We start from the raw sequence: 56,003 nt of genomic DNA on the forward strand, positions 1-56,003 counted from the left end.
CAGGGGGGACCCTGTGGGAGAGTAGGACGCCGCCGAACAATTTTTAGTGAAAGCCCCTCCCGGGGATACCGGGAGGGGCTTTCCGCATTTCCGGGCATTCCCGAATCCTGTAATCCGGAGACAGGCCCCGTCCGGCCCCTGGCATTGCGAACCCGGTCGGAGCTCCCTGCGGCGCAGCTGACAGAGCCGTGGCTGACTGCGGGAAAGCCCTACAAGCCACGGCTGACGCGACGTAGGGTCGGTTCATGAGTTCTTCCGCCACTCCCAGCTCCGAGTCGTCGCGCCGTACCCACTCCCGGACGCTGCCGAGCGCAGTCAGCAACGTCGTCGCTGCCCCGCTGCTCTCGGCGGCGGAGGCCCGGGCGGCTGCCGACGTGATTGCCGCGGCCGCGGTCGCGGACGGGCGCCAGGCGGTGTCCGAGCAGGGCAGGCTCCGGCTCAAGGCGACCGAGGCCCGCCCAGGTGTGGTGCACCTGATCCAGTGGACCGGCGAGCAGGCCGACGGCGACAAGGCGGCCGGCTACGCGCAGCTGGAGATGCCGAGCGGCGGCAAGGCCGGAACTGCCGAGCTGACCGTGGCACCCGGCTCCCGTGGGGAGGGCCTTGGCCGACACCTGGTGGACGCGGTCCTGGTCGAGGCAGTGGCCGCGGCCCCCGAGGCGTCGGTGGAGTTCTGGGCCCACGGCGGTCACCCGGCGGCCCGCCACCTCGCCGCCGGCCACGGCGCCGAGCTGGTGCGTGAGCTGCGACAGATGCGCCGCACCGCGGCCGTGCCGGAAGCCGTGCAGCTGCCCGACGGGGTCGAGGTACGTGCGTTCCGCCCCGGTCAGGACGACGCGGCCTGGCTGCGGCTGAACGCACTGGCGTTCGCGCACCACCCGGAGCAGGGCTCCTGGACCGAGCAGGACCTGGCCGACCGGCTGGCCGAGCCATGGTTCGACCCGAGCGGGTTCTTCCTGGCCTTCCGTGGTGAGCGGCTGGTCGGGTTCCACTGGACGAAGGTGCATCCGGAAGGGCTCGGCGAGGTGTACGTGGTCGGGGTCGACCCGACGGAGCAGGGCAACGGCTTGGGCCGGGCGCTGACGGCGATCGGGCTTCGGCACCTCGCGGAGGACCGCGGGCAGCGGACCGTGATGCTTTATGTGGATGCTGACAACTCGGCCGCCGTCCGGGTATATGAACGGTTGGGGTTCACCATCCACGAGGTGGACCTGATGTACCGCGTCCAGGCCCGCCGGGATTCGTGACCGGCCGGCCCCGGAGCCGTGACCTAGTCCGGAGCCGGGGCCGAGCCCGTGATCGAGTCCGGGCGGGGTTCCTGGGACCGACAGCGCCATGAGGGACACCCGGGGTTTCCCGGGTGGACCTTCGGCATGTCGGTGCAGCCGCACCACGGGGGTGACTGCGTCAGCTTTCCTCCCGGCCATGCGGTGTTTACCGTGGATTAAATTGCCGCCGCGAAGATCACAGGATGACGTCCGTAGTGCCTCGTCCCTGCGCGGCCGGCCAGCATCCGTGGGTCGACCGCCTTCCGGTCGCACCCAGCGGAAGGGAGCTGGGGCCGGAGGGCGGAAACGGCGCTCACGTGACGACGGGCTCCGGCCGTCCGAGCGCCGGGCACTGCCCGGACACCGTCCTGCTGGAGGAGCTGGAACCCATGAGCGTCCCCCGCCCCGCATCTGCCGCACCGTCCGCCTCCTCGCCCACGGGCTCCGCAGCCGCGTCGGCAACCGGTACCTCGGCAACGGCCGCCGCGCCGGCGACCAAGGCCAGAGCAGCCGCCAAGCGCTCGAACGCGCCCGCGTCCGCGTCCGCCAAGAGCGCCCCCACGACCGCTCCGACGGGCAAGCAGACGGGCAAGCAGACGGGTCAGGCGGGTCAGGCCGACCCCGTCACCCAGGCGACCGCGCCGGCCCAGGCCAACCCACTGACCGGCACCGGTGCCGGCACCGACGCCGCCATCCCGGTCCCGGGCGTCTCCTCGGTGCTCGGCCTGGCGTTGGAGGACCACGACGAGTACACCTCCGCCGCCACCCCGGAGCTCGAGGAGCTCCCGCAGGGGCGGTTCCTGGACCGGGAACGCAGCTGGCTGGCGTTCAACGAGCGGGTGCTCGAGCTGGCCGAGGACCCGCGGATACCACTGCTGGAGCGAGCCAAGTTCTTGGCCATCTTCGCCAGCAACCTGGACGAGTTCTTCATGGTCCGGGTGGCCGGCCTCAAGCGCAGGATCGCCACCGGGGTGGCGCAGCGCTCGGCCTCCGGTCTCCAGCCGCGCGAGGTGCTGGACCAGATCTGGACCAGGTCGCGTGAGCTGATGGCCCGCCACGCCGCGGCCTTCCAGCAGGAGGTGCTGGCGGACCTGGCGGTCGAGGGCATCGAGCTGGTCCGGTGGTCGGAGCTGACCGACAAGGAGCAGGCCCGGCTGCACACGCTGTTCCGGCAGAAGATCTTCCCGGTGCTGACGCCCCTCGCGGTGGACCCGGCGCACCCGTTCCCGTACATATCGGGCCTGAGCCTCAACCTGGCCGTGGTGGTCCGCAACCCGGTGTCGGGGCACAAGCACTTCGCCCGGGTGAAGGTGCCGCAGTCGCTCTCCCGCTTCCTGGAGGCGTCGCCGCAGCGGTACGTCCCGCTGGAGGACGTGATGGGGGCGCACCTGGAGGAGCTGTTCCCGGGGATGGAGGTGCTGGCGCACCACGCCTTCCGGGTCACTCGCAATGAGGACCTGGAGGTGGAGGAGGACGACACCGAGAACATCCTCAAGGCGCTGGAGAAGGAGCTGATGCGGCGGCGGTTCGGTCCACCGGTGCGCCTGGAGGTCGAGGAGTCGATCGACCCGTACATCCTGGACCTGCTGGTCCGCGAGCTGAACATCACCGAGGCGGAGGTCTTCCCGCTGCCCGGGCCGCTGGATCTGACGGGTCTGTTCGGGATCGCGGAGCTGGACCGTCCGGAGCTCAAGTACCCGAAGTTCGTGGCGGGCACGGCGCGCGGGCTGACCGATGTGGAGTCGGCCTCGCAGCCGGACATCTTCGCGGCGATGCGTGAGCGCGACGTGCTGCTGCACCACCCGTACGACAGTTTCTCGACCTCGGTACAGGCGTTCCTGGAGCAGGCGGCGGCCGACCCGGACGTGCTGGCGATCAAGCAGACGCTGTACCGGACCTCCGGTGACTCGCCGATCGTGGACGCGCTGATCGACGCGGCGGAGGCGGGTAAGCAGGTACTGGTGCTGGTCGAGATCAAGGCGAGGTTCGACGAGCAGGCGAACATCAAGTGGGCCCGGAAGCTGGAGGAGGCCGGCTGCCACGTGGTGTACGGCCTGATCGGGCTGAAGACGCACTGCAAGCTGTCGCTGGTGGTCCGCCAGGAGGGCGACGTCCTGCGCCGCTACTCGCACGTCGGGACCGGCAACTACCACCCGAAGACCGCCCGGCTGTACGAGGACCTGGGGCTGCTGACCGCGGATCCGCAGGTCGGCGCGGACCTCTCGGACCTGTTCAACCGGCTCTCGGGCTACTCGCGGCGGGAGTCGTACCGGCGGCTGCTGACCGCGCCGCGCGGGCTGCGGGACGGACTGCTGGCCCGGATCCACGCGGAGATCGCGCACCACCGGGCCGGGCGGCCCGCCTACGTGAAGATCAAGGTCAACTCGATCGTGGACGAGGCCGTGATCGACGCGCTCTACCGGGCCTCCCAGGCGGGGGTACCGGTGGACGTGTGGGTGCGCGGGATCTGCGCCATCCGGCCGGGCGTGGCCGGGATGAGCGAGAACATCCGGGTGCGCAGCATCCTGGGACGCTTCCTGGAGCACTCGCGGATCTTCGTCTTCGGCAACGGCGGCGAGCCCGAGGTGTGGATCGGCAGTGCGGACATGCTGCACCGCAATCTGGACCGGCGGATCGAGACGCTGCTCCGGGTGACCGATCCGGCGCACCGGGTGGAGCTGTCCGGGCTGCTCGACCTGGGAATGGCGGACGAGACCGCGTCCTGGCACCTCGGCCCGGACGGGGCCTGGACCAGGCACTCCCAGGACGGCGACGGGCAGCCGCTGCGGCACGTCCAGGACCTCCTGGTCGATTCGCGTCAGCGCCGCCGGACGTCCCGGGCGGCCCGCTGACCGGATCACCCACCCATCACCCCAGCTCCATCTGACCGCACCACCTACCAGCTCAGCACCTACCAGCTCAGCACGCGTCGCCGGTCGGCACCGCAGCCGGCCGGCGGCATTCGGCAGGCGGCCGTGGCAGCGACCAGCGTCCACAGCAGTCGGCCACCAGCCCTGGGGAACGGCCCCCGGGGGGACGGGGAACCCAGCCATGACCGATGTGCCGATGACGGCCCGGACCGGGCCGAAGGCCGCGATCGCCTCCACCGGGGAGATCATCTCCGGCTATCTCACCGCCCAGGCGGGCGCGTTCTTGCGCGCGCTGCCGCAGGCGGTGGGCGAGGCCGGTTCGAGACCGGGGGCGCTCCCGGCGGGCGGGGCGAGTGCGGCCGCGGCGGCGGGCACCGCGGAGTTGCTCCGGGCGGTGCGGCGGATCGGCGGTGCGCTGCACACCTTCGCGGCGGTCTTCGACCGTGAGTGGGCGGAGGAGAGCAGGTCCGAACTGCGCTGGCTGCTCAACCTGTTGGCGCAGGAGCCGGCCCTGTTGCGGCGGTCGGCCCGGTTGCTGGCGGCGCTCGACTCGCTCAGCGAGACCGATCCGCAGGGGCCCGGCATGCTCGCGGGCCACACGGGTGCGCCCAAGGCGCGAGCGCTGCTGGAGCGCCAGCTCACCCTGGCCAGGACCAGGGCCCACTCCACGGTGCTGCAGGAGCTGCGGTCGGCCCGGCTGCACGCGCTGGCCGACCGGATGACCCTGCTGGCCAGCGACGTCCCGCTGCAGGGCGGTGTGTCGGGCCAGCCGGGTGGGGCGCTGCCGGCGTTGGCGGCGGAGGCATTCGGCGCGCTGGCGGCGGAGGTGCAGCGGCTGCCGCTGAGCCGGGCGGCGACCCCGTACGGCGGGGAGGGCCTGCACCGGCTGGGCACGGTCCCGGCGTCGAGGGAGCTGGAGCCGTCCCGGGCCCGGGACGGCGAGGTGGACGCGGACTCCGCGGTGGCGGCGGACGACGCGCCGTGGCACCGGGTGCGGATCCTGGTCAAGCGGGCCAGGTACGCGCTGGAGGTCTGCGGCGCCCCGGATCCGGAGCTCGACCTGCTGGACCGTACGCTGCACCGCCACCAGGAGGCGGCGGACGCGGCGGTCACCGTGGCCACGGCAGCGCGGACGCCGCGGATCACCCCGGCGACGGCCTACGTCCTCGGTGTGGTGCATGCTGATCAGCGACTGGAGGTGGAGGCGGCCAGGTACGCCTTCGGCCACCAGTGGCCGAAACTCTCCCTTGGTCTTCCGGAGACCCAGGGGGTACCTCCAGCACCACGGATGGGATGAATGGGCAACCGCCTGAGCGCACGGCGCGGCGTCGGAGCAGGCCTCGGCCAGGAGATGCGCCGGCGGTCCGGTTACGGGCCGACGATCCTGGCGGCGGGTGCGGTGCTCTGGGTGCCCGGGCCGGAGAAGAAGAACGGGAAGGGGCGGAAGAAGCCCAGGATCGCACTGATCCACCGGCCGAAGTACGGGGACTGGAGCCTGCCGAAGGGGAAGCTGGACCCGGGGGAGGGCTGGCGCGAGGCCGCGCTGCGTGAGGTCTGGGAGGAGACCGGTCTGAGCTGCGTGCTGGGGGAGGAGCTGCCGGCGCAGCACTACCTGGCGCAGGGCCGGCCGAAGGAGGTCCGGTACTGGGCGGCGGTGCCGACCGGCGGCCGGTTCGTGCCGAACCGGGAAGTGGACCGGATGGAGTGGCTGCCGCCGCGGAAGGCGCGTGAGCGGCTGACCCACGAGCGTGACCGGCAACTGGTGGATGCGCTGCTGGCGCTGCTGGCCGACCGGTGGCGTGTTCCGTCCGAGTGATCTCGCTGCGTTCTGCCCGTGACGCAACCGTTACTACTGGACGCTGTTTCCTGCCATCCGTTCGAGGTTCACTCTCCGTTCATTTGTGACCGCCTGACGTGTCACCTGCCCGGCCTAGCTTCAGGGTTACCGGAGGGCCGAACGGGCCCCGGACCTCAGCAAAACCCGTGCGTGCGAGCGATGCTCAGTCTGACTGCGCGGGTAGTGCCACAGAAAGGGACACCCTGTGAAGCTCCAGCGGAACGCCCGCACCAAGGCCCTCGCGATCGGTGCCATGGCGCTCGTTGGGTCGCTGTCGCTCTCGGCTTGCGGCTCTGACGACAACACCCCCAGCTCCTCGGCCTCGGGTGGCAGCGCCAGCGGTGCCCCGGCCGCGCAGATCGCCTGTGCCGGAAAGGGCCAGCTGCTCGCGGCGGGCTCGACCGCGCAGAGCAACGCGATCGACATCTGGAAGAACGCGTACGGCTCCGCCTGCTCGGGCACCACGATCACCTACGGTGGCGGCGGCTCCGGTGCCGGTGTCCAGCAGTTCAACCAGGGCAAGGTCACCTTCGCGGGCTCCGACTCGGCCCTGAAGCCCGCCGAGGTGGACGCCTCCAAGGCCATCTGCAAGACCGGCCAGGGCATCGACCTTCCGATGGTCGGCGGTCTGATCTCGATCGTCTACAACGTGGACGGCGTGGACAACCTGGTCCTGGACGGCCCGACCCTCGCGAAGATCTTCGACTCGCAGATCACCAAGTGGAACGACCCGGCCATCGCCAAGCTGAACCCGGGTGTCACCCTGCCGGACGCCGACATCCAGGCCTTCCACCGCTCGGATGACTCCGGCACCACCGACAACCTGACCAAGTACCTGTCGAAGGCCGGTGGCGGCGCCTGGAGCTACCCGTCGGGCAAGACCTGGGCGGGCAAGGGCGGCCAGTCGGCCAACGGCAGCGCCGGTCTCGCCGCGCAGGTCAAGCAGGTCAAGAACTCGATCAGCTACGTCGAGCTGTCCTACGCCCAGACCAACAGCCTGAAGAGCGCCTCGATCGCCACCGGCGCCTCCAAGCCGGTCGCCGCGACCGCCGAGAACGCCGCCAACACCTTCGCCAAGGCGCAGATCGCCGGCACCGGCAGCGACCTGGCGCTGACCCTCGACTACGCGACCAAGGACGAGGGCTCCTACCCGCTGGTCCTGGTCACCTACGAGATCGTCTGCGACAAGGGCAACAAGGCCGACACCCTGGACGCCCTGAAGTCCTTCCTGACCTACACCATCAGCGACAACGGCCAGCAGGCCATAGGCGCCAAGGGCTACGTCCCGCTGCCGAAGGAGCTGGCCTCCAAGGTGCAGGCCGTCATTCCGACCCTCGCCTGATCCATCCGCACCACCGGCCGGGCAGCCCTCGAAAGGGGGGCAGGGCTGCCCGGCCGACCTCACGACCACATAGTCCGGGGCACCGCCGCCATGGTGCCGCCCTCCTGCGGGGCAGCGCCGCCAGACCGGAGTAGACGATCATGACTTCATCCCCCCCTGCCGCCTCTGAGGGCAGGGACCGTCGGCCACGACGCGACAGCCGTGTCGGCGACAGCATCTTCTTCAACATCTCCCGGGGTTCGGGCATCCTGCTGCTGGTCATCATGGCCGCCATCGCAGGCTTCCTGGCCTACCGTTCGGGCCTGGCCCTCTCCAAGGACGAGGGCAACTTCCTCACCACCTTCGAGTGGAACCCGGACGGCCCCAAGCCGGTCTTCGGCATCGCCGTACTGGCCTTCGGCACCATCGTCAGCGCGCTGATCGCGATGCTGATCGCGGTGCCGGTCGCGATCGGTGTCGCGCTCTTCATCTCGCACTACGCGCCGCGGAAGATCGCCCAGCCGTTCGCCTACCTGGTGGACCTGCTGGCCGCCGTCCCCAGCATCGTCTACGGCCTGTGGGGCGCGCTCTTCCTGGTGCCGCACATCAACGGCCTGACCGCCTGGATGGACCAGTACCTCGGCTGGACGTACGTCTTCAGCCAGACCCAGCACGGTGTGACCCCGCGCAACCTGTTCACCGTCGGCATCCTGCTGGCGATCATGATCCTGCCGATCATCACCGCGGTGACCCGCGAGGTCTTCCGCCAGGTCCCGCGGATGCACGAGGAGGCGGCGCTCGCCCTCGGCGCGACCCGCTGGGAGATGATCCGGACCGCGGTGCTGCCCTTCGGCCGCCCCGGCATCATCTCCGCCTCGATGCTGGGCCTGGGCCGCGCGCTCGGTGAGACCATCGCGGTCGCCACCGTGCTCTCCGCCAGCAACGTCCTGTCACTGCACGTCCTGGACCCGGGCGGCGGCACCTTCGCCCAGAACATCGCCCTGAAGTTCGGCGAGGCCCTGCCCTTCGGCCGGGACGCGCTGATGGCCTCCGGCCTGGTCCTGTTCGTGATCACCCTCCTGGTGAACGGCGCCGCCCGCCTGATCATCGCGCGCCGCAAGGAGTACAGCGCATGAGCACCGTGACGACTACTGCCGCCGCCGAGCCGCTGCTGCGCCGCGGCCTGACCTCCGCGCGGCTGCCCAAGTGGGCCCCGCCCGCCACGGCGGTCCTCTCGGTCGCCCTCGGCTGCGGGATCGGCGCCGGGGCCGGGCTGAAGAGCCACCTGCAGTGGGGGCTGATCTCCGCCACGCTGTTCCTGGTCATCAGCTACGGCCTCGCGGCCAAGGTCGAAGGCCGACGCCAGGCCAAGGACCGCCTCGCCACCTCGGTGATCTGGGTCGCCTTCGTGCTGGCCGTCGTTCCGCTCGCCTCCCTGACGATCTACACGATCCAGCAGGGCGCCGGCGTGGTGAACGGCAACTTCCTCAGCCACTCCATGAAGAACGTCATCTCCGCGGGCCCCGGCGGTGGTATCTACCACGCGCTGATCGGCACCCTGGAGCAGGTCGGCCTGGCCACCGCGATCGCCGCCCCGATCGGCCTGCTGACCGCCGTCTACCTGGTCGAGTACGGCAGGGGCCGGCTGGCCAAGGTGGTCACCTTCTTCGTCGACGTGATGACGGGTGTCCCGTCCATCGTCGCCGGCCTGTTCATCCTCTCGCTCTGGAACATCGTCCTCGGCTTCGCCTACTCCGGCTTCTCCGGCAGCCTCGCGCTGTCGATCCTGATGATGCCGGTGGTGGTCCGCTCCACCGAGGAGATGCTCAAGCTCGTCCCGAACGAGCTGCGCGAGGCCTCGTACGCCCTGGGCGTGCCGAAGTGGAAGACCATCCTGCGGATCGTCATCCCGACCGCGATCGGCGGCATCACCACCGGTGTGATGCTGGCGGTGGCCCGAATCACGGGTGAGACCGCGCCGGTGATGATGCTGGTGTTCGGTGCCGACTTCATCAACAACGACCCGTTCAACGGCCCGCAGCAGTCCCTGCCGCTCTACATCTGGCAGCAGTACGCCTTGGTCAACAACGACTTCGGTTACGCCCGTGCCTGGGGTGCCGCCCTGGTGCTGATCGCCTTCGTGATGGGGCTCAACCTCATCGCCCGGGGCATCGCCCGCTGGCGGTCGCCCAAGGCCGGCCACTGACACCGACTGACGTACGAGACGAGAGAAGAAGAAAGATCATGGCCAAGCGCATCGACGTCAGTGGACTGTCCGCGTACTACGGCGACACCCGGGCCATCGAGGACATCTCGATGACCATCGAGCCCCGCTCGGTGACGGCCTTCATCGGCCCCTCCGGCTGCGGCAAGTCGACCTTCCTGCGCACCCTCAACCGGATGCACGAGGTGATCCCCGGCGCCCGGGTCGAGGGCAAGGTGATGCTGGACGACGAGAACCTGTACGGCTCAGGCGTCGACCCGGTCGCCGTCCGCCGTGCGGTCGGCATGGTGTTCCAGCGACCGAACCCCTTCCCGACCATGTCGATCTACGACAACGTGGTCGCCGGGCTGAAGCTCGCCGGGGTCAAGAAGAAGTCCGTCCTGGACGGCGTCGTCGAGAAGTCGCTCAAGGGCGCCAACCTGTGGAACGAGGTCAAGGACCGGCTGCACAAGCCCGGTGCCGGCCTCTCCGGCGGTCAGCAGCAGCGCCTGTGCATCGCCCGCGCCATCGCGGTCGAGCCGCAGGTACTGCTGATGGACGAGCCCTGCTCGGCGCTCGACCCGATCTCCACCCTCGCCATCGAGGACCTGATCGGCGAGCTGAAGTCGCAGTTCACCATCGTGATCGTCACCCACAACATGCAGCAGGCGGCCCGCGTCTCGGACCGCACCGCCTTCTTCAACCTGGCCGGCGTCGGCCAGCCTGGCAAGCTCATCGAGCTGGACGACACCAACCGGATCTTCTCCAACCCGTCGGTGCAGGCGACCGAGGACTACATCTCCGGTCGCTTCGGCTGATCCGGCCGATCCGCAGACTGCTCTGCGGCGCTGCATGGCGGTGCCGCCGCGGAGCATGATGAAGGGCCCGCCCCCGAGATGTGGGGGCGGGCCCTGCCATGTCCGGCCGGTGTCGGGTCACACCGTGTCCGGTTACAGGAACAACACGCGGACCAGCTCGTACATCAGCGCGGCGACCAGGCCGGCCGCGGGCATGGTGATGAACCAGCCGAGCACGATGTTCTTGGCCACGCCCCAGCGCACCGCGCGGATCCGCTTGGTGGCGCCCGCGCCCATGATCGCGGCGGTGATCACGTGCGTGGTGGAGATCGGCGCCTTGAAGACGAACGACGTGATGTACATGACCGCCGAGGAGGTGGCCTCGGCGGCGAAGCCCTGCGGCGGGTCCAGCTCGATGATCTTGCGGCCGAGGGTCCGCATGATCCGCCAGCCACCCGCGTAGGTGCCCAGCGAGAGCATGGTGGCGCAGGAGATCTTCACCCAGATCGGGATGTCGCCGCCGTGCTGGTGACCCGAGATGGTGAGCGCCATCACCACGATGCCCATGGTCTTCTGGGCGTCCTGCAGACCGTGGGCCAGGGCCATGGCGGCGGCCGAGGCGGTCTGCGCGACCCGGAAGTTGCGCTTGGCGCGGTGCGGGTTGGCCCGCCTGAAGATCCACAGGATCGCGAGCATCACCAGGAAGCCGCCGATCAGGCCGACGATCGGCGAGACCACCATCGGGACGATGATCTTGTCGATCACGCCGGACCAGATCACCTCGGTCCCGCCGGCCAGCGCGGCGCCGACCAGGCCGCCGAAGAGCGCGTGCGAGGACGAGGACGGCAGGCCGAAGTACCAGGTGACCAGGTTCCAGGCGATCGCGCCGACCAGGCCGGCGAACAGGATGCCCATGCCCTGGCTGCCGGCCGGGGTCTCGATGATCCCGCTGGAGACGGTGTGTGCGACGCCGCTGCCCAGGAAGGCGCCGGCCAGGTTCATCACGGCGGCCATCGCCAGCGCCGCCCGGGGGGTGAGCGCCCGGGTGGACACCGAGGTGGCGATGGCGTTCGCGGAGTCGTGGAAGCCGTTGGTGTACGTGAAGAAGAACGCCACGCCGATGACGGCGATGAGTGCTGCCATGTCCACGCCGGTCAGGACTCCTTGACCGCGATGGTCTCCACGGTGTTGGCCACGTGCTCGAACGCGTCGGCGGCCTCCTCGAGGACATCCACGATCTGCTTCAGCTTGAGCACCTCGATGGCCTCGTACTGACCGCTGAACAGGTGGGCGAGCAGCTTGCGGTGGATCTGGTCCGCCTGGTTCTCCAGCCGGTTGACCTCGATCCAGTACTCGGTCAGGTTCTCCATGCTGCGCAGGTTCGGCATCGCCTCCGCGGTCAGCTCGGCTGCCCGGGCCAGCACCTCGATCTGCTGCTCGATGCCCTTCGGCAGGGTCTGGATGTCATAGAGGACGACCAGGTCGACCGCCTCCTCCATGAAGTCCATGATGTCGTCCAGCGAGGAGGCCAGGGAGTAGATGTCCTCGCGGTCGAAGGGCGTGATGAAGGAGGAGTTCAGCTGGTGGAACACCGCATGGGTGGTGTCGTCGCCGGCGTGCTCGGCGGCGCGCATGCGCTCGACGATCTCCGCGCGGGCCGACACGTCTGAACCCAGCAGTTCCAGCAGGAGCTTCGATCCGACGACCAGGTTCTCCGCGGCTGCGGCGAACATGTCGTAGAAGCTCGTCTCCTTCGGGGTCAGGCTAAAACGCACGGAAATCTCCGATGTGCGGGGTAGGGACTGAACGATGCTAGGCGCAAGCCGTCACAACTGTGCAAACGGGGTGACGACACGCGAATCGGAACTTCCGCTTCCGTAGGGCATCAAGACGGGCGGGCAGGTCTGCACAGCGCCGTGCAGAGGTGAGCCCCCAGTCTGACGGAAGAGCGGCCGGATTGCTCCCGCCGGACAGCCTGGGACCGTGACCGATCGCACGTGATCGGGAACACATTCAAGGGGTGGGCTGTTCGACATTGGTGGGTCACGAAGACACCTAAGGCGGGCCGGGATGACCACGATCACCAACACCGAGGCGCACGGGCCGCACGGCTACAGCTCGCGGAAGTCCGATCATCTGAAGCGGCTGCGCCGGATCGAGGGCCAGGTGCGGGGGCTGCAGCGGATGGTCGACGAGGACACCTACTGCATCGACATCCTGACCCAGGTCTCGGCCAGTACCAAGGCACTGCAGTCCTTCGCACTCGCGCTGCTGGAGGAGCACCTGCGGCACTGCGTCGCCGCCGCAGCCGAGCACGGCGGCGCGGAGCTGGACGCCAAGGTGGCGGAGGCCGGCGCCGCGATCTCCCGACTACTGCGTTCCTGACTCCCCCGGGGCGGGATCTGAGCCTGAGTCGGGCCGGTGTGCCGCGTCATCGGCTCCGGAGATGTCGCAGTTCAGCAGGACCTGGTCGATGTGCTCGGGGGCCAGCCGCTCCTCGGGGCTGGCGGTAGCGGCGATCATCAGTTCACCGGCCAGCTCGATCTCGTCCAGTGCGGTCTGGTCGTGGCCTCCCTTGCGGCCTTCCGAGGACGCCCCCATGCGCACCACCCCTCCGACCGTACGGCAGGAGGCCGGTAGCCTCCGACACCAGCGTAGGGAGGAAGCGGGCCATCCCCCATGGCACGGACGGGCCATCTCTGCCGCCGCAGGAACTATTTCGGGCACGGCCACGGGCCGCTAGCTGGGTGAGGCGGAGGGCTTCATCGAGACGATGTCGGCGGCTCCGGGCTCACTCACGTCCACCGTGGCACCGAAGTCGGAGAGCGAGACCGTGGAGACCACCTTCACCTGGTCCTTCGCCTCCTTGGAACCGGCCACCCCGGCGAACGAGAAGGTCTCGACCACCTTGTGCAGCCGCCCCTGCGCGTCCAGCCAGGCCTCGTAGGGGACTTCCTTCACCGTGAAGGTCTGCGCACCCATCCGCAGCCCGTCACCGCCCCGGCCGCCGGTGGCGGCGGCCGCCTTGGCCAGGTCGAGGGTGCCCTTGTAGTGCTTGAGCACGACGCCGCCGACGGTCTCGGCGCCGGCCAGCTCGGCCTTCTGCGCGCCGCGCAGCGCCCCCGCGGCGCTGGCGGGGTCGGTGGCCCCGCTGCTGACCAGGTTCCCGTCCGCGAGTTGACGGACGTCCAGCTTCACCCACTTGCCCTCGGGGATCTTGGCGCCGCTGTTCTGCAGGTAGACGGTGCCGGGCAGTACCACCTCGACGATCTTGCCGGTGGTGGCGGCGCCCGGCGGAACGTCGATCTCCAGCTTGCCGATCCGGTTCTGGTAGTCGTAGCCGCCGCTGCCGTTGAAGACGACCTTCTTGTCGGGAGACGCGGTGACCAGCTCGGTGACGGCCTTGGCCGAGCCCGTCCGCCCGGTGATGTCGGCGGCGCTGCGCACGGCGGTGAGCGGATCGGCGGAGAGCTGGTCGGCCGAGCTCTCAGCGGCACGGCTGCCGCTGCCGCAGGCGGTGAGGGCGAGGGCGAGCAGGGCCGTCACGGCGCCGGTGCGGGCGGGGCCAGCGATGCGTCGGTGGCTTCCGGTCAGCGTGTTCACTCTTGAGACAACCCCCTCGGGCCCTCGGCCCGGCAAACCGCCTACCCGGGTGGGCAGAACTCTTCACGGTGCAACGAGTGGCTGGATCCGGGGTTACGCGGGGAAGGGCGCGCGGAGTCCGTCGCGCGCCGGGGGTGGCGCGGGTTACGGTGACCAGGTGTCCAGTGAGCTACCGGTTCGTCCCGGCACAGCCCCTTCATCCCTCGCCGCGGATCCGGTCGCCCCGCACCGGGTGACGCTCGACGAACGCGGCTCCTTCTGCTTCGCCGCCTGCAGTTGCGGCTGGTTCGCCCCGGGTCGCCGCTCCCGCGACCGCGCCCGCCGTGACATCGACGAGCACCTGCTGGCCGAAGCGGAATAGGCCCGGGGCGCGCGAGCAGCGGGAGCTTTCGAAGGCACGCGCGAAGGCCTCTCAGTGCGCGTGGCCGCCTCCAGCGCCGCCCGTCAGGGCCGGTTCACGCGGCGAGGTCGGAGTCGCGGCCCTGGTCCTCGGAGCGGGAGCCCCGGCCGCGCCCGCGGCGGCGGCCCTCCGAGCCCCGGCGCCGCCCGCTGCCGCCGCCCTGCCCGCGCCCGGTGGCCCGGTCGCCGCCCTGCCGGGCCGTCAGCAGTGGCGCGATCGCGGTCCGGCTCAACGAGTGGCAGAGCGGGACGAGCACGGCCATGGCGATCGGAGCCAGCAGCAGCACCACCGCGGTGGCCAGCGCGAAGCCGCCGATCACATCGGTCGGATAGTGCACACCCATGAACATCCGGCAGAAGCCTTGGAGCAGTGCGAGACTGCCTGCGATCATCCCGAGTCGCTTGTTGACCAGGAACAGCGCGACGGCGACACCCATCGACATCGCGGAGTGGTCGCTGACGAAGGAGAGGGTGCCAGCCTTGCCCTGCACCAGGACGTCCAGGTCGGGGTGGTCGACGAAGGGCCGTGGCCGGTTTACGATCGCCGAGATCGGGATGTTGGCCACCTCGGTGATGGCCACCGAGAGCGGCACCCAGATCATCCCGGCGATGGCCACCGGTGCGTCCGGGCGGCGGCGGGCCTGCAGCCAGCCGGTCGCGCACAACGCGGCGAGCCCGATCAGGATGCCGTACTCGCCGATCCAGGAGACCAGGCTGTCGAGCCACACCGGCGACGCCTTGGCCAGGCCGTTGATCGCACGCAGCAGACTGAGATCAGGGCCGGTCGTGTCGGCCAGCAGCGCTGACACGCCGCACCTCCCTGGTCGGTGGTTCCGTTCTGATCAAACGTGATCGACGGGCAAAACGTCACTCGTGTGGCCCAGGGTTCCACGGAAACCTGCTGTTATGGAAACTTGACTGACCGTCCACCTCGCTTGCACACGAGTTGTCGACCTGGTGTCAGCTCTTTGCCGCTCCTTGACCGGGGGCGTTGGGCGCGGTGATGGACCCGTCGGTGCCGCGCTGGGGCAGCGCCTGGGCGCCGTCGGAGGTGACCCGGGTGGCGCCGATGTAGCCCTTCTGATCGATGGTGTCGTAGCGGATCACCGCCCCGGTGTGCGGGGCGTCGATCATGTAGCCGCCGCCGACGTAGATGCCGACGTGGTGGATGGACCGCGGGTCGCTCAGGTCGTTGGCGAAGAAGACCAGGTCGCCCGGCCGCAGTTGGTCGCGTGAGGGGTGTTCGCCGGCGTACCACTGGTCGTTGGCCACCCGGGGCAGGGTGATGCCCACGCTGGCGTACGCGGCCTGGGTGAGGCCCGAGCAGTCGAACCGGCCGTCCTGGGAGGGCAGGCCCTCGCCGCCCCAGAGGTAGGGCGTGCCCAGCTTGGTCTGGGCGTAGTAGATCGCGCCCGACGACTGGGCGGAGAGTATGACCGGGAGGGTCGCGGTGGGCGCGGTGAAGCTGCGGGCCAGTGCCTTGATGCTGCGGACGTACCCCTGGGTCTCGGCATAGGGCGGGACGCCATCGGACTTGATGACCGCGTAGGGGCCGGCGTTGTAGGCGGCCAGCAGATTGGACTGCTTGTCGCCCGGCACCTGGGCGACGTCCTTGGCGAGCGCGCAGTCGTAGCTGGCGGCGGAGGCGATCGCGTCGGCCGGGTTCCAGATGTCGGCCTTGCCGTCCCCGTCGCCGTCCGTTCCGTAGACGGCCCAGGTGCCCTCCAGGAACTGCGCCATGCCGTACGCCTTGGCGGGACTGCGGGCTGACGGGTCGAAACCGCTCTCCTGGTACAGCTGGGCCGCCAGCATCGGAGGGGTGATCTCGGGGCAGAGGGTGCCCCATTTCTGGATGAGCGGCTGGTATGCGGCCGGGACGGACCCGCTGGAGAGCGGAAGGTTGTTCGCTGCCCCCTGGGCGGTGCCGCTGGCGGCGAAGGTGCCGAGAGTGACGGTCGTGACGAAGCTGACGGCCACGACGCCCGCGGCCGCGGCCACGACGCCCGCCTTGCCGAGAGCCAGAGCGCCCGCACCCGTGGCTCCGGCTCCTGCCTTCCCGAGTACCATCAGCACCGTCCCGACGAATCGTCAGTTGCACGTGTTCCGGAAGGCGTTGCTCAGCGCAATCATCACTGATACTGAGAGTGAGCGGTATCCTTCGTACGGTGGACATCCTGTCGTACCTGTGCCGCACCGCACGACCAATCCGCGAGAAGTAGCCAAAGCGACATCAGATCTGGCCAAGAATGGGTTCCGGCTCTTCGCGCCGGGGGTGCTGTGGGCCTTGAATTTGCCTGATCGGGCGGTGAGATGGAATGAACCTGAGCAGCGTGCACGGCAGTGAGTTGATCGGTCAGCTAGCGGCGGACCCACCCAAGAAAGCCGATATCAACACCATCATCGGCGGAATCGCCCCGGACTGGGGGCCGTTCGCGAGTCTCGGTTCCGAGGCCCGGGTGATGGTGGAGGTCGTCATGGCGGTGGCTATTCTGGCCTGTCTGGCGATCGCCGTCTGGGGGGCGGCGAAACAGCGGATCGGCGCCACGGCGATGAGGGATTCCTTCAGTGCCGAGCAGGGCAAGGGGCTGATCATCGCCGGGCTGACCGGCGTGTTCATCATTGGTTCCCTGGGAACGCTGTTCACCATTGTTTACGGCATGGCCATCTGACGAGCAGATAGTCATCTAGTCGCCCCTGGCGGAGCGGTCGTGCTGCATCCGCTGGGGTTGACGCGCATCCCCGCCGGGTGTGCACCAGATCCGACCTCGGGGCCCCTGGGCTCCATCGCACCAGGAGGGCCGCAGTGCCGGTGTCCGACGACCAGCCGCACACCCGCACGCGGCTACCGGTCGCCGAACAGTCCGTCTACCAACAGGTGAACGGGCGCCAGCCGCGGCCCCTGCGCACCCTGTTGGCCGTCCTCGGCGTGGTCGTCCTGCTGGTGATCGGAATCTCCATCGCCAACAGCGGCAAGCCCGCACCCGGCAAGTCCGGCTCCTCCGCCGACGGGGCCACGCCCGCCCCCGCCGCCACCCTCCCGAGCGGCCGGGACCCGGTCTCCACCACCAGCAACGGCATTGCCAACGGCTACCCGCACACCGACCAGGGCGCCCAGTCGGCGGCGGCCAACTACGCGGTGGCGCTCGGCTCCGAGCAGATGTTCCGCGCCGACACCAGACGGACCGTCATCACCACCATCACGGACCCGACCGTGGCCGCCGCCCTCCAGGCACGGCTGGACCAGGGGTTCACCCCGGAGATCATCGCCAAGTTCGGGCTCGACGCCCAGGGCAGGGCGCCCAAGGGGCTGACCTTCGTCAGCCGTACCGTCCCGGTCGGGACGAAGACCACCAACTCCGCCGACACCGCGACCAAGGTGGACGTCTGGTGCACCGGGCTGCACGGGCTGGCCGGGGAGGGCTCGACCCAGCCGGTCGCTGCGGACTGGTTCACCCTCAGCCTCACCATGCGCTGGACCGGCAGCGACTGGAAGCTCACCGACTACAGCCGGAAGACCGGCCCGGCCCCCGTCCCCGGCGACCAGCAGGCCGCCACCGCCGAGGAGATCACCACAGCCGTCCAGGACTTCGGAGGCTTCCGCTATGCCCGCTGACCGAGGCTCCTTCGTCCGCAGGGCCGGTGCGCTCGGTGGCGCGCTGGCCGCCGTCCAGCTCTTCGCGCTGCTCACCGCCCAGCGCGTCTTCGCCGATCCGAGCCCGAGTTCCAGTCCGAGTCCGAGCGCGACCTGCAACGTCCAGGTCCCACTGCCGGGCAACGACCAGATCTGCCCGCCCCCCGGTGCCCAGGTCGTCGGCCCGACCGGCCCCGTTGCCAGCGTCACCGACCCGCTGGGCTCGCTCGCCAAGGGCTGCGCGCAGGCGGCCGCCTGGGTGGTGCGCAAGCTGTCCGGGGCGATCGACGGCACCACGCAGGTGGACTTCACCAACGCGGCGTTCCTGCAGCAGTACGCAGTGGTCTTCGCCGGCTCGACCGTGATCACGCTGGTGCTCTGGCTGCTGGCGGTCACCAAGCGGGCGGTCCGGGGTGCGCCGCTGACCCAGGCGATCTCGGAGGCGATCGGCTTCCTGTGGCTGACGGTGGTCGCCTCGGCCTTCACCCCGCTGATCCTCTACACCGTGGTGAGTGCCACCGACGGACTGACCACGGCCGTCGCGGCCGGGACCAAGTCCGACACCGGCACCTACCTGGGCGGTTTCGCCGACACCCTGGAGAAGGGCAGTCTGGGCGGCGGCCCGCTGATCCTGATCATCGTCTCGCTGGTGGCCGTGCTGGCGGCGGCCGTGCTCTGGATCGAACTGCTGATCCGCGCCGCGATGCTGTACGTCGGCGCGCTGCTGGGCACCGCCGTGTACGCGGGGCTGGTGGACAAGCAACTCTGGAAGCACGTGCGGCGCTGGGCCGGGATGATGGTCGCGGTCGACCTCGCCAAGCCGATCATCGTGATCATCCTCGGGCTGGCCGGGGCGGTGGCCACCGGCGCCGGGGCCGACGACGACTTCGCCCGGGTGCTCTCGGGGCTGGCCATCCTGTTCCTGTCGATCTTCGCCAGTGCCGCCGTCTACCGCTTCGTGCCGGGCTTCGGCGACGAGATGCTGCAGATGCGCCGGGCCAGGGCCAGCGCGGTCAGCGCCGGCTCGGCGATGATCAACGGCCCGGCCAACCTGGTCAAGCAGGGCATCACCACCCACGGTTCGCGCGGTGGCCCGCAGGCGGCCAACGCCCAGGGCGGTACCTCGACCGGCAGCACGGTCGGCTCGGGCATCGCCGCCCACGCCGGACGTGCCGCGAACCCGGCTCCGGCGACCCCTGCCCAGGCTCCGCCGCCACGGGACCCCAAGCCCTCGTCGTGAAGGCGTCGCATCAGGCAGAGTGATCACCAGCAGCAGTCGAGCGAAGGGAGGGTGACGGGTCGTGAGCAGCGAACCGCTCGGCCAGTACGGCGCCCAGTACGCCCAGCCGTACGTGCACCAGCGCCGCACCTATCTGATCGGCAAGTCCCGGCCCAACGCGCCGATCGGCCGCAACCGGGAGTCCGGAGAGATCATGCTGATCATCTTCGGGGCCTTCCTCGGCATGATCTGGGGTCTGGCGATGCCGGTCCTGCCGTTGCGGATCGCCGGCCTGGTCGCCTTCCCGCTGCTCGCCATCGCCGCCGTGTACGTGCCGTACCGGCGCCGCACCTTCTACAAGTGGGTCGAGATCAACCGCAGTTACCGGCGCATCGTGCGCAGCGGCCGGGCGGTGTGGCGCTCGGACGCGGTGGACGCCGGTACCCGTCTGGACGGCCGTGAGGTGGAGGTCGGCCCGCCGCCGGGGGTCGGCCGGCTGCGCTGGCTGAGCGCGCCGTTCGGCCCGGACGAGGTGGCGGTGCTGATGCACCTGGAGCGGCGTACGGTCACCGCCGCGATCGAGATCGAGGGGCCGGGCGTCGGCCTGCGCGACTCGGAGGACCAGGAGGCGCTGGTCGACCGGTTCGGCACGCTGCTCAAGCACGTGGCCAACGGCGACGGCTTCGTGACCAGGCTGCAGATGCTGGCCCGTACCCTGCCCGCCGACCCGGACGCGCACGCCAAGGACGTGGAGCGGCGCGGCAACGCGGATGCGTCGGGCTGGCTCAAGGACTCGTACGACCAGCTGCAGTCGATGGTCTCCACCTCCTCCGAGCAGCACCGGGCGTACCTGGTGGCCTGCATGCACTACAACCGGGACCTGGCGGCCGAGGCGCACGCGATGGGCCGGACGGCCGGTGGGCGGCGGGCCAGGGACGACGACGGCCTGGCGGCCGTGATGGCCCGTGAACTGACCGACATCTGCGCCCGGCTGGCGGAGGCGGACATCCGGGTGCGGCAGCCGCTGGGCCAGGCGCGGCTCTCCTCGCTGCTGCACTCGATGTACGACCCGGACCACCCGATCGACCACATCCAGGCGATGTCCCAGCGGAACGCCTGGCCGGCCGAGCTGGACGCCACCCACCCGCAGTTCCTGCAGGCCAAGACGCGCGAGTCGGCGACCCGGGCGCCGTGGTGCCACTCCACCGCCTGGATCAAGGAGTGGCCGCTGACCCCGGTCGGGGTCAACTTCCTGGCGCCGCTGCTGGTGCACACCCCGGACGTGATCCGTACGGTGGCCGTCACCATGGACCTGGAACCGACCGACGTGGCGATCGAGCGGATGCTGACCGAGAAGACCAACGACGAGGCGGAGTCCAGCCGCGCCGCCAAGATGAACCGGACGGTCGACCCGCGCGACCTGGCCCACTCGGGCCGGGTGGACCAGCGCGGTGACGACCTGGCCTCGGGCGCGGCCGGGGTCAACCTGGTCGGGTACATCACGGTGTCCGCACGCAACCCGGAGGCGCTGGCCCGTGACAAGCGGACCATCCGGGCCTCGGCGGGCAAGTCCTACCTGAAGCTGGAGTGGTGCGACCGCGAGCACCACCGGGCCTTCGTCAACACCCTCCCGTTCGCCACGGGCATCCGCCGCTGATTCTCCCTGGAGGCCCGCGTCATGTCGCTCGGCAACCTCACCGACGCCTTCACCAGCCTGATGTTCGGCCGGGTGGAGACCACCCGGCTGCCGGTCCGCACCTCGACCGGGCAGGCGCAGGCGGTCTACCTGCCCACCGCCGCACCGGGGTTGGGTGATTCGGGCGTGATCATCGGTCGCGAGGTGTACAGCGGGAAGGGCTACGTCTACGACCCGTTCCAGCTGTACGGGCAGCAGCTGCCCGCCCCGCACTGGCTGGTGCTCGGCGAGTCCGGCAACGGCAAGTCGGCGCTGGAGAAGACGTACGTGCTGCGCCAACTGCGCTTCCGGGACCGGCAGGTGGTGGTGCTGGACGCGCAGGGCGAGGACGGCGTCGGCGAGTGGAACCTGATCGCCGAGGCGCTGGGGATAAAGTCCATCCGGCTCGACCCGATGGCCGCCAGGGACGGCGGGGTGAAGCTCAACCCGCTGGATCCGGCGATCACCACCACCGGCCAGCTGTCGCTGCTGCGCACCATCATCGAGGTGGCGATGGGGCGCGGTCTGGAGGAGCGGGCCGGCTTCGCGCTGAAGGCCGCGCACGCCCATGTGCACGCGACGGTGACCGACCGCCAGCCGGTACTGGACGACATCATCACCACGCTGCGCAATCCCGACCTCACCTCGGTGGAGTCGCTCGGGGTGGGCGTCCAGGAGGTGCAGTCCTGGGGACTGGACGTGGCGCTGGTGCTGGACCGGCTGGTCGACGGTGACCTGCGCGGCATGTTCGACGGGCCGACCACGGCCGGCATCGACCTGGACGCGCCGCTGATCGTCTTCGACCTGTCGCACATCGACCGCAACTCGATCGCGATGCCGATCCTGATGGCGATCGTCGGGGTCTGGCTGGAGCACACCTGGCTGCGGCCGGACCGGGTGAAGCGCATCTTCCTGGTCGAGGAGGCCTGGCACATCATCAACAGTCCATTCGTGGCCCAGCTGTTCCAGCGCCTGCTGAAGTTCGGACGGCGGCTCGGCCTGTCGTTCGTCGCGGTGGTGCACCACCTCTCGGACGTGGTGGACGGAGCGGCGGCCAAGGAGGCGTCGGCGATCCTGAAGATGGCCTCCACCCGGACGATCTACATGCAGAAGGCGGAGGAGGCGCGGTCCACCGGGCGGGTGCTCGGTCTGCCGCGTTGGGCGGTCGAGATCATCCCGACACTGTCGCCCGGTATCGCGGTGTGGGACGTCAACGGCAACGTCCAGGTGGTGAAGCACATCATCACCGAGACGGAGCGGCCGCTGGTGTACACGGACCGCGCGATGACCGAGGACGCGGTGGCGGAGCGGAACCGGGCGGAGCAGCAACTGGCCGCCGAGCCGCGGATGTAGCCGATAGCCGGTCGGTTTTCCCCCGGGTCAAGAATCGGCAATGCATTCGTTACGTCAGATGTCCTGACAGCTACGCGCGTTGAACCTAGGCTTCAGTGGCCAACACGCCGCTCACAGGGGGATACGCATGTCCACAGCCAGACACCGGATGCGGGCGGCGGCCGTTGCCGCCGGACTGATCGGGGCCGTGCTGGTGCCGGGGGTCGCCGAGGCCCACGGCCACCACGGGACCGAGGACCTCCAACTCCTCGCCATCAACGACTTCCACGGCAACCTGGAGCCCCCGGCGGGATCCTCCGGCACCATCAAGGAGGTCGACCCGAAGACCGGTGAGGTCGTCTCGACCCCGGCGGGCGGTGTGGAGTACCTGGCCACCGAGCTGCGCCAGGCCCGCAAGGGGCACCCCAACTCGGTCACCGTCGCCGCCGGAGACATCGTCGGCGCCAGCCCGCTGCTCTCCAGCCTGTTCCACGACGAGCCGACCATCGAGGCGATGAACAAGCTCGGCCTGGACGTGACCAGCGTCGGCAACCACGAGTTCGACCACGGCGCGGCCGAGCTGCTGCGCAAGCAGAACGGCGGCTGTGCGGCGGACGGCTGCAAGGGCGGGCACAAGTTCAAGGGCGCCGAGTTCCAGTACCTGGCCGCCAACGTCACCAACGAGAAGACCGGCCGGACCCTGCTGCCCCCGTACTGGGTGAAGAACGTGCACGGGGTCAAGGTCGGCTTCATCGGGGTCACGCTGGAGGGCACGCCCAACATCGTCACGGCGGCGGGCGTCAAGGGCCTGAAGTTCGCGGGCGAGGTCACCACGATCAACAAGTACGCCGCGGAGCTCAAGCGCAAGGGCGTCAACTCGATCGTCGCGCTGATCCACGAGGGCGGGTACCCGGCCTCCAGCACGTACAACTACGACTGCGGCCCGGCCGGCCAGGGAATCTCGGGCCCGATCGTGGACATCGCGAAGAAGCTCGACCCGGCGGTCGGCGCGATCGTCACCGGGCACACCCACAACTCCTACGCCTGCTCGATCCCGGACCCCAACGGTGTCCCGCGCTCGGTGACCAGCGCCGCCTCCTTCGGTCGGCTGTACACCGAGATCGACCTGAAGCTGGACCGGCGGACCGGCACCATCGTCCGGCCCTCGGTCACCGCGGCCAACCACGTGGTGCGGCGGGACGTGCCCAAGGCGCCCGACATGACCAGGCTGATCGACCAGTACAACAAGCTGGCCGCGCCGATCGCCAACCGCCCGGTCGGCTACATCGGCGCGGACGTCAACGGCCGTGGCTCCACCGCGTTCGAGAAGCCGCTCGGCGACGTGATCGCCGACGCCCAGCTGGAGGGGATGGCGCCCAAGGACAAGGGCGGTGCGCAGATCGCCTTCATGAACCCCGGCGGCATCCGCTCCGACCTGGTCTACAAGGCCGCCGGCAGCGAGGGTGACGGCGTGGTGACGTACGGCGAGGCGTTCACCGTCCAGCCGTTCACCAACATGATGCAGGTCAAGACGCTGACCGGGGCCCAGGTCATCCAGCTGCTCCAGCAGCAGGTGAGCGGCCTGAACGCCGAGGCGCCGAAGATCCTCCAGTCCTCGGCCGGCCTGGCCTACACCCTCGACCTCACCAAGACCGGCGCCGACCGGATCGTGGTCCCCTCGATCAAGCTGAACGGCGCGCCGATCGACCCGGCCGCCTCGTACCGGGTCGCGGCCAACGAGTTCCTGGCCGGTGGCGGCGACGGCTTCCCGGCCTTCGCGGCCGGCACCGACAAGCTGGTCGGCGCCTCCGACCTGGACGTCCTTACCGCCTACCTCGGCGCGCACAGCAAGGCGGGCAGCCCGCTGGCCGTGCCCGCGCAGGACCGGATCAAGGTCATCGGCACCGGTGAGGACAAGGACTGACCCTCGCCTGCACATTGCGGGGCGGGGCGCCTTCGGGCGCCCCGCCCCTCGGCGTCCGGGGATCCGTCCTAACCGGTCCTACTGCGGCAGGTCGGACTGGCCGGGCAGGCGGATGGTGGCCAGCGCCCCGGGGCCGCCGTCCCGGGCGGGGCCGAGGGCGACCTCGCCGCCGGTGTCCTGGATCGTCTGGGCGACGATCGACAGCCCGAGGCCGGAGCCGGGGAGCTGGCGGGAGGACGGGGAGCGCCAGAACCGGTCGAAGACGTAAGGGAGTTCGTCCGGCGGGATGCCGGGGCCGTGGTCGCGGACGGTCAACGTGCCCTGGTGGAGGGCGACTTCGATGGTGCCGCCGGGCGGCGAGTACTTGACCGCGTTGTCCAGGAGGTTGATCACGGCACGGTCCAGGGCCGGGCCGTCGCCCCGTACGTACCACGGGTCCAGCTCGACCGCGAAGGTCAGGCTGGGGCCGCGCAGCCTGGCCCGTTCCACGGCGCGGGCGGCGATGTCGTGCAGCGCCAGCACGGTCAGGTTCTGGCCGGGCTTGGGGGAGTCCGGGCGGGACAGCTGCAGCAGGTCGCCGATCAGCACGGTGAGTTCCTGCATCTGGGCCTTCATGTTGCCCAGCAGCTTGGTGCGGGTGGCGGGCGGCAACGGGCGGCCGGTCTCGTCGCTGCGGATCATCAGGTCGACGTTGGTGCGCAGCGAGGTGAGCGGGGTGCGCAGTTCGTGGCCGGCGTCGGCGATCAGCCGGGTCTGGCGCTCGCGGGAGTTCAGCAGCGCGGTGGACATCGAGTTGAAGGACGTGGCCAGCCGGGCGATCTCGTCGTTGCCCTGGACCGGGATGGTGGTGCCGACCTCCTCGGTACGGGCGATGTGCTCCACCACGTCGGTGAGTTGGTCGACCGGCTTGAGCGCCTGCCGGGCCACCAGGGTGCCGGTCACCCCGGCACCGACCACGCCGAGGCCGGCGACGCCGATCAGGAGCAGGCCGAGGCCGCGCAGTGCGTTCTCCTGGTTGGCCGTCTCGTTGGCCACCAGCATCACGAACGGCTTGGCCGTCCCGTCTTCCATCGCCAGCGTCACCGGTGACTGGCGGACCAGGGCGGGGCGTCCGTTCTCGTAGCTGCCTTCCCGAAAGGTGTAGGAGAGGCCGGAGTCGAGGCGGCTGAGATCGGAGGGGTCAACATTGATGATCTTGGTTGAGCCGGTCGGGAAGCAGACCATGCCGTCGGCAGCGACGAGTTGGACGTCCCACTTGTTCGGGAATGGATGGGCCGGCCGAATGCTGTCCAGCTGTTTGGAGCGGCTGAGAGCTTGGTAGGCGGTCGATCCGCAGCTGAGCAAACCCTTCGGGGAAGCCGGCTTCTCCTGCGGGAGGACCGGCCTGGGGGGAGCCTCCTGCAGGGTCTGCTTCACCTGCTTGTACAGCTGGTCCTTGACCAGGAACCAGCACGCCAGGGCGGACAGCGCGATCGCCACCGCCACCGCGGCGGCGGTGAGCATGGCCAGCCGGCTCCGCAGGGAGCGGGAGCGGAACCAGCCGGTCAGCCGGTGGAACAGTCTCACGCCGCGGCGCCCGCTGCGGTGCGCAGGGCGTAGCCGACGCCGCGGACGGTCTGGATCAGGCGGGGCATGCCGCCCTGTTCGGTCTTGCGGCGCAGGTACATGACGTAAACGTCCAGCGAGTTGGAGGAGGGCTCGAAGTCGAAGCCCCAGACCGCCTTGAGGATCTGCTCGCGGGTGAGCACCTGGCGGGGGTGCGAGAGGAACATCTCCAGCAGCATGAACTCGGTGCGGGTGAGCTCGATGGACTTGCCCTCGCGGCTGACCTCGCGGGTGGCGGTGTTCATCCGCAGGCCGCCGAAGGCGAGTACGTCGCTGTCGCTGTCCTCGGCGGCCGCGCGGGCGGCGGCCTCGTTGGCGATGGCGCTGCGGCGCAGCAGGGCCCGGACCCGAGCGAGCAGTTCGTCCAGTTCGAACGGCTTGGCGAGGTAGTCGTCGGCGCCGACGTCCAGGCCGGTGACCCGGTCGCCGACGGCGTCGCGGGCGGTGAGCATCAGGACGGGCACGGCGTCGCCGCGGCCCCGCATCCGGCGGACGGCGGTGAGGCCGTCCATCCGGGGCATCATGATGTCCAGCAGGACGAGGTCGGGCCGCTCGCGCTCGACGGCGTTCAGCGCCTCGTAGCCGTCGGTGGCGGTGGTGACGTCGTAGCCCTCGAAGGCGAGGCTGCTCTCCAGGGCGTCCCGCAGGGCGGGCTCGTCGTCGACCACGAGGATGCGGGCGGTGGAGCCCGCGGCCTCGGCGAAGGTGCGGTCGTCGGCGGGGGGAGTCATGGGCCGGTGGCCTTTCTGCGTCCGGGTGTCCTGAGCAATTGTGCGTCGACCGGGCCGCGAACACGGCGGGTTGCGACAGCTTCGGTTGACGGTCAGAGGGTCTGACCGGCCTGGAGCTTGGGCAGCAGCCGCTTGATGTCGTTGATCGGGATCGCGAAGCCGAGGCCGACGCTGCCCGCGTTGTCGCTGCCCGTGTCACCGGAGTTGCTGTCCGAGTACATGGCCGAGTTGACGCCGATCACCTGGCCGCCGGCGTTGATCAGCGGACCGCCGGAGTTGCCGGGGTTGAGCGCGGCGTCGGTCTGCAGGGCCTTGTAGTTGGCGGTGTCCCCGCCGGGGGCGGAGCCGGTGCGCTGGCCGGGGAGGAACGGGGAGCCGAAGCCGCCGTTGTCGCGGGTGGAGCCCTCGTCGACCTGGACGGTGACCGGGCGGTCCTTGGCGCTGATGATGCCGGAGGTGACCGTGCCGGTCAGGCCCTCGGGGTTGCCGATGGCGACCACCGGGTCGCCGATCTGCATGCTGTCGGAGTCGCCGAGGGTGGCGGGGGCGAGGCCGCTGACACCGGAGGCGTTGATCACCGCGACGTCCGTGGACTTGTCGGTGCCCTTCACGGTGGCGCTCGCGGTGCTGCCGTTGTGGAAGGTGACGGTGATCTGGCCGTCGTCGCCGACCGCGCCGGAGATGACGTGGTAGTTGGTGAGGATCTGCCCGTCGGAGGTGAGGACCACGCCGGTGCCGGTCGCGGTGCCGGTGCTGGACTTCACGGTGATCTGGACGACGCTCGGGGAGAGGGCGGCGGCGATCGCGGCCACGTTGCCGGTGGAGCTGGAGGAGACCGGGCTGACCACGGTGGAGGCGGCGGGGCCGGCGGCGGTGGCCCGGTGGCCGACCAGCGCGCCTCCGGCCGCTCCGCCGAGCACGGCGGCGATCGCGGCCACGGCGGTGACCAGGGCGAGCCTGCCCTTGAGCAGGCCGCGCACGGCGTGGCGGGCCGGGGCCTGCGGTGCCTCGACGGCGGGGAGCGGGGCGGTCGGGAACCCGGCCTCCGGGGCCGGGGACTCCTCGGGGGCGGGCCAGTGGCCGTAGCGGTATGAGGCGTTGCTGTCCGACCCGGTGAGGTACGGACCGGTGGCCGCCTGCTCTTCGTTGGTGCGGTGCTGATCGCTCATGGATCCAACGTCGGCCCGCTGGATGAAGATCTGATGAGAACCGACTTTGAACCTGCCGAGAAGCCTGTTGGCTTCTCATAAAGCCAGGTCAGCGTACGGATCAACCGGTGTGCCGGATCAGCTCCCGGAAGCCCCGTCGCAGCCGCAGGAACGCCGTACCACCAGGCGCGACGGGAACTTGCGCACCCGCTCGGTGTCGGAACCCGGGACCATCAGCGAGTCGTCCAGCACCAGGTCGACCGCGGCCCGGGCCATGGCGTCCCGGTCGGAGGCCACCGTGGTCAGCGGCGGGTCGACGAACGCCGCCTCGGGCACGTCGTCGTAGCCGGCCACCGCCAGGTCCTCCGGCACCCGCAGGCCGACCTCACGCGCGGCCCGCAGGACACCGATCGCCTGGTCGTCGGTGGAGCAGAAGATGGCCGGCGGGCGGTCGGGGGAGCGCAGCAGCTCCACCGCGACCTGGTAGGCGCCGTAGCGGTTGAACGGGGCGTCCAGCAGGTGGGGCTCGGTGGGCAGGTCGTGGGCGTCCATGGCCCGCTGCCAGCCCTCGACGTGGTCGATGACCGGGTCGCCCGGCGCGGGCGCCTCCACCGGGCCGCCGAAGCAGACCACGTACGGGTGCCCGTGGTGCTCCAGCAGGTGGCGGACGGCCAGCTCGGCGCCGGCCACGTCATCGCTGACCACGGCGACGTCGTCGATCGCCTCGGGGCGGCGGTGCAGCAGCACCACCTTGGCGCCCTCCATGGCGGCGAACTCCTCCGCCGCGCGCTGCGAGGGGCCCTGGCTGACCAGGATCAGACCGGAGACCCGCATGCCGAGGAAGGCGCGGACGTAGTGCACCTCGCGGTCGTCCGCGTAGTCGGAGTTGCCGATCAGCACGAGCTTGCCGCGCTCGGAGGCGGCGCGTTCCACGGCGTGTGCCATCTCGGCGAAGAACGGCTGGCGGGCGTCGGGGACGACCATGCCGATCAGGTTGGTGCGGCGGGAGGCCATCGCCTGGGCGACGCTGTTCGGCCGGTAGCCGAGCTGGTCGATCGCCGCGAGCACCTTCTCCCTGGTCGCGGGCGCGACCGGGCGCGGCCCGTTGTTGATGACGTAGCTGACGACCGCCGTCGAGGTCCCAGCCAGTCGGGCTACATCGTCGCGCGTCACCTTGGCCACGCAGGGAGTCTACGCGGGTCGCACGACAGCGCTATGAGCAGTGTCACGGACGCCACACGTCGGCGACCTCGAACCCGGTGCAGAACCGGACAAGCCGGGCGGCCGCCGTTGCGACCGCCGGGCCCGGCGCCGGGTTCAGGCCTCCTGCGCGGCGGCCGCTCTGGACGGCTCGACGCTCGGCCGCTCGCCCTTGTCCTGGGCCGTCGCCACCACGAAGCGGTAGCCGACGTTGCGGACGGTGCCGATCAGCTGCTCGTGCTCCACACCCAGCTTGGCCCGCAGCCGCCGGACGTGGACGTCGACAGTGCGGGTGCCCCCGAAGTAGTCGTAGCCCCAGACCTCCTGCAGCAGCTGTGCCCGGGTGAAGACCCGGCCGGGGTGTTGCGCGAGGTACTTGAGCAGCTCGAACTCCTTGAAGGTCAGGTCCAGCACCCGGCCCTTGAGCTTGGCGGAGTACGTCGCCTCGTCCACCGAGAGGTCGCCGTTGCGGATCTCCATCGGGCTGTCGTCCGTCGACACCTGGAGCCGGCCCATGGCCAGGCGCAGCCGGGCCTCGACCTCGGCGGGCCCGGCGGTGTCCAGCAGGACGTCGTCGATGCCCCACTCGGCGGTGACGGCGGCCAGTCCGCCCTCGGTGACCACCAGGAGCAGCGGGCAGCCGATCCCGGTGGAGCGCAGCAGCTGGCAGAGGCTGCGGATCTGCGGCAGGTCGCGCCGTCCGTCGACCAGGATCACGTCGGCGCTCGGCGTGTCCACCAGGGCCGACCCCTCGGCCGGTGCCACCCGTACGTTGTGCAGCAGCAGTCCGAGGGCGGGCAGTACCTCGGCGGACGGCTGCAGTGCGTTGGTGAGGAGCAGAAGAGAACTCATACCCGGTGGTCCCCTTTCCGGGTCGTCGCGGTCGCAGCGGGGCGGCTGCCGCCACAGCCGGCAGTGGCGGCTGCGAAGTGAGAGTGAGGTGGGGGAGGACTCTGCACCGGGGACGTTCCGGCCGGTCCGGTGCAGCGCAGGGCGGCGCGGGACGTGCACCGGAGGTCCCGCAACCCCTGCTGCTCCGTTCGTGCCCTGCTCATCCGCGAACCTTCCGGGTCTGCTCCCGCACCGGGTGGCGGCCCGGGGCGGTCCTCGTGGTCGGCGCGGGTGGGGCACCGGCGGTGAGGACGTCCGTGGTGGGTGTCCTGAATGCACAAAAGGACCCGGGGGCGACTCTGCCCGGATCCCTTACGTCCACGAGGATAGCCGACCACTCTGCGCAGCGGGAGAGTGTCCCAGCGTCGGCTGGGCCACACGGCGGCGGCCGGGTCGGCGTCCGGTGGGGCCCGTCATGGACCGGTCTTGACCTGGCCTTGACCCGGTCCTGGTGCGGCCCCGGGGTCGGTTGGGCGGCCGCGCCGACCGGTTCGAGCCGGGCTGTTCCCGGTCGGGGGCCCGCCTCGGTCATCATGGGAGCCGCACCGGCCGCACGGTACGTGTACACCGAACAGTGGCGGCCCGGCATCAGGAGCCGGTCGGCCGCACCGGGCGAGGACGACGAGGAGGGGTTGCCATGGCTGCGACCACCGATGCCGGTGACGCGCTGGACTCGCCCGCGCGAGTGACGTCACCTGAGCGGGTGACGGCGCCGGGAGTCCCGGTGGCGGGGACCATCCGGTACTGGGCCGCCGCCAAGGCGGCCGCCGGGACGGCCGAGGAGCCCTATCTGGCGGCGACGCTCGCCGAAGCACTGGCGGCGGCGCGCGCCCGGCACACGAGTCGTCCGCGCCTGCTCCAGGTGCTCGACCACTGCTCCTACCTGGTGGACGGCGAACAGGTGGGTCACCGGGAGCACGCCGCCGTCCTGCTCACCGAGGGCGGCACGGTCGAGGTGCTGCCCCCCTTCGCCGGAGGGTGAGTCGCCGGCGGGTACGGCCCGGTGAGCGCTCCGCCTGAGGAGAAGGCGGCGCTGCCAGGCAGTGGGTCGGAACCGGACTCCGGTTCGGTTCGTCGTAGGTCCGTACGGTGCTTGGATCGGACGGGGACGAGAGGCACGTCATACATGCGCGGCTTGCTCAAGCTGATCATCGGCCTGGCGGTTCTGCTCGGACTGCTGGTGGGCGCGGACCGGATCGCGGTCGGCGTGGCCCAGGACGAGGCCGCCGACCGGCTGGTCAGTACCGGGAAGATCAGCGGCCGCCCGAAGGTCTCGATCGACGGGTTCCCCTTCCTCACCCAAGCGGTGGCGGGCCGCTTCGACAGCGTCCGGCTCTCGGGTGAGGGCGTGACGGTCAGCGGCGGCCGGGAGAAGGTGCCGCTGCGCTCGTTCAGCATGCAGCTGTCCGGGGTGGAGGTCGGCAGCGGCTACCGCAGCGCCACCGTGCACAGCGGTAGCGGCAGCGGCGTCGTCTCGTACGGCGACGTGGCCAGGCTGGTCTCGGGCACCGAGCAGATCGAGCTCTCCTACGCCGGGCCGGGCGAGGTCGGGGCCTCGGTCGGCGGAATGCCGGTCGGCCAGGGCAGCGTGCACAGCAAGGGCGACACCATCACCGCCGACGGCTTCCGGCTCGGCGGCCTGGGAGCGCTGTTGAACGGGGCCGCGAACGGCCTGCTGGGACCGCGCAGCTTCACCCTGACCGATCTGCCGGCCGGACTGAGCCTGGAGAGCGCGACGCCCGAGCCGGACGGCCTCAAGCTCACCTTCCACGGCAGCGACGTCAAGCTGGTCGGCTGACCCGCACCTGCTCCCCGGGCTCGACCGTCCCCGGCGGGCTGGTCGAACGACTGTCTCCGTATCGCTCTGCGAGACGGACTGTCCAGTGACGAGCCCGCTGAGCTGCCCGAACACCCCTTTTCGGGGATCCTGGAACAGCGTCGAGACGACCCCGCGCATCGGGAAAATTCTGAAATCTCGATATTCGAAACATTTCATCTCAATATTCGACACACTGATGACAGTGGACCGCGCTTGTCCCTAGCATCGTCGGCATGAAGCGACAGGCGGAACTCACGAAGCGGCGGGCGGTAGACCTGTGCCGCGTGGCCGCTTGCCTGTGTCGAATGCGCTGACCGGGCGGTTCTGACCGGCATTTCCGGCCCGCCCGACCCCTTGCCAGCGGTCTGAACTGGCACATTGCCGCCCAGTGCCGTCCGGCATCCCCCGATCTGAGCACGGTGCGACCCGCAATTCCCCTGTCTCGACATCTGGACAGATGCACGGACGGGGCGTAGTCGAGCACTTCCCGAGCAGCCTTCCGCCAACCGCCCCCGGATGGAGAACCCCATGAGCCGCAGCGACGTCCTGGTCGACGCCGACTGGGTCCAGGCCCACCTGAACGATCCGAAGGTCGTCCTCGTCGAGGTCGACGAGGACACCTCCGCGTACGACAAGAACCACATCCGCAACGCCGTCCGGATCGACTGGAAGAAGGACCTCCAGGACCCGGTCCGCCGCGACTTCGTCGACCAGGCCGGCTTCGAGGCGCTGCTCAGCGCCAAGGGCATCGCGGGCGACCACACCGTGGTGCTCTACGGCGGCAACAACAACTGGTTCGCCTCGTACGCCTACTGGTACTTCAAGCTGTACGGCCACGGCGACGTCCGCCTGCTGGACGGCGGCCGCAAGAAGTGGGAGCTGGACTCCCGCGAGCTGGTCGCCGAGGTGCCCGAGCGCGCCGCGACCGAGTACCGGGCGAAGGCCCAGGACACCTCGATCCGCGCCTTCCGCGACGAGGTGCTGGCCGCGATCGGCAACCTGAACCTGGTCGACGTCCGTTCGCCCGACGAGTTCAGCGGCAAGCTGCTCGCCCCGGCGCACCTCCCGCAGGAGCAGTCGCAGCGCCCGGGCCACGTCCCCAGCGCCCGCAACATCCCGTGGGCCAAGAACGCCAACGACGACGGCACCTTCAAGAGCGACGAGGAGCTGAAGGCCCTCTACGAGGCCGAGGGCGTCGACCTGGCCAAGGACACCATCGCCTACTGCCGGATCGGCGAGCGCTCGGCGCTCACCTGGTTCGTGCTGCACGAGCTGCTCGGCCAGCAGAACGTGAAGAACTACGACGGTTCCTGGACCGAGTACGGCAGCCTGGTCGGCGTGCCGATCGAGCTCGGCAACTGATCACCCGGCCCGACACCGGTAACCAGAGGAGAGAAGACATGTGCGGTGCGAAGGCCGGCGGCCCGGACCTGGCAGGAGTTGACGTGGCCAAGGAGACGATCATCCAGGGTTCGGTGACCCGCGACGGCGAGCCGGTGCACGGCTACGTCCGGCTGCTGGACGGCAACGGCGACTTCACCGCCGAGGTGCCCACCTCGGCCAGCGGGCAGTTCCGCTTCTTTGCCCGCCCGGGCACCTGGACGCTGCGCGCGCTGGTGCCGGGCGCGACCGTGGACCGCGTGGTGGTCGCCTCCCCCGGGGCCCAGACCGAGGTCCCGATCGCGATCTGACGCGACTCATCGGCGAACGCGCTGAGGGCCCCTGCCACAGCGGGGGTCCTCAGCCATACCCTGGAGACGTGCAGGCACGTCAGCGCCACATCCGCTACTTCGTCATGATGGGCATCTGCATCGGACTGTTCGTCCTGGCGTGGGGCGTGGTGCGCTTCTGGTCGCTGGCGGCCGCGATCGGGATGTGCCTGGTCGCCATGGTCATCCCGCCGCTCGCGGCCGTCCTCGCCAACCGGCGCGACCGGGACGACGACTGGTGGAACGACCCGCGCTGGGACGACCCCAAGTGGGACCAGCCGGGCCACGACCGGGACCGCCCCGACCACGAGCAGCGCCCCTGAGGGCGCCGTCAGTAGACCAGGGCCTGGACGCCGTCGACCGTGATCTCGCTGACGAACACCTGGGCCCCCGCGATCCGGACCCCGTCCAGGGTGTCCTTCTCGGTGATGTCGCGCCGGGCCGCGCACTGGGTGCAGAGGGTGACGGTGCCGGCCGCCAGGATCGACTCCAGCAGGTCGGGCAGCGGTGCGGCGTGCGGCAGTTCGAACTCCGCCGCCCGTCCCGGCAGGGCGAACCAGGAGGACTCGCCGGTGAGCCAGAGCGAGACCTCGACCCCGCTCGCGACGGCGACCGCCGCCACCGTGAACGCCTGCGAACAGCGCTCCGGAGCGTCCGCCCCGGCCGTGACCTTGATGACCAGCTTCTTCGTCATGACGCCACCATAGCGACGGGAAGTCGGGCCTCGCCGAGACCCGGAGAGGGGTGGCCGATAGACTCTGCGCCGTCGTACTGTCCGCCATCCCCCGCTGCTGGGAGCGCCCCGTGACCGGTCTCGAAATCTTCTTCGACTGCCTGCTTGCTCTCATGGCCGTCCTGATCACCTGGTTCGCCATCTTCTCGGTGATGAAGCTGTACCAGGGCCAGCGCTGATCCCGGCTGCCGTACGGTTGAGTCGAGTCCATCACCGACGACAGCGACCAGGAACATGATCGAGATCCCCTCTGACCTCCACAAGGACGTCGTCCCGCTGGCCTTCCTCCTGGGTACCTGGGAGGGCGCGGGCGTCTACGACTTCCCCGGCACGGAGAAGTGCAACTTCGGCCAGGAGATCATCTTCCGGCACGACGGCCGCCCCTTCCTGGAGTTCCGCTCCCGCACCTGGGTGCTGAACAACGACGGCGAGAAGGTCCGTCCGCTGGAGAACGAGCACGGCTTCTGGCGGATCACCACCAACCCGCACGGCACCAGCGGTGAGCGCGAGATCGAGTTCTCCTCGGTCCGCGACGACGGCACCGTGGAGATCTGGTACGGCAAGCTGCACGACGGCAAGCCGCAGATCGACCTCGCCACCGACGCGGTCGCCCGGATCGAGGGTTCGGCCCCGTACAGCGGCGGCAAGCGGCTCTACGGCCTGGTGAAGGAGGAACTGCTCTGGGTCGGCGAGAAGTCCGCCCCCGAGGTCCCGCTGCGGCCGTACATGTCGGCGCAGCTGAAGAAGGTGCTCAACCAGGCCAAACTGATCCAGGACATCGCGGACCTGCCGGACGACGGCATCGCGTTCTTCCGCTGAGTCGCCGCTGCCGGCCAGGCGGCGGACCGGAGCGTGCGGGGTGGGGACCGGTCGTTCGGCCGGTCCCTACACTTGTCTCACGACCTCGAACCGGGTAGGGACACCACCGTGGCGAACACCGACACTCCCACCGACTGGAAAGCCGACCTGCGTGAGCGCGGCTACCGCCTCACCCCGCAGCGCCAGCTGGTGCTGGAGGCGGTCGACGTGCTCGACCACGCCACGCCCGACGAGATCCTCAGTCAGGTCAGGAAGACCGCCAGCGGCGTCAACATCTCCACCGTGTACCGGACGCTGGAGCTGCTGGAGGAGCTCGGCCTGGTCTCGCACGCCCACCTCGGCCACGGCGCCCCCACCTACCACCTGGCGGGCCGGCACACCCATCTGCACCTGGTCTGCCGGGACTGCGACAAGGTCACCGAGACCGACACCGCGATCGCCGCACCGCTGATCGACAGCCTGCGCGCCGAACACGGATTCGACACCGACCTCAAGCATTTCGCCATCTTCGGCCGCTGCGCCGACTGCACCGCCAAACTGCCCAGGGAACACCCGTAAGCTGACCGGTATGACCGGTACCAAGAGCCCGCTGCTCGCCCTGCCCGGCGCCGTCCCCGCCGAGGGGCCGGACGAGGGCGTGGCCGCCCACTACGGCGAGATCTTCCCCGAGCAGCGGCGGCTGGCCGCCGGCGAGGGCTTCGTGGACCTCTCGCACCGCGGTGTGATCACCGTGAGCGGCGAGGACCGGCTGTCCTGGCTGCACCTGCTGCTCACCCAGCACGTCAGCCAGCTCCCGCCGCACCAGGCCACCGAGGCGCTCATCCTCTCCCCGCACGGGCACGTCGAGCACGCCCTCTACCTGGTGGACGACGGCAGCACGGTCTGGGCGCACGTCGAGCCCGGCACCCAGCAGGCGCTGATCGCCTACCTGGAGAGCATGAAGTTCTTCTACCGGGTGGAGGTCAGGGACGCGACCGCCGACTACGCGGTGGTGCACCTGCCGAACGGATCCTCCGCCTCCGCCGAGGGCGCCGCGGCGGTACGTGAAGTGTCGCCGGGCGGCTCTGCCGCGGGCCCCTACGGGCGCGACCTGTTCGTGCCGCGCGACCGGCTGGAGGCACTTGCCGCCGGCTACGGTCCGGCCGCCGGGATCTGGGCGTACGAGGCGCTGCGGATCGAGGCGCACCGCCCGCGGCTCGGGTTCGAGACCGACCACCGCACCATCCCGCACGAGGTGGACTGGCTGACCACCGCCGTGCACCTGCAGAAGGGCTGCTACCGGGGCCAGGAGACGGTCGCCCGGGTGCACAACCTCGGCCGCCCGCCGCGCCGCCTGGTCTTCCTGCACCTGGACGGCCTGGAGGAGACGCTGCCGCCGCACGGTACCGAGGTGCGGCTGGCGAGCGATCCGGACGGGCGCGCGCTCGGCTTCGTGACCTCCTCGGCGCGCCACCACGAGCTGGGGCCGATCGCGCTGGCGATCGTCAAGCGGAACGTGCCCGTTGACGCGCCGCTACTGGCCGGTACGGTGCCGGCCGCGCAGGAGGTCGTCGTCCCGCAGTAGCCCGGCGCGGTCAGACCTCCAGCAGCACCGTGAAGGGGCCGTCGTTCACCAGCGCGACCTTCATGTCCGCGCCGAACCGGCCGGTCTCCACCTTGGCGCCCAGCGTCCGCAGCTCGGCCGCCACGGCGTCCACCAGCGGCTCGGCGAGCGGGCCGGGGGCCGCGGCGTTCCAGGTGGGGCGGCGGCCCTTGCGGGCGTCCCCGTACAGGGTGAACTGGCTGATCACCAGCAGCGGGGCGCCCAGATCGGAACAGGACTGCTCGACGGCGTCCTCGCCGCCGTCGAGGAGGCGCAGCGTCCAGAGTTTGCGGGCCAGTTGGGCCGCCTTGGCGGGGGTGTCGTCGTGGGTGACGCCGACCAGGACGCAGAGCCCGGGTCCCTCGATCGATCCGACCTTCTCGCCGTCCACCGTGACGCTTGCCTCGGTCACTCGCTGCACCACTGCTCGCATGCCGCCATTGTGCCGGAGGCGTGCAAGGCGCCAGCGCGCGCCGGGGTGAAACAACGCGCGCCGGGAGTGACCTGGTGCTGCCTGCGGGTTGCTCTCGTCATATCAGCCACCTCGTTTCGCCAGAGGGCCGTTCGGGTGGCCGGTCGGTGCGCCGGCGGCGGCCCTAGTGGCACGCTGTGGGCGTGGCAAGGCGCGGACTCGCCGTGTTCGAACGACCGGACCGCCGTTTTGGCCGGGGTAGCCCGGGCGGGTGGTAGCGGCGTCCCGGGGGAACCCCGCGGGGGCGCCTCGACGTGCTCCGGAACGGGGGCGTGCGCGCACGGCAGTACGCGGTGCCCGGTGGGCAGGCGCGGGGCGGGATCGGACAGCGTGACCAGGACAGCGGTAGGTGGTTGGTTGATGGACGCGAGCAGCACGGCCCGCGATCAGTCGTACGGGTTCGCCGGACCGGGAGCGGGGCGGCCCGAGCCGGTGGCCGCCGCAGCGGATGCGGTAGCGGCGGGGAGCCCCGCTGAGTACGACCTCACCGGGCTGGACCTGGAGGAGCTGCGGATGCTCCGCCGGGACGCCCTGGAGCAGGAGGCCGACCTCTCCTACCTCCGCCGTCTGCTGCAGGGCCGCCTCGACATCCTGCAGGCCGAGCTGGAACGGCGCCGGGTACACCCCGGCGCTCCGGCGGCCGGCGCGGAGGCCGGGCGCGGTGCGCGCCCGGAGACCGGAGCGGAGCCGGTGGCCCTGCTGGACCGGCTGCCCGCGATCCTCGCCGACCCCCCGTCGGTCGTCCGCCGCCCGGCCCGGCACGTCACGCTCGGGACGCCGCGCGGCGAGCAGTACCAGCGCGAGGCCGACGCCCTGATCGGCGACGTCCAGCTGGCCGACCTCGCCGCGCACCCCACCGCCGACCTGCTGACCGCCCTCGAGCGGCTGGCCGCGCGCGAGCGCCAGGTCTCGGGTCGGCGACAGATTCTGCAGCGCACGGCGGACGGCTGCAGTGCCGAGATCACCCGCAGGTACCGTGAGGGGGAGGCGCGGGTCGAGGACCTGCTCGCAGGCGGCTGATCCCGCGGGGCGGGGCGGCCGGCGCACACCGATCGTTTTCCGGCCACCCTCATCGTGGAGCTTCACCGATGTCGCAGTCTGCTGCCGTCCTGCCCGTCCTCGCCGAGGTCATACGCTCCGGTTTCGTCGAGGGCCGTCACCACGGCTCGCTGGTACTGCTCGCGGCCGACGGCTCGGTGCAGCTGGCCCTCGGCCGCCCGGACGCCCCGGTCTTCCCCCGTTCCACCGCCAAGCCGTTCCAGGCCGTGGCCACCCTGCGCGCCGGTCTGCCGATCGAGGGGGAGCTGCTGGCGCTCGCGGCCTCCAGCCACTCTGCAGAACCGTTTCACCGCGAGGCCGTGCGGGAGATCCTGCGGCGCGCCGGCCTCACCGAGGAGGCCCTGCGGACCCCTGCCGACCTCCCGCTGGACCAGGTCGAGGCGGAGGCGCTGCTCGGCAGCGGCGGGCAGCGCAGCCCGATCATGATGGACTGCTCCGGCAAGCACGCCGGCTGGCTGGCCGCCTGCGTCGCCAACGGCTGGGACACCGGGAGCTACCTCGACCCGGCGCACCCGATCCAGCAGCTGGCCCGGGAGGCCCTGGCGGAGTCCACCGGCGAGAGTGCGGCGCACCTGGGCGTGGACGGCTGCGGCGCCCCCCTGCTGTCCGTCTCGCTCACCGGCCTGGCCCGGGCCTACCGCGCGCTGGTGCTCGCCGAGCCCGGCACCCCGCAGCGCCGGGTCGCCGACGCGATGCGCGCCCACCCCGAGTACGTGGCGGGCACCCGCCGCGCCGACACCTGGCTGATGCGGGCCGTGCCCGGGGCACTCTCCAAGATGGGGGCCGAGGCCGTCCAGGTGGTCGCGCTGGCGGACGGGCGGGCGCTCGCTTTCAAGATCGACGACGGTGCGGAGCGGGCCCGGGGGCCGGTGCTGGCCGAGGCGCTGCAGCGCCTCGGTGTGCGGCACGAGGTGCTGGACCGGATCGGCACCGCGCCGCTGCACGGTGGCGGTGCGGTGGTCGGCGAGGTGCGGGCGGCCTTCTGACGGGCCGCCCGAAGCCCGTGCCCGGGCTGTCCCGGGTGCGGGCGGGGACCGGGTGCGGCACGGTGGAGCGGGGGAGCCGTGCCGCTACTCAGGTACCCAGGAGACCGCCATGAGCGACCACATCTACCGCGTCACCGAGATCGTCGGCTCCTCGCAGGAGAGTGTCGACGCCGCGATCCGGAACGGAATCAACCGGGCCTCCCGGACGCTGCGCAACCTGGACTGGTTCGAGGTGACCCAGGTGCGCGGGCACCTGGAGGACGGGCAGATCAGGCACTATCAGGTCGGACTCAAGGTCGGTTTCCGTCTGGAGAGCGAGGACTGACCCACCCGGTCCTGTCGGCCGGCCGCCCAGCTGGCCTTGCTCCGTCGGCGGGGCGGTGGCCGCGCCGACGGTCAGGCGCTGAGCGGGTAGCGGGTGTCGAGGTCGGCGAAGACGGCGCTGTTGAGGGCGAAGGCGCGCCTGCACTCGTCGACCACCCGGCGGCGCTCGACCTCGTCCATGGCGAGCCCGGCCGCGTCCAGCCTGGCACGGTAGCCGCGCTTGAAGGCGGCGGGGTTGCCGACCTCCTCGAAGACGTAGAAGCGGACGCCGGCGCCCTTGCGTTCGAAGCCCCAGGTCCGCTCGGCGACACCGCGGATGATCTGGCCGCCCGACAGGTCGCCCAGGTAGCGGGTGTAGTGGTGGGCGAGGTAGCCGTTCGGCCAGTCGGCGGCGAGCTCCTCGATCCGCGCGGTGTACACGGCGGTGGCGGGCAGCGGGGTGAGAGCGGACCGCCAGCCGGGGCCGCGCAGGTGCTCCAGATCGTGTTCGAGCGAGGCCGTACGGAAGAGCGCGGGGTCGATGAACGGCCCCGCCACCGGATGCCGTGCCAGCTCGGCCGCCCGGCCCTCCAGCGCCCGGTAGACGAACCAGAGCTGCCCGGACAGCTCGGCGTACGCGTCGCGGCCGAGCCGCCCGCCGAGGAGGTGGGACATGAAGGTGGAGTGCTCGGCGGCCTCGTGCTCCGCGCTGCTGGCGGCTCGCAGTACGGCGGAGAGGGCGGGGGGCTGCTCATGGCTGGGCATTCGGGCCTCCGGTCCGGTCGGGGCTGCGAGCGGGGGTCGTCGCCTCCCGTGCCGGATTCTTACCGACGTGGTGTCGGGAAAACGCCCCTGCCCAGTCTGCTCCTTCGGCCCGGTCCTGGAAAGGTGGGAAAGTTCCGGGGAGAGCGCGGCGGGCCGGCCGGAGGACGGCAGCGAAAGGCCAAGGGGGACGGCGGGCCGACTGGTGGAGGGCAGCAGAAAGCCGGGGCGAGCACCGCTGCTCGCCCCGGCCGGGACCGCCGAGCCCTAGGACTCAGTGGCCGCCCTTCTCCTCCAGGCGCTTGATCGAGGCCTTGATCTCGGCCTCGGCCTCCTCGCGGCCGACCCAGTTGGCGCCCTCGACCGACTTGCCGGGCTCCAGGTCCTTGTAGACCTCGAAGAAGTGCTGGATCTCCAGGCGGTCGAACTCCGGGACGTCGTGGATGTCGCCCAGGTGCTTCCAGCGCGGGTCGGTCGCCGGGACGCACAGCAGCTTGTCGTCGCCGCCGGCCTCGTCGGTCATGTGGAACATGCCGATGGCACGGCACTTGATCAGGCAGCCGGGGAAGGTCGGCTCCTCCAGGAGGACCAGGGCGTCCAGCGGGTCGCCGTCCTCGCCCAGGGTGCCCTCGACGTAGCCGTAGTCGGCCGGGTAGCGGGTCGACGTGAAGAGCATGCGGTCGAGGCGGAGCCGGCCCGTCTCATGGTCGACCTCGTACTTGTTGCGCGAGCCCTTCGGGATCTCGATCAGGACGTCGAACTCCAACGGTTCCTCCAAGGTAGGGACTGACAGAATCCAAGTGTCTCCTACGGCAAGGTGTGCTCAGGAAAGGGGCGGGTCGGTGCAGCGGAGCGCAGGGGTGGGACGCCGATGCAGGGTAGCGCTGGCAGGGGTGCTGGGTGTGGCGCTGGCCACGGGCGGGCTGGCCTCGGGCGGCGACCTGGCCTTCGCCCACCCCTCCCCGGCGGCGGACCGGGCGGGCGTCCCGGCTGCCGCGCGAGCGGCCGCCACCGGCGGCGTGGTGCTCGCCGCCCCGGTGGCCGGGGCCGACACGCTCCCGACCACGGCGGGTCTCCAGCGCGACCTGGCGCAGGTCCTGCAGGACCGGGGCCTGGGCGGGCTGAACTTCGCCATCGCCGACGGCAGCACGAGCCGGCTCCTGTACGGCTCCGGAGAGAACACGCCCGCCACCCCGGCCTCCACCACCAAGCTGCTCACCGCCGTCGCCGCCCTCTCGCTGATCCCGGCCGACACCCGGATCTCCACCAGGGTCGTCAAGGGCGCGGCTCCCGGGGAGATCACTCTCGTCGGTGGTGGTGACCCGACCCTCTCCGCGCTGCCCGCGGACCGGATCCAGGTCGGCGGTCTGCCGGTGGACGCCGAAACGGCCCCGGCCTCGCTCGCCGAACTGGCCCGGCAGACCGCCACCGCCCTCAAGGCGGCCGGCACCGGCACGGTGAAGCTGGGCTACGACACCTCGCTCTACAGCGGCCCGCTGCTGCACAAGGAGAACGACTACGCCAACATCGCCCCGGTGACCCCGCTGATGGCCGACGAGGGCAAGGTCGACCCGACGGCCACCATCGACGCCCCCTCGCGCTACACCGACCCGGCCGACCAGACCGCCGAGACCTTCGCCGGTCTGCTCAAGGCCCAGGGCATCACGGTGGACGGCAAGGCGCAGCAGGCCTCGGCCGCCCAGGGCGCCCAGCAGCTCGCCGAGGTGAAGTCGCCGACGATCGCCCGGCTGGTCGAGCGGACGCTCACCACCTCCGACAACACCCTCGCCGAGGCACTGGCCCGCCAGGCGGCGCTCGCCGCCCACGAGCCCGCCAGCTTCGACGGCGCGGTGGCGGCGGTGACCGAGGCACTGCAGAAGCTGGGCGTACCGATGAACGGGGTCGTCCTGGGCGACGGCAGCGGGCTGTACACCGGCAACCTGATCTCACCGCTGGTCCTCGCCAAGGTGCTCTCGGTGGCCGCCTCGCCCGAACACCCGGAACTGCGGCCGGTCCTCACGGGTCTTCCGATCGCCGGCTTCACCGGCACCCTGCGCACCCGGTTCGGCGCCTCCTCGGGCGCGCAGGAAGCGGCCGGGATCGTCCGGGCGAAGACCGGCACCCTCGCCGACAGCGGCGTCTACACCCTGGCCGGCACGGTGGTCGACGCGGACGGTCGGGTGCTCGTCTTCGCCTTCATGAACAAGAGCACCGACGGCGCCGCCACTCGCGCCGCCACCGACCGCGCCGCCGCCCGCCTGGCCGCCTGCGGCTGCCGGTAGGCGCGCCGGGCGAGTCCGTCAGCGACCGTGCGGCCACCCCGGGGTGACGGCCGGTCGGCAATCGGGCAGCCCGGGGCCGGCCGCCCGCAGCCCGTGGCGGCCGGGGCCGGGGCTGCCCGCCGGGTGCGTGGCGCCCGCTTCCCCGCCTCCCCCGAGTGGTGCCGCCACGGGACGATCCGCGGGTGTCTCCCCCGGGCCGCGGAGAGCACGTACGGTGATGGCATGACGAGCGCGAGCAGCGGTGCCGACATGGTCGATTGGGAACTCGCGGTCGCGACCGCGACCCGGCTGGCCCGGCCGGGCCCCGAGGTGACCAGGGAGCAGGCCCGCGAGGTGGTCTCCGAACTGCGCAGGCATGCGCTGGCGGCGGAGGAGCACGTGCGCGAGTTCACCGGCATGCGCTCCAGCAGCCTGGCCGCGGCGGCCGGCACGCCGGTCCTGGTGGTGGACCGTCCGGGGTGGGTGCGAGCCAATGTGGCGGGCTTCCGGACGATCGTCCAGCCGCTGGTGGACAAGCTGCAGGCGCGCCGCCGAGACTCGGCCGGCGCGGCCGTCTTCGGTTCGATCGGCGAGAAGGCGACCGGCGTCGAGGTCGGCGCGGTGCTGGCCTTCCTCTCCACCAAGGTGCTCGGCCAGTACGAGACCTTCGCCCCGGCCGAGCCCGCTCCGTCGGCGGGCTCCCCGGTGGCCCCGGACAGCCCGGCCGCGCTGTTCGCCGCGGACGGGTCCGGGGACGGGGCCGGGCAGCTGTCGCCGGGCCCCGGCCGGCTGCTGCTGGTGGCGCCGAACATCGTGCACGTCGAACGCGAACTGGACGTCGACCCGCACGACTTCCGCCTCTGGGTGTGCCTGCACGAGGAGACCCACCGCACCCAGTTCACCGCCGTCCCCTGGTTGCGCGACCACATCCAGGCCGAGGTGCAGTCCTTCCTGGCGCAGACCGACGTGGACCCGGCCGCGCTGCTGGAACGGATCAGGGACGCCCTGGGCGGCGGTCTGCCGGGACTCGGCGGCCGGGGTGACGGCTCGGCGCCCACCACCCTCCTGGAACTCGTCCAGACGCCCGAGCAGCGGGAGATCCTCGGCCGGCTCACGGCGGTGATGTCGCTGCTCGAAGGGCACGCGGACGTGGTGATGGACGGGGTCGGCCCGGCGGTGGTGCCGAGCGTTGCGGAGATCCGGGAGAAGTTCCAGCAGCGGCGGGACCGGGGTAGTGGGCGGCTCGACCTGGTGCTGCGGCGGCTGCTCGGCATGGACGCCAAGCTGCGCCAGTACCAGGACGGTGCGGTCTTCGTCCGGGACGTGGTCGACCGCGTCGGCATGGCCGGTTTCAACCGGGTCTGGACCTCCCCCAACACGCTCCCGACCAAGGACGAGATCCACGACCCCGCCGCCTGGGTCGCCCGGGTCACCGGCTGAGCCGCAGGCCGACGCGGGGCTGACGCGGGGCCGGTGCGCGATCGGGGCGGGCCCGCGCCGGGGGTGATCCCCAGGCGGCCCTGCAGGGGGCGTGGTGCCGCGCGGTCCGGTGCGGTGCGTGCCTTCGCCGCGCGCGGTCCGGCCGCGAGGAGCCCACACGAGTGGTGCAGGCGTACAGATGGGGGTGGTGAAACGTTTCTGCATTCACCCGTACGTGGGACCGTGGTCGTACCGGTGGCGCGGGTGGCGTAGCCGATGCCCGGATTCTGCGACCATCTGTGAGCACCTGGTGACCGAAAGCTGACAGGGTGTCACGCCCGGCCGGCCCCCTCACCGCCCCGCTCCGTCCCCCAGCTGCCAAGGAGTGCCTCACCGTGGGCCCACACCCTGCCGTCGCGGCGATACGTCTCGCCGTCCGTCGTGCCCTCACCGAGCTCGCCGCCGAGGCCGGCGTCAGCCTCACCGCCCCGGCTCCCCGCACCCGCCCCGCGTCCGCGCCGGTCGCCGTGACCGCGGCCACCACCGCCGGCGGTGCCGCCGCCACCCGGCTGATCGGGAACGCCCGCCGCCACCCCTCCGGGCTGCCCCGCACCCCCGCTGCACCGGGTTCCCCGCTGGTGCTGGTGGCGGTCAGCGGCGGCGCCGACTCGATGGCACTGGCCATCGCGACCGCCTTCGAGGCGCCCAAGCTGGGCCTGCGGGTCGGGGCCGTCACCGTCGACCACGGCCTGCAGCCGGGTTCCGCCGAACGCGCCGAGCAGGTCGCCGCCCGGCTGCGCGAGCTGGGCCTCGACCCGGTCGAGGTGATCCCGGTCGAGGTGGGCCAGCAGGGCGGCCCGGAGAACGCCGCGCGGGACGCGAGATACGCCGCGCTGGACGCCGCCGCCGAGCGCCACCGGTCGATCGCGGTGCTGCTCGGGCACACCAGGGACGACCAGGCGGAGACCGTTCTGCTGGGCCTGGCACGCGGCTCGGGGGCCAGGTCGCTCGCCGGGATGCCCGCGCACAAGGGCCGCTACCGCCGCCCGCTGCTGGAGCTGGACCGGGCCGCCACCCGCCAGGCGTGCGCCGCGCAGTCCATCCCGGTCTGGGACGACCCGCACAACTCCGATCCGGCCTACACCCGCTCCCGGGTCCGCCACGAGGTGCTGCCGGTGCTGGAGAAGCACCTGGGCGCCGGGGTGGTCGAGGCGCTGGCCAGGACGGCCCGGCTGTTCCGCGACGACGCCGATGCGCTCGATCAGTGGGCGGCCCTGGCGGAGCGCGACCTCCGTACGGGCGAAGGCGCACTGGACACCGGGAAACTGGCCGAACTGCCTCCCGCGGTCCGCCGCCGGGTGCTGCGCCGGGCCGCACTGCGGGCGGGCTGCCCGGGCGGTGACCTGTTCGCCCGGCACCTGGAGACGGTCGATCAGTTGATCACCGGCTGGCGCGGTCAGGGGCCGCTACACCTACCCGGGGGCGTCGAGGTCACCCGAAGGTGTGGCACGCTGGTCTTTCGGCGACAGAGCGACAACTGAGCAGTAGGTCGCGGGGCCGTCGCCGAAACAGGACCCCGAACGTTTGAGGACGTATCCCCGGTGGATCAGAACGACATGGGCGCCGACCTGGCGAAGGTGCTCATCAGCAAGGACGAGATCGACGCCAAGCTGCTTGAGCTGGCCGAGCGGATCGACCGGGACTACGCCGGGCGGGATCTGCTGATCGTCGGTGTGCTCAAGGGCGCCGTGATGGTCATGGCCGACCTCGCCCGGGCGCTGCACTCGCAGGTCACGATGGACTGGATGGCGGTCTCCTCGTACGGGATGGGCACCAAGTCCTCCGGCGTGGTGCGGATCCTCAAGGACCTGGACACCGACATCGCCGGCCGCGACGTGCTGATCGTCGAGGACATCATCGACTCCGGCTTGACGCTGTCGTGGCTGCTCGGCAACCTGGGCTCGCGCGGCCCGGCCTCGCTGGAGGTCTGCACCCTGCTGCGCAAGCCGGACGCGGCCAAGGTCGAGATCGACGTCAAGTACGTCGGCTTCGACATCCCCAACGAGTTCGTGGTCGGCTACGGCCTGGACTTCCAGGAGAAGCTGCGCAACCTGCCGTTCATCGGCACCCTGGCCCCGCACGTCTACGGCGGCTGACCATCGGCCGTCCGACGGTTGACACCGTTCGGGCGACGGGTGGGAACAGCTCGCTGTTCCCACCCGTTGAGCCGGGGTAGGAAAATACGTCGTGCCGCCCAGCTCTCGTCGTGAGCGGGGGTGCCTGCGGTACGGTCCAATTAACCGCTCTTCTCATGAGCACATACCGGATGCGCCGACGGCCGACAGCCGTGCAGCGCCGTTGAGTGGCAGGAGGGACGGGGCGTCACCGCCCCGCATGGATGGACGTTAAGCGATACTTCCGTGCGCCGATCATGTGGATCGTGCTGGCCGTCCTCGCCGTTGTCGTGCTGATGCAGGTCGTTTCGGACTCGAACGGCTACAAGACGGTGGACACCGGGCAGGTCGTCGCGGCGATCGATGCCAAGCAGGTCAAGTCGGCGCAGATCACCACTGGTGACTCGAACACGATCAAGATCCAGCTGAAGGACGGCGCGAAGCTGCCCTCGGCCGGTACCGGCGGCAAGGCGCCGTCCGGCAGCAAGTTCCAGGCGTCGTACGTCGGCGACCAGGGCGTGGCCGTGGCCAACACGCTGCAGGCCCAGATCAACTCGGGTGACAAGGGCGCGCTGCCCGAGGGCTACACGATCAGCCCCGAGAAGCAGTCCACCTTCGTCAGCCTGCTGCTGTCGATGCTGCCGATCGTCGGCGTCGTGCTGGTCTTCCTGTTCCTGATGAACCAGATGCAGGGCGGCGGCTCCCGGGTCATGCAGTTCGGCAAGTCCAAGGCCAAGCTGCTCACCAAGGACACCCCGAAGACCACCTTCGCGGACGTCGCGGGTGCGGACGAGGCGGTCGAGGAGCTCCACGAGATCAAGGAGTTCCTGCAGGAGCCGTCGAAGTTCCAGGCCGTCGGCGCCAAGATCCCCAAGGGCGTGCTGCTCTACGGCCCGCCCGGTACCGGCAAGACCCTGCTCGCGCGCGCCGTCGCGGGCGAGGCGGGCGTGCCGTTCTACTCGATCTCCGGTTCCGACTTCGTCGAGATGTTCGTCGGTGTGGGTGCCTCCCGCGTCCGCGACCTGTTCGAGCAGGCCAAGGCGAACGCCCCGGCGATCATCTTCGTCGACGAGATCGACGCCGTCGGCCGGCACCGCGGTGCGGGCCTCGGCGGTGGCCACGACGAGCGCGAGCAGACCCTCAACCAGCTGCTGGTCGAGATGGACGGCTTCGACGTCAAGGGCGGCGTGATCCTGATCGCCGCCACCAACCGCCCGGACATCCTGGACCCGGCACTGCTGCGCCCCGGCCGCTTCGACCGGCAGATCGCCGTCGACCGCCCGGACCTGCAGGGTCGTCTGGAGATCCTCAAGGTCCACCAGAAGGGCAAGCCGATCGCGCCCGACGTCGACCTCTCGGCCGTCGCCAAGCGCACCCCCGGCTTCACCGGTGCCGACCTCTCCAACGTCCTCAACGAGGCCGCCCTGCTGACGGCCCGCTCGGACAAGAAGCTGATCGACAACGTCATCCTGGACGAGGCGATCGACCGCGTCGTGGCGGGTCCGCAGAAGCGCACGCGGATCATGTCCGACAAGGAGAAGAAGATCACCGCGTACCACGAGGGCGGTCACGCCCTGGTCGCGGCGGCCTCTCCGAACGCCGACCCGGTGCACAAGATCACCATCCTGTCCCGCGGCCGGGCCCTGGGCTACACCATGGTCCTGCCGGACGAGGACAAGTACTCGACCACGCGCAACGAGATGCTCGACCAGCTGGCGTACATGCTGGGCGGGCGCGCGGCGGAGGAGCTGGTCTTCCACGACCCGACCACCGGCGCCTCGAACGACATCGAGAAGGCCACCGCGACCGCCCGCGCGATGGTCACCCAGTACGGCATGAGCGAGCGCCTCGGCGCGATCAAGTTCGGTTCGGACTCCTCCGAGCCGTTCCTGGGTCGCGAGATGGCCCACCAGCGCGACTACTCCGAGGAGGTCGCCGGGCTGGTGGACGAGGAGGTCAAGAAGCTCATCGAGAACGCGCACAACGAGGCCTGGGAGATCCTGGTCGAGAACCGCGACGTGCTCGACAACCTGGTCCTCGAGCTGCTGGAGAAGGAGACGCTGAACAAGGAGCAGATCGCCGAGATCTTCGCTCCGGTCGTGAAGCGCCCGGCCCGCCCGGCCTGGACCGGCTCCGCCCGCCGTACGCCCTCCACCCGCCCGCCGGTGCAGTCTCCCAAGGAACTGGCGCTGACCAACGGCATCGCCGCCGCCGCGGAGACCACCCAGGTGGACATCATGAAGCTGCCGCCGGTCGCCGGTGACGGCGCGACGGAGAGCTGAGCGAACCGTACGGAATGGATGCCGCGTCACCGGGGTTTGTACCCTGGAGGCGCGGCATCCGTGCTGCTAGGACCGCCTACCCAACCACCACAAGCGAGGCACGCATGATCGACCCGGTGACTCTCGACCAGTCCGTGCCAGTCGGGGCGTTCGATCAGGCGCGGGCCGAGAAGGCCGTTCGGGAGCTGCTGATCGCGGTCGGCGAGGATCCGGACCGGGAGGGCCTGCAGGAGACGCCCGCCCGCGTCGCGCGCGCCTACAAGGAGATATTCGCGGGCCTCTGGCAGGAGCCCGAGGACGTCCTGACCACCACCTTCGACCTCGGCCACGACGAGATGGTGCTGGTGAAGGACATCGAGGTGTTCTCCACCTGCGAGCACCACCTGGTCCCGTTCCAGGGCGTCGCCCACGTCGGGTACATACCGTCCACCAGCGGCAAGATCACCGGTCTCTCCAAGCTCGCCCGGCTGGTGGACGTCTACGCCCGCCGTCCGCAGGTGCAGGAGCGGCTCACCAGCCAGGTCGCCGACGCGCTGATGCGGATCCTGGAGCCGCGCGGCGCGATCGTGGTGGTCGAGTGCGAGCACATGTGCATGTCGATGCGCGGCATCCGCAAGCCCGGGGCCAAGACGATCACCTCGGCGGTGCGGGGGCAGCTGCGCGATCCCGCCACCCGGGCCGAGGCGATGAGCCTGATCCTCGGGCGCTGAGCACGCGCCGGGGGCGTAGCGGTGTGCCCGTGCTCCTGGACGCCTGATCCCCGCCGCTAGTCCCTGCTCGCGGAGCCGAGCGCGTTGCGCTTGGCGGGCATCCGGAGGCGGACCATCCGGTGGCGGCCCAGGGTGAGGTCGTAGAGGTAGAGGGCGTGGACGCCGGCGACCAGTACGGCGACCTGCCAGCGGGGCCAGCCCAGGATCCGCGCCATGGCCCGCAGTACCGCGAGGCCGACATCGCGGTGGGTGCGGATCTCGCCGCGGGCGGTGTGTTCCAGGGCGTGCCGGATGTACGGGCCGTGGCCCTCGGCGGTGAGGCGGAGCAGCTCCTCGTGGCAGTACGCGAGGTGGTTGTCCTCGTCGGCGGAGATCATCCGCATGGCCTTGGCCAGTTCGGGGTTGCCGCCGTACGCCTTCACCAGCTGGCGCATCTGCTCGGCGGCCCGTTGTTCGGTGACCCGGCTGTGCGCCAGATAGGTGATGATCTCGCGCTCGGTCAGCGGGACCTCGGAGTTGAGCCGCTCGTGCGAGAGGCCGATGCCCTGGCGCTCCAGCAGCATGCAGTAGTCGGTGTCCGGTGGGACGGACACCTTCTCCAGGCCGCGCCGGTGCAGCAGCTGGGTGAAGATCCGTCCGTGCTTGCGTTCGTCGGCTCCGTGCCGCCCGATCTTCGGGGCCAGCACCGGGTCGGTGGTCAGCGCCCGGATCCGCTCGTTCTCCCAGCCGCCCTGGTTCTCGCCGCCGGCCGCGATGCTGCAGAAGAGGCGGTAGGCCTCGTCGTTGCGGTAGATATCGTCGAAGAGCGAACGGGAGCTGAGCATCTGACCTCCTGGCGTCTGCGGGGTAGCCGGTCGGGCGGGAGACGTTCCCCGGTGGTGGCCCGTCGGCCGGTGGCCGGTGGGGAATCACCCGGCCGGGGGAGGGCGGTCCGGGCAGCGTCGGCTACTGGCGCGGCTCGCGGTCCTGCGGGGTCTTGAGGTGGTCGCTCATCCACTCCAGTGCGGTCGGCAGTTCGCGCCGCCAGGTCTCGAAGCTGTGGCCGCCGTCGTCCAGCACCAGCGAGTCCACCCGGAACCCGGGGTGGGCGTCGGCGACGTGCTTGGCGTTGGCGAGGAAGGCCTGGGTCTGGGCGAAGTCCTCCTCCGTCCTGGTACTCACCACCAGCAGCGAGACGTCGGGGGCGGGAAGGTTCTGCAGTCGCCAGTTGAGGTCGCTGTGCTGGGCGTCGGTCTGGTCGCCGCCGAACAGGTCGCCGTCGGTCCAGTGGTCGTTGGGCACCTGGTAGTCGGCGTGCATGCCGGTCGCGCTGGTGTAGGCCTCGGGGTGGCGCATGGCCAGGCGCAACGCGCAGCTGCCGCCGGTGGAGTAGCCGAGCACTCCCCAGGAGTCGGCCGAGCGGCTGAGCCGGTAGTTGGCGCGCAGGGCGTCCGGCAGGTCCTTGACGAACCAGGTCTCGGTCTGCGGGCCGCCGGCGACGTTAACGCACTCGGTGTTGCGGGGCGGGGCGACGGTCGGACGGGCCATCACGATCACGGTGGGCGAGATCCGGCCGGTCCGCTCCAGGTCCCAGGCGGTCTGCGGCACCCGCAGCCCCTCGACCAGGTGGAGCGAGGGACCCGGGTATCCGGCCAGGGTGAGCAGCACCGGGAAGCGGACCCGGGAGTAGCGGGGGATGAAGTACTCGGGCGGCAGGTAGACGAACACCTGGTCAAAGAGGCCGGAGTCGATGCCGGTGACCTTGACGGAGTCCACCCGGCCGACCTCTTCCGGCTTGCCCTGCGGCAGGTCCTTGACCGTCTCCAGCCCGCCCTCGGTGGTCGGTCGGACCAGGCCGGCGGTCTTCGGCGCGGCGCCCCTGAGGTGCTCGGAGCCCGCCAGGGTCAGCGGCGCGCGGCCCGGGTGGAGCAGGTCGTTCCACGAGGTGTAGAAGCCGTACGAGTTGTTGACCGACAGCGCCAGTACGGCCAGCACGGAGAGTTGAATGACCGCCAGCAGGCCGAGTCGGCCGAGCACCGGGAGCGGGCGCTGGCGGGCGAGCCGGGGCCACAGCCAGAGGGTGCAGACCAGGGCGGCGGCGGCCAGCGCGGTGAGCGAGTACACAAGCGCACTGCTGGTCAGTTCCATGCGGATTCGCCCTCCCTTGGGCAGCAGTGGGGCCAGGGTTCATCGTGGGGCGGTCGACTGGGGGCAGCCAGCGGGGATGCGCCGCCCGGGTCCGTCACGGCCGGGTACCGGCACGTCGTGCCCGCTGCGGAGGGTGCAACCGAAGCTCTAGAATGCGGCGTCCAGCGTGTGTAACGCGTGTGCGGGGCGTCCCGTGGCGCAGCGTGCCGGCGTTGGGCCACCCACCTGCCATCGCCGCCGTCCGACCGTTCAGCCGTCCCGCTGGACTCGCCGTCCGAGCGGCGTCCCTGTCCCCGAGGCGTCCGCACCGCAGGGGTGTCCCCGGGAATTTACCGCCCGGGGATGCTTCCTTGACGAACGGATTGCCAGACCAAGGAATAGTCATGAAGGTCCATCACAGCTCCTCCCCGGGAGTGACAGGACAGCCCGTTCCAGCCTCTACGCTGAGCTTCCATGAGCGTTCCCGTGTCCGTTGAGCCGTCACCTGAGCAGCCCCGTCGGCGGGGCCTGCAGACGCTGCGCAACCAAGCTGCCTCCGTTCCCCGTGCCTGGCTGCCGGGAGCCGTCGGATACGCCTGTCTGCTGATCGGCCTGCTGGACATCGCCAGCGCCGTCTTCCCCCGGCTTCGGCACACCCGGGTGCACAGCTGGGCCGGGCAGCTGCCGGGCAGCACCACCACGCTGGCCGCGGTCGGCACCCTGATGGTCGGCACCCTGCTGGTGCTGCTGGCGCACGCGCTGCGCCGTCGCAAGCGGCGTGCCTGGCGGGCGGTCGTGGTGCTGCTGCCGGTCGGTGCCGCGCTGCACGTGCTGCGCTGGCACCAGATCGGCCCGGCGGTGGTGTCGGTGGCGCTGTTCGCGGTGGTCCTGATCCACCGGCGCGAGTTCTACGCCAAGGCCGACCCGCGCACCCGCTGGCGGGCCCTGCTCAACCTGATCGTCATGGGCGCCTTCAGCGTGCTGCTCGGCATGGTGATCGTGAGCGTCCACCCGAGCTCCGAGGTCGGGCACCCGACCTTCATCCAGCGTCTCAAGGAGACGGTGTACGGCCTGTTCGGCTTCGACGGCCCGGTCCGGTACCACACCGAGCGGGTCACCGACCTGGTGGCGTACTCGCTCGGTGCGCTGGGTCTGATGACGGCCTTCATCTCGGCCTACCTGGCGCTGCGGCCGGAGAAGCCGAAGCCGGAGCTGACCGCCGAGGACGAGGAGAAGGTCCGGGCGCTGCTGGAGCGGCACGGGGCGCGCGACTCGCTCGGGTACTTCGCGCTGCGGCGGGACAAGAGCGTGCTGTTCTCGCCGACCGGCAAGGCGGCGATCTCCTACCGGGTGATCTCCGGTGTGATGCTGGCCTCGGGCGACCCGGTGGGGGACGTCGAGGCGTGGCCGGGTGCGATCAAGGTCTTCATGGCGGAGGCCCGTGAGCACGCCTGGGTGCCGGCCGTGGTCGGCTGCAGCGAGGTCGGCGGTGAGGTCTGGACCCGCGAGGCGGGGCTGGACGCGCTGGAGCTGGGTGACGAGGCGATCGTGGACACCTCCGCGTTCTCGCTGTCGGGACGTGCCATGCGCAACGTCCGCCAGATGGTGAAGCGGATCGAGCGCAACGGCTACACCTGCAAGGTGCGCCGGGTCTCCGACCTGACGCTGGAGGAGAAGCGGCAGGTCGCCGACGCGGCCGCCCGCTGGCGCGGTACCGACACCGAGCGCGGCTTCTCGATGGCGCTGGGTCGCTTCGGCGACCCGAGCGACGACAACGGCGTGGTCGTCACGGCGCACAAGGCTCCGGAGGAGGGCGAACCCGCGGGCGCGCCCGGCAGCGACCTGAAGGCCGTGCTGCACTTCGTGCCCTGGGGCAAGGACGGCATCTCGCTGGAGCTGATGCGGCGTGACCGGGCGGCCGACCCCGGCCTGAACGAGCTGCTGATCGTGGCGGCGCTGCAGGAATCCCCGAACCTGGGCGTCAAGCGGGTGTCGCTGAACTTCGCGATGTTCCGTTCGGCGCTGGCCCGCGGTGAGCGGATCGGTGCCGGGCCGGTGCTGCGGGCCTGGCGCGGGCTGCTGGTCTTCCTGTCGCGCTGGTTCCAGATCGAGTCGCTGTACAAGTTCAACGCCAAGTTCCAGCCGGTCTGGGAGCCGCGCTTCCTGGTCTACCCGCAGACCCGGGACCTGCCGCGGATCGGGTTCGCCGTGATGCAGGCGGAGGCCTTCATCACGCTCGGTATGCCGAAGTTCGGCCGGAAGAAGCAGCGCCAGGGGCTGATGCCGGAGCAGGCGCAGCTCGGTTCGGTGACCGAGGCCGCTTGAGGGCGCGGCGCCGCGGGGTGTGCGGCGCCGGACCGACGGACGTCCGGTATGCGGTGACCGATGGCCGGTGACGGAACCGGTGAGGGGGAACCGATGACGGATGACGGAGATCCGGCGACGGCTGACCGATGACCGGTAGTGAATGACCTATGACGGCTGACAGATTCTGAAATCTGTCAGCCGTCATCGTTTTTCCGACCAGGGGTGGCTCGATAATGGCCGTATGATCCACCTTCCCGGGCTCCCTCAGCTCGACCGCTGTGCGGTCATGGGCATCGTCAACGTCACCCCCGACTCGTTCTCCGACGGCGGCATGTGGCTCGATCCCGCCGCTGCCGTCGCGCACGGCCTGCGGCTCGCGGCGAGCGGTGCCGACCTGGTGGACGTCGGCGGCGAGTCCACCCGTCCCGGCTCCCACCGGGTCACCGAGGAGGAGGAGCTGCGCCGGGTGATCCCGGTGGTCCGCGAGCTGTCCGGGGCCGGGGTGGTGGTCAGCATCGACACCATGCGGGCCAGCGTCGCCGAACAGGCGGTCGCCGCCGGGGCCCGGCTGGTGAACGACGTGTCCGGCGGTCTGGCCGACGCCACGATGGCCCAGGTGGTCGCGGACACCGGCGCGCCGTACGTGCTGATGCACTGGCGCGGCCAGTCCGCCGAGATGGACAGCCTCGCCGTGTACCAGGACGTGGTGGCCGAGGTCGCCGCCGAGCTGACCCAGCGGATGGAGGCGCTGCTGGCCGCGGGGGTGAAGGAGGAGCAGCTGATCCTCGACCCGGGCCTCGGCTTCGCCAAGACCAGCGAGCACAACTGGGCCCTGCTCGGCCGCCTGGACGCGCTCACGGCGCTCGGTCGCCCGGTGCTGGTGGCCGCTTCGCGCAAGCGGTTCCTGGGTACGCTGCTCGCCAACCCGGAAACCGGGGAGCCGCGCCCGGCCCGGCGGCGCGACGACGCCACCGCGGCGATCTCGACGCTCTCGGCCCAGGCCGGTGCGTGGGCGGTCCGGGTCCATGACGTGGCCGGCACGGCCGACGCCGTACGAGTGGCCGCGGCCTGGCAACAGGCGGCGGCGAGGAGGGGGTAGGGGGCTTGGTGCGGCTCTGGAGGAAGCATGGCGGGTGACGGCAGGGTGGGCGACACGGGCCGCGAGGCGGCGCTGGAGCTGGACCGGGAAGCCGTCCTGGCGGCCAACCGGGCGCTCTACGAGGCGCTGGAGAACGGTGATCTGGAGGCCGTCGAGTCCATCTGGCTGGGTGCCGGCGAGGCCGACGACAAGGGCGGGGTGATCTGCGTCCACCCCGGCTGGCCGGTGCTGCGCGGCCGGGCCCAGGTCACCCGTTCCTACATGTTGATCATGATGAACACGGAGTACATCCAGTTCTTCCTGACCGACGTGGAGGTCGAACTGCAGGGCGATGTGGCACTCGTCACGTGCACCGAGAACATCCTCTCCGGCGGCGAGGCCGAGGAGGAGGGCGAGCTCGGGCCGCTGATCGGCGGGAAGGTCGTCTCGACCAACTTGTTCCGTCGTACGGCGGACGGCTGGAAACTCTGGTCGCACCACGGTTCACCCGTCCTGACCAGCGGTGACGACGAGGACGACGACTGATCGCGAACCGTTTGCGCAAGGTGTGACCGAACGGGGTGCACCCGTTCCGTGCGTGGACACCCAACGTTCACGTCAATCGCCGATCCGGTGCGCGTGGCGGGCGGTTGTGCCGGGTAGGACGGTCCAGGTCCGCGGGGGCTCGCAGGTAGATTCGATTGCGGCGGGCGACCCGGCCCGCCACCCTGTCCGCTCCGGGCAGGGTCGTTCAGGTGGGAGAAGTGAGTTGCTGGACCGCGTCACCCTGCGGGGCCTGCGTGCCCGGGGCCATCACGGTGTCTTCGAGCGCGAGCGCATCGAGGGCCAGACCTTCGTGGTCGACCTCGTGCTGTTCCTGGACACCCGTCCGGCCGCCGCCGGCGACGACCTCACCCGCACCGCGCACTACGGCATCGTCGCCGAGGAGGTCACCGCGATCATCGCCGGCGAGCCGGTCGAGCTGATCGAGACCCTGGCCCAGCGGATCGCCGACCAGTGCCTCAAGCACGAGGCGGTGGAGGAGGTCGAGGTGACCGTGCACAAGCCGGACGCCCCGATCACCGTCCCCTTCGACGATGTGACCGTCACCATTCACCGGGGGCGCGTATGACGCGTACCCTTCAACATCCCGCAGCCCGAGCCGTAGAGGGATACCGATGAGCACCGACCCGACCGCCCTGCCGAGCGCCTTCGACCTGGAGCGTCGAGTCGACAGCGCCGACTCGACCCTGCAGAACCCGCGGAACGCCGTTGTCGCACTCGGAAGCAACCTCGGCAACCGCCTGGAGACCCTGCAGGGTGCCGTGGACGCGCTGGAGGACACTCCCGGCGTCCGGATCACCGCCGTCTCCGGCGTGTTCGAGACCGAGGCCGTCGGCGGCCCGGCCGAGCAGCCGAACTACTACAACGCCGTGGTCGTGCTGCGCACCACGCTGCCGCCCGGCTCGCTGCTGGAGCGGGCCAACGCCATCGAGGACGCCTTCGGCCGGGTCCGTACCGTCCGCTGGGGCGCGCGCACCCTGGACGTCGACATCCTCGCCTACGAGGGCGTCACCAGTGACGACCCGCAGCTGCTGCTGCCGCACCCCCGGGCGCACGAGCGGGCCTTCGTGCTCGCGCCGTGGCTGGACGCCGAGCCGGACGGGGAGGTGCCCGGACACGGCCGGGTCGCCGACCTGCTGAAGGGGCTGGGCGAGGAGGCCGGGACGGCGGTCTGGCGGCGCGAGGACATCCAGCTGCGGCTGCC

General features: G+C 70.8%; 56 protein-coding genes (1 of these 56 running past the window's edge). 39 read left to right on the forward strand and 17 right to left on the reverse strand.

What is annotated here, in order from left to right; translation table 11 throughout:
- Positions 1-245: 245 nt before the first annotated feature.
- From mshD to pstB, 8 genes are all read left to right on the forward strand, one after another.
- Positions 246-1,247 (forward strand): mycothiol synthase, encoded by a 1,002-nt coding sequence (gene mshD, locus ABD369_RS19495; protein ID WP_425557671.1) that lies wholly within the window; start codon positions 246-248, stop codon positions 1,245-1,247.
- Between the two features lie 224 nt (positions 1,248-1,471).
- Positions 1,472-4,120, forward strand: a complete 2,649-nt coding sequence (locus ABD369_RS19500; protein WP_425557672.1) for an RNA degradosome polyphosphate kinase — start codon at positions 1,472-1,474, stop codon at positions 4,118-4,120.
- Positions 4,121-4,319: 199 nt separating this feature from the next.
- Positions 4,320-5,435: a CHAD domain-containing protein gene (locus tag ABD369_RS19505; protein WP_344637729.1), complete on the forward strand. Its 1,116-nt coding sequence runs from the start codon at positions 4,320-4,322 to the stop codon at positions 5,433-5,435.
- A gap of 54 nt (positions 5,436-5,489) precedes the next feature.
- Positions 5,490-5,954 carry an NUDIX hydrolase gene (locus ABD369_RS19510; RefSeq protein WP_425557682.1) on the forward strand — a complete coding sequence of 155 codons (465 nt, stop codon included), beginning with the start codon at positions 5,490-5,492 and terminating at the stop codon, positions 5,952-5,954.
- Between the two features lie 226 nt (positions 5,955-6,180).
- A complete protein-coding gene (pstS, locus tag ABD369_RS19515) occupies positions 6,181-7,317 on the forward strand; it encodes a phosphate ABC transporter substrate-binding protein PstS (RefSeq protein ID WP_344637731.1) in 1,137 nt (378 codons plus the stop codon).
- A gap of 140 nt (positions 7,318-7,457) precedes the next feature.
- Complete coding sequence (gene pstC / locus ABD369_RS19520) at positions 7,458-8,432, forward strand: phosphate ABC transporter permease subunit PstC (RefSeq protein WP_344637732.1); 975 nt, start codon at positions 7,458-7,460, stop codon at positions 8,430-8,432.
- A complete protein-coding gene (pstA, locus tag ABD369_RS19525; protein WP_344637733.1) occupies positions 8,429-9,502 on the forward strand; it encodes a phosphate ABC transporter permease PstA in 1,074 nt (357 codons plus the stop codon). The genes pstC and pstA overlap by 4 nt, the downstream gene beginning before the upstream one ends.
- 38 nt (positions 9,503-9,540) lie before the next feature.
- Complete coding sequence (gene pstB, locus ABD369_RS19530) at positions 9,541-10,317, forward strand: phosphate ABC transporter ATP-binding protein PstB (RefSeq protein ID WP_344637734.1); 777 nt, start codon at positions 9,541-9,543, stop codon at positions 10,315-10,317.
- 132 nt (positions 10,318-10,449) lie between these two features.
- Here the strand turns inward: pstB and ABD369_RS19535 are convergent, their stop codons facing one another.
- Together ABD369_RS19535 and ABD369_RS19540 are read right to left on the reverse strand one after the other, a co-directional pair.
- Positions 10,450-11,445, reverse strand: coding sequence for an inorganic phosphate transporter (locus ABD369_RS19535; RefSeq protein ID WP_344637735.1), 996 nt, complete (start codon positions 11,443-11,445; stop codon positions 10,450-10,452).
- 5 nt (positions 11,446-11,450) lie between these two features.
- The gene (locus ABD369_RS19540; protein WP_344637736.1) at positions 11,451-12,071 is read right to left on the reverse strand and encodes a DUF47 domain-containing protein; all 621 of its coding nucleotides are present in this window, start codon (positions 12,069-12,071) and stop codon (positions 11,451-11,453) included.
- A gap of 295 nt (positions 12,072-12,366) precedes the next feature.
- On the opposite strand from ABD369_RS19540, the gene ABD369_RS19545 reads away from it, so the two are divergent.
- Positions 12,367-12,681 (forward strand): metal-sensitive transcriptional regulator, encoded by a 315-nt coding sequence (locus tag ABD369_RS19545; protein WP_344637737.1) that lies wholly within the window; start codon positions 12,367-12,369, stop codon positions 12,679-12,681.
- On the opposite strand, the gene ABD369_RS19550 is transcribed toward ABD369_RS19545, so the two are convergent.
- Positions 12,667-12,897 carry a hypothetical protein gene (locus ABD369_RS19550; RefSeq protein WP_344637738.1) on the reverse strand — a complete coding sequence of 77 codons (231 nt, stop codon included), beginning with the start codon at positions 12,895-12,897 and terminating at the stop codon, positions 12,667-12,669. The genes ABD369_RS19545 and ABD369_RS19550 overlap by 15 nt on opposite strands.
- Before the next feature lie 138 nt (positions 12,898-13,035).
- A complete protein-coding gene (locus tag ABD369_RS19555) occupies positions 13,036-13,899 on the reverse strand; it encodes an SCO4651 family lipoprotein (RefSeq protein WP_344637739.1) in 864 nt (287 codons plus the stop codon).
- Positions 13,900-14,056: 157 nt separating this feature from the next.
- Between ABD369_RS19555 and ABD369_RS19560 the strand changes: the two genes are divergently transcribed.
- A complete protein-coding gene (locus tag ABD369_RS19560) occupies positions 14,057-14,260 on the forward strand; it encodes a hypothetical protein (protein ID WP_344637740.1) in 204 nt (67 codons plus the stop codon).
- 94 nt (positions 14,261-14,354) lie between these two features.
- On the opposite strand, the gene ABD369_RS19565 is transcribed toward ABD369_RS19560, so the two are convergent.
- Together ABD369_RS19565 and ABD369_RS19570 are read right to left on the reverse strand one after the other, a co-directional pair.
- A complete protein-coding gene (locus tag ABD369_RS19565) occupies positions 14,355-15,107 on the reverse strand; it encodes a phosphatase PAP2 family protein (RefSeq protein WP_344637741.1) in 753 nt (250 codons plus the stop codon).
- A gap of 151 nt (positions 15,108-15,258) precedes the next feature.
- On the reverse strand, positions 15,259-16,365 hold the full coding sequence (locus tag ABD369_RS19570; RefSeq protein WP_344637742.1) for a C40 family peptidase: 1,107 nt from the start codon (positions 16,363-16,365) through the stop codon (positions 15,259-15,261).
- Positions 16,366-16,613: 248 nt separating this feature from the next.
- Here ABD369_RS19570 and ABD369_RS19575 point away from each other — a divergent pair, with 248 nt between their 5' ends.
- The 6 genes from ABD369_RS19575 to ABD369_RS19600 all read left to right on the forward strand — a co-directional run bounded on the left by ABD369_RS19575 (position 16,614) and on the right by ABD369_RS19600 (position 24,079).
- Positions 16,614-16,967 carry a hypothetical protein gene (locus tag ABD369_RS19575; protein ID WP_344637743.1) on the forward strand — a complete coding sequence of 118 codons (354 nt, stop codon included), beginning with the start codon at positions 16,614-16,616 and terminating at the stop codon, positions 16,965-16,967.
- Between the two features lie 134 nt (positions 16,968-17,101).
- The gene (locus tag ABD369_RS19580; RefSeq protein ID WP_344637744.1) at positions 17,102-17,911 is read left to right on the forward strand and encodes a hypothetical protein; all 810 of its coding nucleotides are present in this window, start codon (positions 17,102-17,104) and stop codon (positions 17,909-17,911) included.
- A complete protein-coding gene (locus ABD369_RS19585) occupies positions 17,901-19,169 on the forward strand; it encodes a hypothetical protein (RefSeq protein ID WP_344637745.1) in 1,269 nt (422 codons plus the stop codon). The genes ABD369_RS19580 and ABD369_RS19585 overlap by 11 nt, the downstream gene beginning before the upstream one ends.
- A gap of 61 nt (positions 19,170-19,230) precedes the next feature.
- A complete protein-coding gene (locus ABD369_RS19590) occupies positions 19,231-20,805 on the forward strand; it encodes an SCO6880 family protein (RefSeq protein WP_344637746.1) in 1,575 nt (524 codons plus the stop codon).
- 21 nt (positions 20,806-20,826) lie between these two features.
- Positions 20,827-22,176 carry an ATP-binding protein gene (locus ABD369_RS19595; protein ID WP_344637747.1) on the forward strand — a complete coding sequence of 450 codons (1,350 nt, stop codon included), beginning with the start codon at positions 20,827-20,829 and terminating at the stop codon, positions 22,174-22,176.
- A 148-nt stretch (positions 22,177-22,324) separates the two neighbouring features.
- Complete coding sequence (locus ABD369_RS19600; protein WP_425557683.1) at positions 22,325-24,079, forward strand: bifunctional metallophosphatase/5'-nucleotidase; 1,755 nt, start codon at positions 22,325-22,327, stop codon at positions 24,077-24,079.
- A gap of 78 nt (positions 24,080-24,157) precedes the next feature.
- Here the strand turns inward: ABD369_RS19600 and ABD369_RS19605 are convergent, their stop codons facing one another.
- The 5 genes from ABD369_RS19605 to ABD369_RS19625 form a co-directional block, all read right to left on the reverse strand.
- Positions 24,158-25,645, reverse strand: coding sequence for a HAMP domain-containing sensor histidine kinase (locus ABD369_RS19605; protein ID WP_344637749.1), 1,488 nt, complete (start codon positions 25,643-25,645; stop codon positions 24,158-24,160).
- Positions 25,642-26,415 carry a response regulator transcription factor gene (locus ABD369_RS19610; RefSeq protein ID WP_344637750.1) on the reverse strand — a complete coding sequence of 258 codons (774 nt, stop codon included), beginning with the start codon at positions 26,413-26,415 and terminating at the stop codon, positions 25,642-25,644. The genes ABD369_RS19605 and ABD369_RS19610 overlap by 4 nt, the downstream gene beginning before the upstream one ends.
- Positions 26,416-26,507: 92 nt before the next feature.
- The gene (locus ABD369_RS19615) at positions 26,508-27,584 is read right to left on the reverse strand and encodes a S1C family serine protease (protein WP_344637751.1); all 1,077 of its coding nucleotides are present in this window, start codon (positions 27,582-27,584) and stop codon (positions 26,508-26,510) included.
- A 117-nt stretch (positions 27,585-27,701) separates the two neighbouring features.
- Positions 27,702-28,745 (reverse strand): LacI family DNA-binding transcriptional regulator, encoded by a 1,044-nt coding sequence (locus ABD369_RS19620; protein WP_344637752.1) that lies wholly within the window; start codon positions 28,743-28,745, stop codon positions 27,702-27,704.
- 135 nt (positions 28,746-28,880) lie between these two features.
- On the reverse strand, positions 28,881-29,615 hold the full coding sequence (locus tag ABD369_RS19625) for a response regulator transcription factor (RefSeq protein ID WP_344637753.1): 735 nt from the start codon (positions 29,613-29,615) through the stop codon (positions 28,881-28,883).
- A 775-nt stretch (positions 29,616-30,390) separates the two neighbouring features.
- Here ABD369_RS19625 and ABD369_RS19630 point away from each other — a divergent pair.
- The 6 genes from ABD369_RS19630 to ABD369_RS19650 all read left to right on the forward strand — a co-directional run bounded on the left by ABD369_RS19630 (position 30,391) and on the right by ABD369_RS19650 (position 33,505).
- Positions 30,391-30,636, forward strand: coding sequence for a MoaD/ThiS family protein (locus ABD369_RS19630; RefSeq protein WP_344637873.1), 246 nt, complete (start codon positions 30,391-30,393; stop codon positions 30,634-30,636).
- A gap of 144 nt (positions 30,637-30,780) precedes the next feature.
- Entirely contained in the window at positions 30,781-31,452 is a 672-nt protein-coding gene (locus tag ABD369_RS19635; RefSeq protein ID WP_344637754.1) for an LmeA family phospholipid-binding protein, read from the forward strand.
- A 254-nt stretch (positions 31,453-31,706) separates the two neighbouring features.
- The gene (locus ABD369_RS41185; protein WP_370118893.1) at positions 31,707-31,787 is read left to right on the forward strand and encodes an Ms5788A family Cys-rich leader peptide; all 81 of its coding nucleotides are present in this window, start codon (positions 31,707-31,709) and stop codon (positions 31,785-31,787) included.
- A gap of 214 nt (positions 31,788-32,001) precedes the next feature.
- A complete protein-coding gene (locus ABD369_RS19640) occupies positions 32,002-32,835 on the forward strand; it encodes a sulfurtransferase (RefSeq protein WP_344637755.1) in 834 nt (277 codons plus the stop codon).
- 38 nt (positions 32,836-32,873) lie between these two features.
- Positions 32,874-33,164: a DUF1416 domain-containing protein gene (locus ABD369_RS19645; RefSeq protein WP_344637756.1), complete on the forward strand. Its 291-nt coding sequence runs from the start codon at positions 32,874-32,876 to the stop codon at positions 33,162-33,164.
- A 68-nt stretch (positions 33,165-33,232) separates the two neighbouring features.
- Positions 33,233-33,505 (forward strand): DUF3099 domain-containing protein, encoded by a 273-nt coding sequence (locus ABD369_RS19650; protein ID WP_344637757.1) that lies wholly within the window; start codon positions 33,233-33,235, stop codon positions 33,503-33,505.
- An 8-nt stretch (positions 33,506-33,513) separates the two neighbouring features.
- Here ABD369_RS19650 and ABD369_RS19655 read toward each other — a convergent pair whose 3' ends face one another.
- Positions 33,514-33,876 (reverse strand): DsrE family protein, encoded by a 363-nt coding sequence (locus ABD369_RS19655; RefSeq protein ID WP_344637758.1) that lies wholly within the window; start codon positions 33,874-33,876, stop codon positions 33,514-33,516.
- Positions 33,877-34,149: 273 nt separating this feature from the next.
- Here ABD369_RS19655 and ABD369_RS19660 point away from each other — a divergent pair, with 273 nt between their 5' ends.
- From ABD369_RS19660 to ygfZ, 3 genes are all read left to right on the forward strand, one after another.
- Complete coding sequence (locus ABD369_RS19660) at positions 34,150-34,734, forward strand: heme-binding beta-barrel domain-containing protein (protein WP_344637759.1); 585 nt, start codon at positions 34,150-34,152, stop codon at positions 34,732-34,734.
- Positions 34,735-34,842: 108 nt separating this feature from the next.
- Positions 34,843-35,292: a Fur family transcriptional regulator gene (locus ABD369_RS19665; RefSeq protein ID WP_344637760.1), complete on the forward strand. Its 450-nt coding sequence runs from the start codon at positions 34,843-34,845 to the stop codon at positions 35,290-35,292.
- A 10-nt stretch (positions 35,293-35,302) separates the two neighbouring features.
- A complete protein-coding gene (gene ygfZ, locus ABD369_RS19670) occupies positions 35,303-36,298 on the forward strand; it encodes a CAF17-like 4Fe-4S cluster assembly/insertion protein YgfZ (protein WP_344637761.1) in 996 nt (331 codons plus the stop codon).
- A gap of 10 nt (positions 36,299-36,308) precedes the next feature.
- Here the strand turns inward: ygfZ and dtd are convergent, their stop codons facing one another.
- Positions 36,309-36,749 (reverse strand): D-aminoacyl-tRNA deacylase, encoded by a 441-nt coding sequence (dtd, locus tag ABD369_RS19675; protein ID WP_344637762.1) that lies wholly within the window; start codon positions 36,747-36,749, stop codon positions 36,309-36,311.
- 399 nt (positions 36,750-37,148) lie between these two features.
- Here dtd and ABD369_RS19680 point away from each other — a divergent pair, with 399 nt between their 5' ends.
- From ABD369_RS19680 to ABD369_RS19690, 3 genes are all read left to right on the forward strand, one after another.
- Positions 37,149-37,808 carry an RsiG family protein gene (locus ABD369_RS19680; protein ID WP_344637763.1) on the forward strand — a complete coding sequence of 220 codons (660 nt, stop codon included), beginning with the start codon at positions 37,149-37,151 and terminating at the stop codon, positions 37,806-37,808.
- A 68-nt stretch (positions 37,809-37,876) separates the two neighbouring features.
- Positions 37,877-38,833: an asparaginase gene (locus ABD369_RS19685; RefSeq protein ID WP_344637764.1), complete on the forward strand. Its 957-nt coding sequence runs from the start codon at positions 37,877-37,879 to the stop codon at positions 38,831-38,833.
- A gap of 109 nt (positions 38,834-38,942) precedes the next feature.
- Complete coding sequence (locus ABD369_RS19690; RefSeq protein ID WP_344637765.1) at positions 38,943-39,158, forward strand: dodecin; 216 nt, start codon at positions 38,943-38,945, stop codon at positions 39,156-39,158.
- A gap of 71 nt (positions 39,159-39,229) precedes the next feature.
- On the opposite strand, the gene ABD369_RS19695 is transcribed toward ABD369_RS19690, so the two are convergent.
- Positions 39,230-39,901 carry a biliverdin-producing heme oxygenase gene (locus tag ABD369_RS19695; protein ID WP_344637766.1) on the reverse strand — a complete coding sequence of 224 codons (672 nt, stop codon included), beginning with the start codon at positions 39,899-39,901 and terminating at the stop codon, positions 39,230-39,232.
- 271 nt (positions 39,902-40,172) lie between these two features.
- Complete coding sequence (locus ABD369_RS19700) at positions 40,173-40,664, reverse strand: inorganic diphosphatase (protein ID WP_344637767.1); 492 nt, start codon at positions 40,662-40,664, stop codon at positions 40,173-40,175.
- Between the two features lie 136 nt (positions 40,665-40,800).
- Between ABD369_RS19700 and dacB the strand changes: the two genes are divergently transcribed.
- From dacB to folE, 6 genes are all read left to right on the forward strand, one after another.
- Complete coding sequence (dacB, locus tag ABD369_RS19705; RefSeq protein ID WP_344637768.1) at positions 40,801-42,180, forward strand: D-alanyl-D-alanine carboxypeptidase/D-alanyl-D-alanine endopeptidase; 1,380 nt, start codon at positions 40,801-40,803, stop codon at positions 42,178-42,180.
- 222 nt (positions 42,181-42,402) lie between these two features.
- Complete coding sequence (locus ABD369_RS19710; RefSeq protein ID WP_344637769.1) at positions 42,403-43,599, forward strand: zinc-dependent metalloprotease; 1,197 nt, start codon at positions 42,403-42,405, stop codon at positions 43,597-43,599.
- 374 nt (positions 43,600-43,973) lie between these two features.
- Positions 43,974-45,119, forward strand: a complete 1,146-nt coding sequence (tilS, locus tag ABD369_RS19715) for a tRNA lysidine(34) synthetase TilS (RefSeq protein WP_344637770.1) — start codon at positions 43,974-43,976, stop codon at positions 45,117-45,119.
- Between the two features lie 60 nt (positions 45,120-45,179).
- The gene (gene hpt / locus ABD369_RS19720; protein WP_045306241.1) at positions 45,180-45,734 is read left to right on the forward strand and encodes a hypoxanthine phosphoribosyltransferase; all 555 of its coding nucleotides are present in this window, start codon (positions 45,180-45,182) and stop codon (positions 45,732-45,734) included.
- Positions 45,735-45,976: 242 nt separating this feature from the next.
- Positions 45,977-48,034 (forward strand): ATP-dependent zinc metalloprotease FtsH, encoded by a 2,058-nt coding sequence (gene ftsH, locus ABD369_RS19725; protein WP_344637771.1) that lies wholly within the window; start codon positions 45,977-45,979, stop codon positions 48,032-48,034.
- A gap of 104 nt (positions 48,035-48,138) precedes the next feature.
- A complete protein-coding gene (folE, locus tag ABD369_RS19730; RefSeq protein ID WP_344637772.1) occupies positions 48,139-48,744 on the forward strand; it encodes a GTP cyclohydrolase I FolE in 606 nt (201 codons plus the stop codon).
- A 56-nt stretch (positions 48,745-48,800) separates the two neighbouring features.
- On the opposite strand, the gene ABD369_RS19735 is transcribed toward folE, so the two are convergent.
- Together ABD369_RS19735 and ABD369_RS19740 are read right to left on the reverse strand one after the other, a co-directional pair.
- On the reverse strand, positions 48,801-49,568 hold the full coding sequence (locus ABD369_RS19735) for a ferritin-like domain-containing protein (RefSeq protein ID WP_344637773.1): 768 nt from the start codon (positions 49,566-49,568) through the stop codon (positions 48,801-48,803).
- 121 nt (positions 49,569-49,689) lie between these two features.
- On the reverse strand, positions 49,690-50,871 hold the full coding sequence (locus ABD369_RS19740) for an alpha/beta hydrolase (protein ID WP_344637774.1): 1,182 nt from the start codon (positions 50,869-50,871) through the stop codon (positions 49,690-49,692).
- A gap of 453 nt (positions 50,872-51,324) precedes the next feature.
- On the opposite strand from ABD369_RS19740, the gene ABD369_RS19745 reads away from it, so the two are divergent.
- The 5 genes from ABD369_RS19745 to folK form a co-directional block, all read left to right on the forward strand.
- Positions 51,325-53,175, forward strand: coding sequence for a phosphatidylglycerol lysyltransferase domain-containing protein (locus tag ABD369_RS19745; RefSeq protein WP_344637775.1), 1,851 nt, complete (start codon positions 51,325-51,327; stop codon positions 53,173-53,175).
- A 223-nt stretch (positions 53,176-53,398) separates the two neighbouring features.
- Positions 53,399-54,256: a dihydropteroate synthase gene (gene folP, locus ABD369_RS19750; RefSeq protein WP_344637776.1), complete on the forward strand. Its 858-nt coding sequence runs from the start codon at positions 53,399-53,401 to the stop codon at positions 54,254-54,256.
- 27 nt (positions 54,257-54,283) lie between these two features.
- Entirely contained in the window at positions 54,284-54,781 is a 498-nt protein-coding gene (locus ABD369_RS19755; protein WP_344637777.1) for a nuclear transport factor 2 family protein, read from the forward strand.
- Between the two features lie 226 nt (positions 54,782-55,007).
- The gene (folB, locus tag ABD369_RS19760; RefSeq protein WP_344637874.1) at positions 55,008-55,367 is read left to right on the forward strand and encodes a dihydroneopterin aldolase; all 360 of its coding nucleotides are present in this window, start codon (positions 55,008-55,010) and stop codon (positions 55,365-55,367) included.
- A gap of 46 nt (positions 55,368-55,413) precedes the next feature.
- Positions 55,414-56,003 carry the 5' portion of a 2-amino-4-hydroxy-6-hydroxymethyldihydropteridine diphosphokinase gene (gene folK / locus ABD369_RS19765; protein ID WP_344637778.1) on the forward strand. The gene runs 7 nt beyond the window's last position, so only the first 590 of its 597 coding nucleotides appear in the window; its start codon is at positions 55,414-55,416; its stop codon lies beyond the right edge, outside the window.

The sequence above is a fragment of the Kitasatospora cystarginea genome (assembly GCF_039533515.1).
Classification (GTDB): Bacteria; Actinomycetota; Actinomycetes; order Streptomycetales; family Streptomycetaceae; genus Kitasatospora; species Kitasatospora cystarginea.

Coding starts and splice junctions, on each gene's coding strand:
- dtd (WP_344637762.1), bottom strand. CDS start 36,749: ATGCGAGCAGTGGTGCAGCGAGTGACCGAGGCAAGCGTCACGGTGGAC.
- ABD369_RS19635 (WP_344637754.1), top strand. CDS start 30,781: ATGCGCGGCTTGCTCAAGCTGATCATCGGCCTGGCGGTTCTGCTCGGA.
- ABD369_RS19645 (WP_344637756.1), top strand. CDS start 32,874: ATGTGCGGTGCGAAGGCCGGCGGCCCGGACCTGGCAGGAGTTGACGTG.
- mshD (WP_425557671.1), top strand. CDS start 246: ATGAGTTCTTCCGCCACTCCCAGCTCCGAGTCGTCGCGCCGTACCCAC.
- ABD369_RS41185 (WP_370118893.1), top strand. CDS start 31,707: ATGAAGCGACAGGCGGAACTCACGAAGCGGCGGGCGGTAGACCTGTGC.
- ABD369_RS19680 (WP_344637763.1), top strand. CDS start 37,149: ATGGACGCGAGCAGCACGGCCCGCGATCAGTCGTACGGGTTCGCCGGA.
- ABD369_RS19505 (WP_344637729.1), top strand. CDS start 4,320: ATGACCGATGTGCCGATGACGGCCCGGACCGGGCCGAAGGCCGCGATC.
- ABD369_RS19500 (WP_425557672.1), top strand. CDS start 1,472: ATGACGTCCGTAGTGCCTCGTCCCTGCGCGGCCGGCCAGCATCCGTGG.
- ABD369_RS19510 (WP_425557682.1), top strand. CDS start 5,490: ATGCGCCGGCGGTCCGGTTACGGGCCGACGATCCTGGCGGCGGGTGCG.
- folP (WP_344637776.1), top strand. CDS start 53,399: ATGATCCACCTTCCCGGGCTCCCTCAGCTCGACCGCTGTGCGGTCATG.
- ABD369_RS19735 (WP_344637773.1), bottom strand. CDS start 49,568: ATGCTCAGCTCCCGTTCGCTCTTCGACGATATCTACCGCAACGACGAG.
- ftsH (WP_344637771.1), top strand. CDS start 45,977: ATGGACGTTAAGCGATACTTCCGTGCGCCGATCATGTGGATCGTGCTG.
- ABD369_RS19755 (WP_344637777.1), top strand. CDS start 54,284: ATGGCGGGTGACGGCAGGGTGGGCGACACGGGCCGCGAGGCGGCGCTG.
- ABD369_RS19600 (WP_425557683.1), top strand. CDS start 22,325: ATGCGGGCGGCGGCCGTTGCCGCCGGACTGATCGGGGCCGTGCTGGTG.
- ABD369_RS19740 (WP_344637774.1), bottom strand. CDS start 50,871: ATGGAACTGACCAGCAGTGCGCTTGTGTACTCGCTCACCGCGCTGGCC.
- pstC (WP_344637732.1), top strand. CDS start 7,458: ATGACTTCATCCCCCCCTGCCGCCTCTGAGGGCAGGGACCGTCGGCCA.
- ABD369_RS19610 (WP_344637750.1), bottom strand. CDS start 26,415: ATGACTCCCCCCGCCGACGACCGCACCTTCGCCGAGGCCGCGGGCTCC.
- pstA (WP_344637733.1), top strand. CDS start 8,429: ATGAGCACCGTGACGACTACTGCCGCCGCCGAGCCGCTGCTGCGCCGC.
- ABD369_RS19545 (WP_344637737.1), top strand. CDS start 12,367: ATGACCACGATCACCAACACCGAGGCGCACGGGCCGCACGGCTACAGC.
- ABD369_RS19660 (WP_344637759.1), top strand. CDS start 34,150: ATGATCGAGATCCCCTCTGACCTCCACAAGGACGTCGTCCCGCTGGCC.
- ABD369_RS19575 (WP_344637743.1), top strand. CDS start 16,614: ATGAACCTGAGCAGCGTGCACGGCAGTGAGTTGATCGGTCAGCTAGCG.
- ABD369_RS19710 (WP_344637769.1), top strand. CDS start 42,403: ATGACGAGCGCGAGCAGCGGTGCCGACATGGTCGATTGGGAACTCGCG.
- ygfZ (WP_344637761.1), top strand. CDS start 35,303: ATGACCGGTACCAAGAGCCCGCTGCTCGCCCTGCCCGGCGCCGTCCCC.
- ABD369_RS19615 (WP_344637751.1), bottom strand. CDS start 27,584: ATGAGCGATCAGCACCGCACCAACGAAGAGCAGGCGGCCACCGGTCCG.
- ABD369_RS19690 (WP_344637765.1), top strand. CDS start 38,943: ATGAGCGACCACATCTACCGCGTCACCGAGATCGTCGGCTCCTCGCAG.
- ABD369_RS19585 (WP_344637745.1), top strand. CDS start 17,901: ATGCCCGCTGACCGAGGCTCCTTCGTCCGCAGGGCCGGTGCGCTCGGT.
- ABD369_RS19595 (WP_344637747.1), top strand. CDS start 20,827: ATGTCGCTCGGCAACCTCACCGACGCCTTCACCAGCCTGATGTTCGGC.
- folE (WP_344637772.1), top strand. CDS start 48,139: ATGATCGACCCGGTGACTCTCGACCAGTCCGTGCCAGTCGGGGCGTTC.
- ABD369_RS19685 (WP_344637764.1), top strand. CDS start 37,877: ATGTCGCAGTCTGCTGCCGTCCTGCCCGTCCTCGCCGAGGTCATACGC.
- ABD369_RS19695 (WP_344637766.1), bottom strand. CDS start 39,901: ATGCCCAGCCATGAGCAGCCCCCCGCCCTCTCCGCCGTACTGCGAGCC.
- pstB (WP_344637734.1), top strand. CDS start 9,541: ATGGCCAAGCGCATCGACGTCAGTGGACTGTCCGCGTACTACGGCGAC.
- ABD369_RS19550 (WP_344637738.1), bottom strand. CDS start 12,897: ATGGGGGCGTCCTCGGAAGGCCGCAAGGGAGGCCACGACCAGACCGCA.
- ABD369_RS19640 (WP_344637755.1), top strand. CDS start 32,002: ATGAGCCGCAGCGACGTCCTGGTCGACGCCGACTGGGTCCAGGCCCAC.
- ABD369_RS19745 (WP_344637775.1), top strand. CDS start 51,325: ATGAGCGTTCCCGTGTCCGTTGAGCCGTCACCTGAGCAGCCCCGTCGG.
- ABD369_RS19625 (WP_344637753.1), bottom strand. CDS start 29,615: ATGAGTTCTCTTCTGCTCCTCACCAACGCACTGCAGCCGTCCGCCGAG.
- ABD369_RS19655 (WP_344637758.1), bottom strand. CDS start 33,876: ATGACGAAGAAGCTGGTCATCAAGGTCACGGCCGGGGCGGACGCTCCG.
- ABD369_RS19570 (WP_344637742.1), bottom strand. CDS start 16,365: ATGGTACTCGGGAAGGCAGGAGCCGGAGCCACGGGTGCGGGCGCTCTG.